Origin of the sequence: Tsukamurella pseudospumae, from assembly GCF_001575205.1 — a bacterium.
GTDB lineage: Bacteria > Actinomycetota > Actinomycetes > Mycobacteriales > Mycobacteriaceae > Tsukamurella > Tsukamurella pseudospumae.
This window is the reverse complement of record NZ_LSRE01000034.1, coordinates 1-56,815: the sequence shown is the minus strand read 5'-3', so window position 1 is coordinate 56,815 and position 56,815 is coordinate 1. Positions and strand designations below refer to the sequence as shown.

Sequence of the window (56,815 nt, the reverse complement as noted above, 5' to 3'; positions counted from 1 at the left end):
GGAAGTCCGGCCTGACCTGGGTGGACGTGCTGGACCCGACGGAGGCGCAGTTCGCGCCGCTGGCCTCGGCGCTGCACCTGGACAAGCTGGCGGTGGAGGACGCGCTCACCGTGCACGAGCGCCCGAAGTCGCTGCGTTACGGCGAGATCCTGTTCGTCACCGCCTACACGGTCACGGAGGACGGCTCGACGAGCCGCATCTCGATGTTCCTGTTCGCGCACGGCGTGCTCACCGTCCGGCTGGGCCCCGGCTTCGACGTCGAGGGCGTCGCCGATGCCATTGCCGAGAACGCCGACCTGCTCCGCTTCGGCCCGCACGCCCTGGAGCTCATGTTGCTCGACGCCGTGGTCGACGGGTACACCGCGCGCATCACCGCGGTCGACGAGAAACTCGACGACGTGGAGTCGATCCTGTTCGACAACCGCTCCAGCGACCGCGTCTCGCAGGTCGCCTTCGAGTTGCACAAGAACGTGGGTGAGCTGCGCAGGATCGTGCTGCCGATGCGCGACGTGGTGGGCTCGCTGCTGCGCCGCGTGTCCGCGGCGACGGAGAAGCACGACCTGCTCCCCTACGCCGAGGACGTCTACGACCACACGATGCGCGCCGCGGACTGGACCGAGGGCCTGCGCGACGCGGTGGAATCGGTGCGCTCGACCAATCTCGCGCTCGTCGACAACCAGCTCAACACGGTGATGAAGAAGCTCACCAGTTGGGCGGCGATCATCGCCGTCCCCACGGCGATCACCGGCTACTTCGGCCAGAACGTCCCGTACCCCGGGTTCGGCAAGGAGTGGGGCTTCTGGCTCAGCCTGCTCGTGATGGCGGCGATCGCCGGCGGCCTCTACGTGGCGTTCAAGAAGCGCCGCTGGCTCTGAGCGCCGCCCGCTCGCCGAGCGGGACGGCGATGACGCGCCTACTCTCGGAGGATGACCGGATCGTCCGATTCGCGCTCGCGGTGGCACCCGCTCGCGCTGGTGATCTCGCTCGCCGCGGTCGCGGTGGTCGCGCTGCTGGGCGGCCTGGCTTCCGCGGACGCAGCCGACGAGTACGCCCGTCTGGCCCAGCCGCCGTGGGCCCCGCCCAGCGGGCTCTTCGGCCCCGCGTGGGGTCTGTTGTACCTGCTGATGGCGATCGCCGCGTGGCTGGTCTGGCGACGGAACCCGTCCTGGAACAGCCGGGCGATCCAGCTCTACGCCGTGCAGCTGCTGGTGAACCTCGCGTGGACGCCGCTGTTCTTCGCACTGGAGCTGCGCGCCGTCGCGCTCGGGGTGATCGTCCTGCTCGACGTGCTGGTGATCGCGACCATCGCCGCGTTCAGCGCGGTCCGGCGCATCGCCGCGCTGCTACTGGTCCCCTACCTGGGCTGGATCCTGTTCGCCACGGCGCTCAACTACTCGATCGTCATGCTCAACTCCTGACCCGCCGCGGGGCCACCAGTTCGCCGTGCCCGCGATCCGCATGAAGGCCGGCAACAGCACCAGCCGCACGAGCGTGGCGTCCAGCAGCACCGCGATCGCGAGCCCCACCCCGAGCATCCGCATGAACGAGACCTCCGACAGGCCGATCGCCGCGAACACCACGGCCATGAGCAGCGCCGCCGCGGTCACCACCCGGGCCGTGCTCGCGATGCCGCGGGCCGCGGCCTCGTCGTTCGCCTCCCGGTCCCGGCCGGGCGCCGCCCGCCACTCCTCCCGGATCCGCGAGAGCAGGAAGACCTCGTAGTCCATCGACAGCCCGAAGGCGATGCAGAACATCAGCACCGGCATGTCCGCGATGAGGTGCCCGGTCACCGTCGTCCCGAGCCCGCCCAGGTGCCCCTCCTGGAAGATCCACACCATCGCGCCGAAGGTCGCCGACAGCGACAACACGTTGAGCACCAGCGCCTTCAGCGGCAGCAGTACGCTTCCGGTGAGCAGGAACAGCAGGATGAGGGTCGTGACCGCGATCGCCCCCAGCACCCGCGGCGCCGCTCCGAGGATCGAGTCCACGGCGTCCCGGTCGGCCTGCGCCGCACCGGCGAACAGCGTCGCCCCCGGCGCGGGCACGGCGCGCAGCGCGTCGAGTTCCGCGCTCCCCTCCCCCGACCGCGGGTCGTGCTCGCCGGCCACCGTCATCAGCACCCGACCGCCGGACCGGGAGGTCGGGTCGCCGTCGGCGATGCGTTCGCCGCGCAGCCACGTCCCGTCCGGCCCGACGACGGGGCCGGTGATCCTGGACAGCTCCCGGGCGTAGTCCTCCAGTCCCGACGGTGCGCCCTCCACCAGGACGAGCACGTCGGCGGTCGGGTTGGGGCGGAAGGCCGTTCGCAGCTCGTCGCCCACCCGGTGCGACGATGCCGCGGTCGGCAGCGCGCGGTCGTCCGGGTAGCCGAGCTTCGCGCCGAGGAAGGGCGCGCCGAGCGCGAGCAGCGCCACCACGACGGCGATCGCGAGCGGGACGGCGCGGCGTTGCACGGCGCGAACCATGCCGTACCACCGGGATTCGTCGGTCGGCCGCGGCCCGCCACCGACCCGGAGGCGGTCGATCCGATCCCCCAGCAGAGTCAGGATCGCCGGTGTCACCAGCAGCGTGGCGCCGGCGGTGAACGCGACGACGACGATGCCCGCATAGGCGAAGGACCGCAGGAAGTACATGGGGAAGAGCACCATCGCGGCGAGGCTCAGCCCGACCGTCACGGCCGAGAAGACGACGGTGCGCCCCGCCGTCGCCATCGCGACGACGAGCGCCTCCTCGCGGCCCCGCTCGGGCACCTCCTCGCGGTAGCGGCTCACCACGAGCAGCGTGTAGTCGATGGCCAGCGCGAGGCTCATCGCGGTGATGAGGTTGAGCGCGAACACGGAGACGTCGGTGGCCTCGGCCACGAGCCGCAGCAGCCCGGAGGTGGCGATGATCGCCGCGACGCCGACCACCACCGGCACCGCCGCGGCGACCAGGCCGCCGAAGGCCCAGACCAGCACGAGGAAGGTGAGCGGGAGCGCGATGAGCTCGGCGCGCACCAGATCCCGCCCCGACTGCTCGTTGATCTGCACGTAGGTCATCGCCTCGCCGCCAGTCTCGACGCGCACCCCGTCGGGTGGGCGCGGCAGGGAGTCGACGATCTCCCGCGCGTGGTTCGGCGCCTCGCCGGTGCCGCCGGCGATGCTCGCCACCACCAGGCCGGTGCGCCGGTCGCCGGAGGTCAATCGCGCCGCCGCGGCGGGGTCGGACCACGCGGACACGGCGGACTGGACCGCGGGCGTGGCCCGCAGCCGTTCGGTCAGGGCGCGGCCGTACTCGGCGGCCGCGGCATCGGAGGCCTCCGCGTCGCTGCGCACGGAGAGGACCAGCGAGGACCCGCCGCGGTGGAAGTCGTCCGCCAGGATCTGCTGGGCGCGGGCGGATTCGGCGCGCGGGTCGGTACTGCCACCGCTCTTGAGCGCCCCGCCGACGCCGGCCCCGAGAGCACCCAGGACGACGAGCAGGAGCACCGCCGCGCCGAGCACGGTGCGGGGCCGCGCAGCGACCCACCGGCTCAGGCGCGCGATCACAGCGCCGCGAGGAACGAGCGGACCTCGTCGAGGCACCCCGCCCGCCGCATCCGTTCGTCCTCGAAGAGCACGAGGAAGTCGGCCATCTCGAAGTCCGGATCGTACGAGGGCATCCCGCACACGACGCCGCCGTAGCGGACGGCGATCCGGATGGTGGGCGGCACCAGGTCCTCGTCGGTGCCCTCGGGCCGCGGCAGCTCGGCGAGCGGCACCCCGTCGACGGCGACCGGCCGGATCGGAGTGGCACGGACGTCGCCGTCGGCGAGCGCGTGGTTGTCGGCGAGGAAGCCGAGCGCGGCGCGGACCAGCGCGGCGCGGGGGTGCACCCCGTCCTCCATCCGGACGGACATGCAGCCCATGGCGAACCGGAACCCGGCGCGCTCGTAGAACGCCAGCAGCGCGATCCGCAGGAGCACCGAGACCACGCCGCCACGATGATCCGCGGCGATGGTCGCTCGGCCCCACTCGGCCACGTCGTCGGCCATCGCCGCGAACGCGGGGCTCAGCTCGAACATGCTGGTCGTGAACACCTCCCGCTCGCCGCGCGGCGCGGGCAGGATGATCCGGTAGCAGCCGACGATCTCGTCCGTGGGGTCGTGCCGCACGAGCAGATGCGCGCTGTAGTCGTCGAACCGGTCCACATCGATCAGTCTGCCCAGGCGCTCGCTGAACACGGCGCCCGGCAAAGGCGCGCCCAGCTCGGTGGAGAACGCGTCGTACCGCAGGGCCTGCGCGCGTTCGACATCGCGCGGGTCCTGCGCCACGAACACGGTGAAGGGGGTGCGATCGGTGGCGCGGAACAACACGGTGCCCGCGACCGAGGTCTCCCGAGACGTCATGGCGCTTCCTCCCGATCCAGCGCGCGGGCGATCTCGCCCGCGCGGACGGCGACATTCGACAGCAGTGTGGTCCCCAGACCATGGCCCGGGAGGTCGGCGCCCTGCACGTAGAGCCCGGGGACCTCGCGGCCGTCGATCACCGCGCGGTGCGAGCGCGCCACCCGGACCTCGGCGCCGGGCGGCGCGATCCCGCTCAGCCCACTGAGGCCGCCGGGCTCGAAACCGGTGGCGCACACCACGGCGTCGAACACGGTGGTGCTGCTCTCCCCGGTGGTGACGCGCCGCAGGGTGACCTCGACGCCTCGCGGGCCGGTCCGCGCGGCGCGCACCTCGGTGGTCCGGTGCACCCGCAGGCGCCGGGGCCCGGTGACCGCCTCGCGGTACCAGCGGTCGTACAGCTCGTGCGTCAGCGCGTGCTCGACCGCCGCGTAGTTGGTGTTGCCGTGCCGGCGCAGCAGCTCGGTGCGGACCTCGTCCGGCGCGGCGTCGAACTCGTCGACCACGCCGGGGTCGAAGACCTGGTTCACGAACGGGCTCTCGTCCACCGCGGCCAGCCCGAAGCCGTGGAAGGCGAGGTCGACCGCCGCGCCGGCGTCGTGCAGGTGGATCGCGACCTCGGCCGCGGACTGTCCCCCGCCGACCACGAGGATCCGCGCGGCGGGCAGCCCGCCGGGGAGTTCGCGGGCGAGGTCGTCGAGCCGCGGCAGCAGATCGATGTTGTGCAGGATCCGGTCCGTATCCGTCTGCGCCCGGGCCCATTCGGGCAGTACCGGGCGCAGGCCGCGCGCGACGACCACCGACCGGGCCCGAGTGGTGCGCTCCACGCCGTCGGGGCCGCGGTGCCGGACGGCGAATCGCGCACCGTCGGCGCTCTCGGACAGGTCGGTCACCTCCTGCCCGTAGGCCACCAGCCCGGTGAACGACGATGCCGCCCAGGCGAGGTAGTCGGCGAACTCGGCCCGCTCGGGGGTCAGGACGGCACGATTGACGAAGTCCACGAGCCGGCCGCGCGCGCCGAGGTAGGCGACGAAGGAGAACGGGCTCGTCTGGTTCCGCAGTGTCACGAGGTCCTTGAGGAACGCGATCTGCATCGAGGTCCCGGGCAGCAGCATGCCCGGGTGCCACGCGAACTCGCGCCGGCGCTCGAGAAACCGGACCGTGCGCCCGGGGACCGCGGTCTCGCCGAACGCTATCGCCAGGGCGAGATTCGCCGGGCCGAACCCGACGCCGAGCACGTCGACGCGACCCCCATCGACATCCGCCCCTGGTCTGGAACGCATCGTGAACTCTCGTCGCCGGTGCGGACGCGCCTGTCGTCGACCGCCTGGACGGATAGTACTCCCGGAAAGATCACGTACACCGTTTTAAACAGCCATGGTTACAACGGGTGTTGCCGATTTACGCGGGCGGCTCCAGAGGCAGGCGCGGGTTGTGCAAGTGCGCGACGAGGCCGGTCCACCCGGTCTGGTGGGTCGCGCCCAGTCCCTCGCCGGTGTCTCCGTCGAAGTACTCGTAGAAGGTCGGGTGCTCCGACCACAGCGGGTTGTCGCTGCCCTCGATCCGCGCGGCGTCGGCCGGGCGGCGCGCGCCGGCACCGTCGGGCCGCGAGACCGGGCGGAACAGCCCGACGAGGCCCTCGTCGATGACGTCCGCGGCCTCCTCCAGCGTGCACAGGTTGTCGGAGCCCGTGGGGATGGCGATGGTGAAGTCGTCGCCGAAGTGCCGGCCGTAGGTACGGAGCTTGTCGGCGAGCAGCACGTTCACCGGGAACCACACGGGGCCACGCCAATTGGAGTTGCCGCCGAACATGCCCGTCGTGGACTCGCCGGGCTCGTACTGGATCGAGACGGTGTTGCCCTCGACGTCCTCCGTCACCTGCTGCTCCGCCTTCGACAGCGACCGGATGCCGTAGGGCGCCAGGAACTCCGCGGGGTCGAACATCCGCTCCAGGACGCGGCGCAGCCGCTCGGGACCGACCAGCGAGAGCAGCATGCGGCCCCCTCCGTCGGCGTCGCTGCCGGAGAGCACGGGCTCGACCAACTCGGGGCGGCGCGAGCGCAGCCAGTTCAGTCGGGCGGTCACATCGGGGCACTTCTCGGCGACCCAGGCGGGCACGTCCGTGGCGCCGAGCAGGGGCAGCAGGCCCACCATCGACCGCACGCGCATCGGCTGGGCGCTGCCGTCGGGCCGCACCAGGACGTCGTAGAAGAAGCCGTCCTCGTCGTCCCACAGTGACAGGCTGTGCGAGCCGAAGTTGTAGGTGGCCTTGGAGATCTGGAGGAAGTGCTCGAGGAACTTGGTCGCGCAGTCCTGCCACACCGGGTCGTGCCGGCTCAACTCGATGGCGATCTTGAACATCTGCTGGCAGTAGAAGGCCATCCAGCTCGTGGCGTCGGACTGCTCGAGCCGGTAGCCGGGCGGCAGCGGCGCCGAGCGGTTGAAGAAGCCGATGTTGTCCATCCCGAGGAATCCGCCCTCGAAGACCCCGGCATCGTCGGAACCCTTGCGGTTGACCCACCACGAGAAGTTGAGCAGCAGCTTGGTGAACACGCGGATCAGGAAGTCCTGGTCGCGCCAGCCGTCCAGCCGGTAGACGTGCCACGCCGCCCACGCGTGCACCGGCGGGTTGACGTCGCCGAACTCCCATTCGTAGGCGGGGAGCTGCCCGTTCGGATGCATCGCCCACTCGCGGCACATGAGCACGAGCTGCTCCTTGGCGAACTCCGGGTCCACCCGGGCCAAGGGGATGCAGTGGAAGGCCAGGTCCCACGCCGCGAACCACGGGTACTCCCACTCGTCGGGCATGGAGATCACGTCGGCCAGGGAGAAGTGCTTCCAGGTGGTGTTCCGGCGGCCCGGATCCGCGCGCTCGCGGGGAGCGGGGTCCACGTCGGGGTCGCCCTCGAGCCAGGACTCCACGTCGTAGCGGTAGAGCTGCTTGTTCCACAGCATCCCCGCGTAGGCGCGCCGCGCCACCGTCCGGTCCGCGTCCGGCACGTCCTCGTGGATGACGGTGCCGTAGAACTCGTCCGCCTCCTCGCGGCGGTCGCGGAACACCGCGTCGAAGCCCGGTCCGAAGGTGTCGAGCGACGGGGCGGGATGCGAGAGCCGCAGCCGGACGGTGACGCTCTCCCCCGCCGGCACCGACGCGAACCGGAACCAGAACGCGGCCTTGGTGCCGCGCCCCTCGGGGTTCACCGCCGATTCGTCGCCGTTCACGACCCGTCGGCCGATCCCGTCCTTCGGGTAGGGCGAGGCGTTCGCGGCGCTGCCGAACAGCGCGACCGCATCGGTCTCGTTGTCGCAGAACAGGACCTCCGGAGATCCCTCCGCGGACAGGTGGTACTCGCCGAGCCACTCGTGACACACCCGCACGGCCTGCAGGCCGCCCGCGCCGAGCTCGGGGCCGTCGAGCCGAGTGATCGCGCCGCGACGACCGTCGTGGCCCCACGTCCACGTGTTCCGGAGCCACACCTGCGGCAGCAGGTCCAGCGGCGCGGGCGAGGGCCCGTTGTTCACCGCCTCGATCTCCACGCAGACATCGTCCGGCGCGGCCTTGGCGTAGCGCACGTGCACGTCGAAGAACCGGTTGTCGGCGAGCACGCCGGTATCGGCGAGCTCGTACTCGCGCCCTGTGCGGTCGCGGGCGGCGTTCGCGTCACGCAGCTGCTGGTAGGGGTACTCCGCCTGCGGGTACCGGTACATCCAGTGCATCCAGCTGTGGGTCGGCGTCCCGTCCACGGGCCACCAGTACTCCTTGACGTCCTCGCCGTGATTGCCCTGCTCGTTGGTCAGACCGAACAGGCGCTCCTTGAGGATCGGGTCGTTGTGGTTCCACAGCGCCACCGAGAGATTGAGGAACCCGTAACGGTCGCAGATGCCCCCGAGTCCGTCCTCGCCCCAGCGGTAGGCCCGACGGTGCGCCTGCTCGAACCCGAAGCTCCCCCAGGCGTCCCCGTTGCCGCTGTAGTCCTCGCGGACCGTGCCCCACTGCCGGCCGGACAGGTACGGGCCCCACAGGCGCCACGCACCGTCGGGGCCGGGGCTCTCGGCGAGGCGGCGGTGTTCGGCGGTCGTCTCGGTGTGCTCCACCCGAGAATCTTCCTACACGCGGCGCGGTCGGGGGGCGGGCACCCGGTTTCGACGGTCCGCGGCATTCCCGCAGCGCAGCAGTGGTACACCCGCGACTACCGGAGCGCGGAGACCGCCTGCGCCCGCATCGCCCAGTAGAGGATCTCCGTGGCGTCCTCCTCGGCGCGCACCTGCAGTTCCCCGGACCCGACGGTGCGCAGCGCGTCGCCCTCGGCGAGCCGGTCACCGTCGACAGCGCTCGGGCCCGCGACGACGATCGCGCCGGTGACGACGAACAGGTGGCCGTAGGGCGCCGCCGGGAGGGTCACGGCTTCGCCCGCGCCGAGGCGCGCGGCGTAGAGGGCCGCGGCGTCGTTGCGGATCGCCACCGCCGGCTCGTCGCCGGGAACGCCGGAGGCCACGAGCACGGCACCGCGGCCGTCGAGGGGCACGTCGGCGGTGCGGTACTCGGGCTCGCCGCCGAGCTCGTCCGGCGGGAGCCACATCTGGATCACCCGCGCGACGGTGCGCGTGGCGCGCGGGTTCTGCTCCCGGTGGTTCACGCCGGTGCCGGCGCTCATGGCCTGCACCTGGCCCGCGCGCACCAGGCCCGTCGACCCCGACGAGTCGTCGTGGTGCACCTCGCCCGCGATCACCCAGGTCACGATCTCGGCGTCGCGGTGGAAGTGCCGGTCGACGCCCGACCCGGGGTCGATGAGGTCGTCGTTGTGCACCAGCAGCTGGCCGTGGGCGTTCTCGCCCAGGTCGAAGTTCCCGGTGAAAGGCATCGACTGCCGCGTGTACAGCCCCTCGCCCTCCCAATGGGTCCGATCCGCGGCCCGGACGATCCTGCTCTCGCTCACGGGATCAGCGTAGGCCGGGGCGCACCGTCAGACTCCTGTGGGCAGGCCCGCTCCGGACGGCGAGACGAGGATCTTCACCGCGGTCTCGTTGTGGTGCAGGAGCGTGCCGTAGCCGACCGAGACGAGCTGGTCCAGGCCGATCCTCCCGGTGATGAACGGCGCCAGGTCGACGGTGCCGCTCTCGACCAGGGCGATCGTCTCGGCGTGGTTGTTGACGTACGCGATGGTGCCGCGCATGTCGATCTCCTTGAGCACCAGCTTCTGCATGTCGACGGTGCCCGGATGCCCCCAGATCGAGACGACGACCAGCACGGCCTGCGGGCGCAGTGCGTCGAACAGAGTGTCCAGCGCGGGCTGCACCGAGGTGCACTCGAAGCCGACGTCGGCGCCGCGACCGCCGGTCAGCCCTCGCACGGAGGCGACGACGTCGACGCGCGTCGGGTCGAAGACGTGGTCCGCCACGCCGGTCTCGGCGGCCCGCTCGCGACGCAGGGAACTGGGCTCGCTGATCGCGACCGTGAGGCCGCGGGCCTTGCACACAGCGGCGGTGAGGAGGCCGATGGGACCCGCGCCGGTGATGAGCGCGAAGGCCCCCGCGCCGGCGCCGGAGCGCTGCAGCGCGTGGTAGCCGACGGCGAGCGGCTCGATGAGCGCCGCCTGGTCCAGGGGGACGTCGTTGGAGATCCGGTGCACCCAGCGCCGCTGCACCACGATCTTCTCCGAGAGCCCGCCGCCGCGGCCGCCGAGGCCGATGAAGTTCATGTTCGGCGAGAGGTGGTAGTCGCGGCTCGCCGGGCCGGTGTCGACGCCGTCGGCGATGATGTACGGCTCGACCACGACGTGATCGCCCACGGCCAGGTCGTCGACGCCCGCACCCACAGCGGCGACGACGCCGGACATCTCGTGGCCGATGGTCAGCGGCGCCGCTTCGCCGCTCACCGGGTTCGGATGGCCGTGCGGCGGCACGAAGATCGGCCCGTCGACGTACTCGTGCAGGTCCGTCCCGCAGATGCCGCACCAGGCGACGTCGATCGCGACGGTGCCGGGCGCGAGTTCGGGTTCGGGCACGTCCTCGATCCGAACGTCGTTGCGGTCGTAGTAGCGCGCTGCACGCATGGGGACACCTCCGGGTCGGGACCTGTGATCCGTCCCACAGTCGCCGCACGGGTTCGCCCCGTCGATCGTTGCAGCGGGTTGCACCGCTCCGACGATGCAGGACCCCGGCTAGAGCGGAGCCGAGCCGCGGACGTGCTCGAACACGAGCGAGGTATTGGTGCCCGCGACCTCCTCGCGGGCGCTGAGATACTCGACGAGGTGCCGCAGGTCCTCGGTGTCGATCGCCGCGATATGCAGCAGGTAGTCATCCCCACCGGCCAGGAAGTACGCGTCGATCACGGGTGGCAGGTCGATCACCGACTCCACGAACTGGCGGATCCGGTGCCGCGCGGTGGACCGCAGCGTGACCGCGATCATCGCGCGCAGGGGCCGGCCGACCGCTGCGGGATCCACGTCGGCGAAGAACCCGCGGATCACGCCGGCGTCCGTCAGGCGCCGCACGCGGGTGTGCACTGTCGACGGGGCGAGCCCCACCTCCTCCGCCAACGCGGCGTTCGAGACGCGGCCGTCGCGCTGCAGCACCAGGAGGATGCGCCGGTCGGCGTCGTCGAGCAACGGGCGATGATCGTTCGTCGGCGCGGGTCGATACGCCGACTTCGCAGAACCTCCGGCAGTCATATCGGGATTCTACAGAATCTTCTTCCGAGTGCTTGATCGAATATCGACGTTTCTTCACACTATGTGACACAAGCCACCGCCGAACAGGAGCACACGATGCGCGTCGGAATCCCCACCGAGATCAAGAACAACGAGTACCGCGTCGCGATGACGCCCGGCGGCGTCGCCGAGCTCACCCGCCGTGGCCACGACGTCCTCATCGAGGACGGTGCCGGTGTCGGTTCCGCGATCAGCAACGACGACCTCGTCGCCGCCGGCGCCCGCATCGTCCCCACCGCCGACGAGGTGTGGGCCGAGGCCGACCTGCTGCTCAAGGTGAAGGAGCCGATCGAGGCCGAGTACGGCCGCATGCGCGCCGACCAGACGATCTTCACCTACCTCCACCTCGCCGCCTCGCGGCCGTGCACCGACGCCCTGCTCGCGTCGAAGACCACGTCGATCGCCTACGAGACGGTCCAGCTCGAGGACGGCTCGCTCCCCCTTCTCGCCCCGATGTCCGAGGTCGCGGGCCGCCTCGCCCCGCAGGTCGGCAGCTACCACCTCATGCGTTCCAAGGGCGGCCGCGGCGTGCTCATGGGCGGCGTCCCCGGAACCGCGCCCGCGAAGGTGACGGTGATCGGCGGCGGCGTGTCCGGCATCAACGCCGCGCAGATCGCCGCGGGCATGGGCGCGGACGTCACGGTCTTCGACCTCGACGTGCGCAAGATGCGCGCCGTGAACGCGCAGTTCGGCGGCCGCGTGCACACCAGCTACTCGACCTCCCTCGCCCTCGAGGAGGCGATCGTCGAGTCCGACCTGGTGATCGGCGCCGTCCTCATCCCCGGCGCCGCCGCGCCGAAGCTCGTCTCGACCGAGCTCGTGCACCGCATGCGCCCCGGCGCCGTGCTGGTCGACATCGCCATCGACCAGGGCGGCTGCTTCGCCGACTCGCGCCCCACCACGCACGACGATCCGACCTTCACCGTGGGCGAGACCGTCTTCTACTGCGTCGCGAACATGCCCGGCGCCGTGCCGCGCACGTCGACCTTCGCGCTCACCGGTGCGACACTGCCGTACGTCCTGCGCATCGCCGACCAGGGCTGGCAGGGTGCCTGCGCCGCCGACCCCGCGCTCGCCGCCGGCCTGTCCACCCACGACGGCGTGCTGCTCAACGCCAGCGTCGGTGCCGCCCTGGACATCCCGTCGAAGACGCCGGAGTCCGTCCTGGTCTGATCGTCACCACTCGCCCGCGTCGAGGTACTGGGCGAGGTTGGCCATGCGCCGCTGCACCGCGGCCACCTCGCGCACGCACTGCTCGAGGAGGCCGCGGTCCAGCGACGACAGCCTCCGGATCGACACGACATCGCTCGGGGGGCGGTCCGCCGCCATCTGCCCGACCTGGTGCTCCATCCGGATCCGCTCCAGGACGGAGAAGGCCTCCCGCAGCACCTCGGCCGAATCGTCCGGCAGGACCGGCGAATCCGCGCCGGCGGCGAGCCGGTTGCGGGTCTGCAGCTTCGTCGACCCCCGGCTCAGCGCCGCCCACCGGGCGATGTTGACGACCGGGACCAGCGCGTGCGCCTTGATGTCGAAGGTGCCGCCCCGCAGGGAGATCACATCACGCACCGAGCGCAGTCGCGCCTTCGCCGTGAGCGCCTCCCGCAGCATCAGGATGAAGGCCCGAGGATGCTCCGAAAGATGCTGGTACACACCGGCCACCGGCTGCAGCGTCAGGTCGCCCCAGACGGGGCGGCCGTCGACCAGCAGCGACGCCATCATCATGGCGTTGTTCGACAGCGGGGCGTCGATCCACTCGCTCGCGGCGTACAGCCACTCGGACTCCGTCCGGCAGAACCGCGGCTTGGCGGCCGTCGCACCATTGGTGTCCGACGGTATGCCGCACTCCTCCAGGCGCGCATGGACCGCGGCCGCGAGGGCGAGCGCGGCGGACCGTCGGACCTCGATCTCCTCCGCCGAGGCACCGGGAACGTCCTTGAGGATGATCGCACTGTCGACGTCCGAGCTGGGCACCACCTCGCGGCGCGACACACTCCCCAGCGACAGCCACGTGAAATCCCCCTCCTTCAGCTCGGGATGGACGGGCAGCTCGAGTTCGATGCAGCGGCGCACCATGCCCTCGATCGCGACGGCGGCGACGCCCGAGATGTGCCGCACCGGCGCCTGCTGCCCCCACAGCACGGGGAAGATCGAGCGGATCGTCGCGCCGATCTCCGGCAGCTCGGACGCCGCCGCACGCTCGATCCGGCGCTGCAGCGCGAAGGTGGACGTGGTGGGCACGGTGAGGAAATCGACGTCCTGCACCACGCCCATGACGGCGGCCTGCTCGTCGAGCACGGCCATGTAGTGCATCTTGCGGTCGAGCATCTCGATGAGCACGTCGGACGACAACGCGGCCTCGGGCACGGCCGCCAGCGGAGCGGTCATCACCGCGGAGACGGGATCGGTCACCGGCCGCCCCATCGAGATCACCCGGGCCCGCAGATCGTGGTCGGTGAGGATGCCCAGCGGCTCGCGCGCGGCGTTCTCCACCACGATGTAGCCGGACCTCGCCTCCGTCATCGTGGTGGCGGCCTCCTGGATCGTGACCGTGGGCGGACACGTGATCGGCGCGCGGCGCACGATCTGCCCCGCGGTGCGCTCGCGGACCTCGTCGGCCGCGAGCGGCGTGACCGGTCGCGCCAGTTCCGTCGCGAGGAAGGCGGCGCCCGCGGGGGTCGAGAACATGTCGGCCACGGCCCACGCCGGAAGGCGCAGCAGCGTCACGTCGGTCAGCGCCACCGCGCGGGGACCGCCCTTCGCGCCGACCAGGATCACCACGTACCCGAACACGCCTCCGGGACCGACCACCTCGTCGACGTCGCCGGGTTCGGTGGCCGCCTTGGCCGGGAAGTTCCACACACCGACCCGGCCGGCCAGGACGACGAAGGCGTGCTCGGGAGACGCGGACAGACCGTCGAGGATCGTGGTGCCCTCGCCGAACTCCCGAACCGACGATTCCGCAGCCAGACGGGCGCGGACATCGTCGGGCAGGCCGTCGAAGGGCGGGTGGCCGGACAGGAAGGTGAACAGCTCCCCCAGGTCCGAGAAGTCGGTCATGGACCTATGTTTACACGCCCGCACCGATCGACATCCGCAAGTCATCTCTCAGTAACGCGTCCACGGAAGCGTTGCGAGGTCTACATTCCCATCCAGCGCACAACCCACACGCGCCCCAGCACGTTGAGGAGAACGATTCACCCATGACTCAACCCGCCAGTAAGTTCGCGGCCGAGCAGGAGGGCTACAAGCAGACCCTCGGCAGGCGACACGTGCAGATGATCGCCATCGGTGGCGCCATCGGCACGGGCCTGTTCCTCGGCTCGGCCAGCCGGCTGCACAGCACCGGCCCCGCCCTGCTGTTCAGCTACGCCTTCGTCGGCGTCATCGCCTTCTTCCTCATGCGCGCCCTGGGCGAACTGGTGCTCTATCGCCAGAGCTCGGGCGCCTTCGTCTCCTACGCCCGCGAGTTCTTCGGCGAGGCCGCCGCATTCGCCGCCGGATGGCTGTACTGGGTGTTCTGGGCGCTCACCGGCGTCGCCGAGCTCTCGGCCGTCGCGCTGTACGTGCGCAAGTGGTGGGACCTGCCGCAGGGCGTGTCCGTGATCATCGCGCTCGCCGTGGTCCTGGTGATCAACCTGCTCTCGGCGCGCGCCTTCGGCGAGTTCGAGTTCTGGGCCTCGGTGCTCAAGGTCGGCGCCATCGTGATCTTCCTCGTCGTCGGCGTCGTCATGGTGGTCGGCCAGATCAAGATCGGCGACGAGGGCCACCGCGCGGGCATCTCCAACCTGTGGAAGAACCCCGGTGGATTCTGGCCGACCGACGGCACCTTCGGTTGGCTCGGACCGATCGTCGTGATGTCCGGCGTCGTCTTCGCGTACGCCGCCATCGAAATGGTCGGCATCGCCGCCGGCGAGATGCAGAACCCGCAGCGCGAGGTCCCCAAGGCGGTCAACTCCGTCATCCTGCGTATCGGCGTGTTCTACTGCGGCTCGATCTTCCTGCTCGTGTGCATGCTCCCGACCTCCGAGTTCGATGCCGCCGGCCACACCTCGCCGTTCGTGACCGTCTTCGAGAAGATGGGCATCGGCTGGATGGCCACCCTGATCAACGCGGTCCTCATCGTGGCCGCCATGAGCTCGCTCAACGCAGGCCTCTACACCACCGGCCGCATGCTGCGCAGTCTCTCCGCCAGCCGCGAGGCGCCGAAGATGTTCATGCAGATGAGCAAGTCCGGCGTGCCCGCCAACGGCATCCTCGTGACGTCGATCTTCTACGTCTTCGGCGCCGTCCTCAACGTGCTCGTGCCCGGCAAGGCCTTCGACATCGCCCTGGAGGCCTCCGCCATCGCCGTGGTGGGCGTGTGGTCGCTGATCTTCCTGTGCCACATCCGCTACCGGCGCCTCTCCGACGCGGGCATCGTCACCAAGAGCCCCTTCCGCGCCCCGCTCGCCCCGTTCATGAGCTACGTCGGCCTCGCCTTCCTGCTGCTCGTCCTGGTCGGCATGGCGTACTCGGGCTGGAAGGGCGCGCCCGAGTTCTGGGACAAGACCAACTTCATCGTGGTCGTCGTCGGCATCCCGGTCTTCGTCGTCGTCCTCGTGGTCGGCTGGTTCGCGGTCAAGCCCGCGGTCATCGAGCACACGGGTGGCGACCTCGCCGCGGCGTGGTCGCTCGACGACGCGCCCAACGTGGACATCGACAAGAAGTAACCGCCCGGAACCCGCAGACGCCCGCCGGTCCCCCGGCGGGCGTCTCGCATTCACCGGGGGTTCACGGGCCGTCGTTAGGGTGCCGCCATGACCATCGGCTCCCGTCTCCTCCCCCGGCTCTGCGCGCTCGCGGCGGCCACCGTCGTCGCCCTCGGCGGGGGCGTACTGACCGCGCCCGTCCAGGCGGCACCGTCGAACTCCTTCGACCTGCAGGCGCACCGCGGCGGCCGTGGCGAGCACACCGAGGAGTCGCTGTACGGCTTCGCCCGCGCGCTGGAACTCGGCGTCACCACTCTCGAACTCGACATCGTGCTCACGAAGGATCAGGTGCCGCTGATCTGGCACGACCCGACGATCCAGGCAGACAAGTGCGCCGACACCGCACCAGCGACGCCCGGCGACACGCAGTTCCCGTACGTGGGCAAGACGATCCACGACCTGAGCTACGCGCAGGTACAGACGCTCGTGTGCGCGAAGAAGCTGGCGGGCTTCCCCGACGCGAAGGTCGTCGACGGCAACCGGATCGCGACGCTGCCTCAGCTCTTCGACCTGGCCGCGCAGTACAAGGGCAACGCCGTGCGATTCAACATCGAGACCAAGATCGAGGCCGAGGCGCGGTCGAAATCCGCCGAGCCCGCCGCGTTCGTCACGCAGATCCTCGGCGCCGCGCGCCGCGCCGGCGTGCTCGACCGCATCGAGATCCAGAGCTTCGACTGGCGCTCCCTGCCGCTGGTCCGGGCACAGGCACCGTCGGTCCCGCTGGTAGCGCTCTACGACGCCACGACGTGGAAGCCCCGCTCGGCCTGGCTGGGCCCGGTCACCTTCGAGCAGTTCGACGGTGACGTGGTCCGGGCCGCGAAGTCGGCCGGGTTCGACGTCCTCTCGCCCGATGCCGACCTGTCCGATGCGAAGACGGTGACCGCCGCCCACGCCGCGGGCCTGAAGGTGATCCCCTGGACGGTCAACGAGCCGGCCGCGATGCGGACGCAGCTCGCGCTCGGCGTGGACGGCATCATCACCGACTACCCGACGCGCCTGCGGGGCGTCCTGGCCGCGGAGGGCAAGCCACTGCCCCGCGCGTACGCGCGGTAGTCACGACGACGAACGGCGGCCCACCGGTGATCCGGTGGGCCCCCGTTCGCGTGGGATCCGTCAGGCGACGTACGTCGCGACCGCGGTGCCGACGATGCCGGTGATCGCGACGTTGACGCTGCCCTTGCCGGGCTTGACGATGAAGGTGCCGTCGTACTCCGAGCGAGCGGTGCCGGTGGCGCCGGTGGTGGCGTTCTCCCACACGAGGAGGCGGTCCGACAGGTCGATGCCCTTGATCGACTCGCACCGCTCCTTGGGCAGCGGCGACGGCGGGATGCCGATCACCCCGAGCTCGTGGCGCGCGATGACGCAGTTGGTGCGGATCACCAGGTTGCCGGCGTCGTCGTAGTCGCCGACCCACGTGACCGTGGCGTTCGGGGCGTCGGTCCGGATGGACGTGCCACCGGTGACGGTGCCGCGGAAGACGACGGAACCGGAGGCGTTGGCCGCCGCCGGGACGAAGGTGATCGCGGCGCCGGCAACGGCGGCAGCGGCGATCGCGCGACGGGCGAACGAGTTCATGGGCAGTCCTCTGGTCGTGACGAGTCGATTTTGACTTCGCAAAGTCTATAACGATGTCAAAACGAGGCAAAACCGCGTCCGCGTCCGCGCGTCCGGCTCAGCCCAGCCAGGTCCGCACCGAGGCCGGGACGCCGCGCTTGCCGCGGTGCGGGCCGAGGACCGCGCCGCCGAAGGGCTGCGAGAGCAGGTCCCGCGCGACCCGGTTCACGTCCGCCGCCGAGACCCTGTCGATCGCCGCGAGCGTGCGCGTGATCGTCCGCTGGTTCTGGTAGTTGACCTCGCTCCGCCCGATCCGGTGCATGCGCGACTGCGCGTCCTCAAGCCCGAGCACCAGCCCACCCCGGAGGGAGCCCTTCGCCCGCGCCAGCTCCTCGACGGTGAGGCCGTCGTCGCGGACGTCCTCGAGCACCTTCCGCGCGACGGTCGCCACCTCGCCCAGCCGCTCCGGCGAGCACCCGGCGTAGACGGAGAACAGCCCCGTATCGGCGTAGGTGTCCACCGCCGAGTACACGGTGTACGCCAGGCCGCGCTGCTCCCGGATCTCCTGGAACAGGCGCGAACTCAGGCCGCCACCGATCGCGGTGTTGAGCACCGACAGCGCCCAGCGGTCCGGGTGGAACCGCCCGTAGGCCCGGGTGCCCGCGACGAGGTGCGACTGCTCGCCATCGCGGTTCACGACCTCGAGCGACGGTGCACCCGGCGTGCGCCGGATCCCCGTCCGGATCGGAGCCGACTCGGCGGCACCGTCGAGCCTGCCGGCGAACGCCCTGCGCGCCAGCTTGACCACCTGCGCGTGCGTGACGTTCCCGGCGACCGCGAGCACCATCCGCTCCGGCGTGTACCGCCGGCGATGGAAGCCCCGCAGGCGCGCCGCCGTCATCGCGGAGACGGACTCCTCCGTGCCGAGCACGGGCCGCGCGAGCGGATGATCACCGAGCAGGGCCGTGGTGGCCGCCTCGTTGACCAGGTCCTCCGGATCGTCGTCGCGCATGGCGAGCTCCTCGAGCACCACCTCGCGCTCGACGTCCACGTCCGCGGGACGGCACAGGCCGCCCAGGACCACGTCCGTCACCACGTCGACGGCGAGCTCGAGGTCGACGTCGAGGACGTGCGCGTAGTAGCACGTGTGTTCCTTCGAGGTGAACGCGTTGATCTCACCGCCCACGGCGTCCACCTCGGCGGCCAGGGAGGCCGCGTCGCGGTGTGGCGTCGCCTTGAACAGCAGGTGCTCGAGGAAGTGCGCGGATCCCGCCGAGGCGGGGTGCTCGTCGCGCGAGCCGACGGCGACCCACAGGCCGACCGCCGCGGACCGGGAACCGGGCACCGTCTCCGTGACGACCCGCAGGCCGCCGGGGAGCACGCTACGACGAACGGGGGCACCCGATCCGGATGCCCCCGTCCGCGCAGCCCGGGATGTCAGGCTGCTCAGTTCCTACTCCTCGCCCGCGGGCGCCGCCTCGGCGGCAGCCTCTTCCACGACGGGGATCAGGCTGATCTTGCCGCGCTCGTCGATGTCGGCGATCTCGACCTGCAGCTTGCTGCCGACGTTGACCACGTCCTCGACCTTGTTCACGCGCTTGCCGTTGCCCAGCTTGCTGATGTGGACCAGGCCGTCGCGGCCGGGCACCAGCGAGACGAAGGCGCCGAACGCCGTGGTCTTGACCACGGTGCCCAGGAAGCGCTCGCCCACCTTGGGCAGCTGCGGGTTCGCGATCGCGTTGATGCGATCGATCGCCGCCTGCGCCGACGGGCCGTCGGCGGCACCGACGAACACCGTGCCGTCATCCTCGATCGAGATGTTGGCGCCGGTCTCCTCGGTGATGGAGTTGATCGTCTTGCCCTTGGGTCCGATGACCTCGCCGATCTTGTCCACGGGCACCTTGATGGTGGTGATCCGCGGGGCGTACGGGCTCATCTCGTCGGGAGCGTCGATCGCCTCGGCCATGACCTCGAGGATCGTGGTGCGGGCGTCCTTCGCCTGGCCCAGCGCGCCGGCCAGGACCTGCGACGGGATGCCGTCGAGCTTGGTGTCCAGCTGCAGGGCGGTGACGAAGTCGGACGTACCGGCGACCTTGAAGTCCATGTCGCCGAAGGCGTCCTCGGCACCGAGGATGTCGGTCAGGGCCACGTAGCGGGCCTGGCCGTCGACCTCGTCGGACACGAGGCCCATGGCAATACCCGCGACGGGCGCCTTGAGCGGCACGCCGGCGTTGAGCAGCGACATCGTCGAGGCGCAGACCGAGCCCATCGACGTGGAGCCGTTCGAGCTCAGCGCCTCCGAGACCTGGCGAATGGCGTAGGGGAACTCCTCCACCGAGGGCAGCACCGGGACGAGGGCGCGCTCGGCGAGCGCGCCGTGGCCGATCTCGCGGCGCTTCGGCGAACCGACGCGGCCGGTCTCACCGGTCGAGTACGGCGGGAAGTTGTAGTGGTGCATGTAGCGCTTCGACTTCTCGGGCCCGAGCGAGTCGATCTGCTGCGCCATCTTGACCATGTCCAGCGTGGTGACGCCCAGGATCTGGGTCTCGCCGCGCTCGAACAGTGCGCTGCCGTGGGCGCGCGGGATCACGGCGATCTCGGCGCTGAGCGAGCGGATGTCGGTGATGCCACGGCCGTCGATGCGGAAGTGGTCGGTGAGGATGCGCTGACGCACGAGCTTCTTGGTCAGCGAGCGGAAGGCCGCGCCGATCTCGCCCTCGCGGCCCTCGAACTGCGGGCCCACGGCCTCGAGCACCTGCGCCTTGACGGCGTCGGTGGCATTGTCGCGCTCCTGCTTGCCGGCGATCGACAGCGCCTCGTTGAGGCCCGCGGCGCCCGCGGCCTCGACGGCGGCGAAGACGTCGTCCTGGTAGGGCAGGAACAGCGGGAACTCGCCGGTCGGCTTGGCGGCGCCGGCGGCCAGCTGCTTCTGCGCCTCGCAGAGCACGGCGATGAAGGGCTTGGCGGCCTCGAGGCCCTCGGCCACGACGGTCTCGGTGGGCGCGGTGGCGCCGCCGGCGATGAGCTCGATGACGTTCTCGGTGGCCTCGGCCTCGACCATCATGATCGCGACATCGGCGTCCTTGCCGGAGCCCGAGACGATGCGGCCGGCGACGACCATGTCGAAGACGGCGCGCTCGAGCTGCTCGACTGTCGGGAAGGCGACCCACTGGCCGTCGATCAGCGCGACGCGCACGCCGCCGACCGGGCCGGAGAAGGGCAGGCCCGCGATCTGCGTCGACGCCGAGGCGGCGTTGATCGCCACCACGTCGTACAGGTCGTTCGGGTCGAGCGACATGACCGTCACGACGACCTGGATCTCGTTGCGGAGACCGTCGACGAAGGACGGGCGCAGCGGCCGGTCGATCAGACGGCAGGTGAGGATCGCGTCGGTCGACGGGCGACCCTCGCGACGGAAGAACGAGCCGGGGATGCGGCCCGCGGCGTACATGCGCTCCTCGACGTCCACGGTCAGCGGGAAGAAGTCGAAGTGCTCCTTCGGATGCTTGCTGTGCGACGTGGCCGAGAGCAGCATCGTCTCGTCGTCGAGGTACGCGGCGACGGAGCCCGCGGCCTGCTGCGCGAAGCGGCCGGTCTCGAACCGGATGGTGCGCGTACCGAAGGAACCGTTGTCGATGACGGCGACGGCTTCGGTGATGTCGTCGTCGAACTCGACCTGGTTGTTATCAGTCATGAAGTGTGAAGTGACCTTCTCTGTCGTGCGGCTCGTCCTCGCCGGGCGGCGCGCATGCTGCGCGTGGCCCCGTCGTTCGACGTTGGCGGCGGGCGCTCTGGCGCGGTCATCGATCGAAGCCGCCGGACTCGCGCCTGCGTCATGCAGGCCGTTCCGGCGACCACTACCGAGGACCACCCCGCGGGGAGTGACACCGAGAAGGCGCACCGCAGATGTCGGCGACCGGATCTTCCGGCGCCGACGTCGGACGGACCGCCATCAAGGCTATCATCGGGAGTCTTTTCCAGGTGATTCGCACACGCCGTACACGAGCGGAGAGGAACGGGATGTCACAGACCGCTCGGGAGCGGACGCAGGAGTACACCGCCGTGTGGATCGCGCGGATGATGCTGGTGGCCGCGTTCGTGTCGCTGCTCATGGCCGTGATCCGCGGCGATCGCGTGCTGCCGCTGGTCTCCGACGCGCTCGGCATCCTCGGCATCCCCTCGCATCCCAGCCTGCTACTGGTCGCGGCCCTGACGGTGCTCAGCGGCGCCCTGCGCCGCCGGCTGCGCGCCGCCCACACCGTGGCGGTGATCGTGATGTCGCTGCAGGTGCTGGTGAACGCCGCCACACTGGTGATCATCGCGACCGACCAACTCGATCCCGACGAGGCGCGGCACCTCCCGTCGTTCCTCGAGGCGTACGTCTCGATCCGCTACTCGCTGCCCGGCGCGGCACTGGCGACCGCCATCAGCCTCGTCGTGCTCGGGCTCGTCGTGATCGCCCGTCCGCGGTTCCCGGCACGACTCGCCCACGGCTCGCGGCGGGCGGCGATCGGTGTCCTCGTCGGCGGTTTCCTCGCCGTGTACGTGATCGTGGTGGGCCTCGCGTCGACCTTCCCGGGGCGGGGCGCCTCGCGGCTGAACGGCACCGTCGAGATCCTGCTGTGGTCGCTGCGCTCGACCTTCGGCGTCGCGGTTCCGCGCCAGATCGACGTGGCGCTCGGCGGCCATTCCGGCCCGCTGTGGATCTACTCGCTCGCAGGCGTGATGTCGGCGTCGGTGCTGATCCTCGCCCTGATGGCGTTCTGGCGGGCGGGCCGTGGTGACGAGCTGATGACCGAACCGGAGGAGCTCGAGGTCCGGCGCCTGCTGCTCGAGTACGGCGAGGACGACTCGCTCGGCTACTTCGCCACCCGCCGCGACAAGGCGGTGATCTCCGCGCCCGACCGCAAGGCGGTGGTGACCTGCCGCGCCGTCGGCCCGGTGTCGATGGCCAGCGCCGATCCCATCGGACACCGCGATTCCTGGCCCGCGGCGGTCGGCGCGTGGATCGAGGACTGCCGCCGGCACAGCCTCTACCCCGCCGTGCTGGCAGCGAGCGCCGACGGTGCGCAGGTCTACGAGGCGGCGGGCCTGCGCACGCTGACGATCGGCGACGAGGCGATCATCCACGTCGACCGGTTCACCCTCAAGGGCCGCGACATGCGCGCGGTCCGACAGGCGGTCACCCGGGTGAGCGCCGCCGGCTACACCCTGCGCGTGCGGCGCCACGGCGATCTCAGCGCCGACGAGCTGAAGCAGGTCGAGGAGCTCGCCGAGACGTGGCGCGGGGAGGAGACCGAACGCGGCTTCTCCATGGCGCTCAACCGCGTCGGCGATCCCGTGGACGGCCGCTGTGTGCTCGTCTCGGCGCACGACGCGGAGGGCGCGGTGCGGGGACTTCTCAGCTTCGTGCCGTGGGGCACCCGCGGCCTCTCGCTCGACCTCATGCGCCGCGACCGCGACGCCGAGAACGGCCTCAACGAGTTCATGGTCGCCAAGCTCATCGAGCAGTGCGGCGAGGTCGGCATCCGGCGGATCTCGTTGAACTTCGCGGTCTTCCGTTCGGTCTTCTCCGAGGCCGACCGCGTGGGCGCCGGCCCGATCACCCGGCTCGTCGACTCCGTGCTCAGCTTCGCGTCGAAGTTCTACCAGCTCGAGACGCTGTACCGGTCCAACGACAAGTACCGCCCCGAGTGGGTGCCCCGGATCCTCTGCTACGACCCTGTGCTCACCGCGGTGCGGGCCGGCATCGCGGTCGGTACCGCCGAGGGCTTCCTGCCGCAGATCGGGCCGAAGTTCCTGGCGGGACCGTCGATCCCCGAACAGACGCCCCGCGACCCCGAGTTCGTCGACCGCCTCCTGGCCGACGAGGAACGGCTGCTGCGCCGTGAGGCTCCGCCCGTGCGCCTGTCGGAGCAGCAGCGCGTCCGCCGCCGCAAGCTCGAGGCCCTCGAGGCCGCGGGCATGCCCGGCTACCCCCCGTCGGTGCCGCGCACCTCCTCCCTGGCCTCCGCCCGGGAGCAGTGCTCCGTCCTCCCGCCCGACGGTGCCTCGGGCACCGTCGTCTCCGTGACCGGCCGGGTGCGCGCGATGCGCGACTACGGCGGCGTCACGTTCGTCGAACTCCACGAGGACGGGACCACCCTGCAGGTGGTCGCGGAGCGCTCGCGCACGCCCGACGACGCCCGGGCCCTGTGGCGCACGTCGATCGACATGGGCGATCTGGTGTCGGTCACGGGCGAGCCGATCCGGTCGCGCACGGGCGAGCCCTCGGTGCTCCTCGCGTCCTGGGCGATGGCCGGCAAGTGCCTGTCCCCCGTGCCGAAACCCGGGGTGCGCCTCGGCGACGAGACGCGGGCCCGCAATCGCGTCCTGGAGCTCATCACCGACGACGGTGCCGTCGACCTGCTGTACCGCCGCTCCCGGGCGGTCGCGGCGATGCGCGAGGCGTTCGCGGGCCGCGGATACACCGAGGTCGAGACACCGATGCTGCAGTCGGTGCACGGCGGCGCCGCGGCGCGCCCCTTCACCACGCACATCAACGCCTACGACATGGGCCTCTACCTGCGCATCGCGCCCGAGCTGTACCTCAAGCGGCTGGCCGTGGGCGGCATGGGACGCGTCTTCGAGATCAACCGGAACTTCCGCAACGAGGGCGCCGATGCCACGCACAACCCCGAGTTCACCGCGCTCGAGGCGTACGAGGCCTACGGCGACTACACCTCGATGCGGACGCTCACGCGCGAGGTGATCCTCGCCGCCGCGGTCGCCGTGAACGGTCGGCCGGTGGCCGTGCGGCCCGACGGTGCCGGCGGCACTCGGGAGGTCGACCTCACGGCCGAGTGGCCGGTGGTCACGGTGCATTCCGCGGTGTCCCGCGCGGCGGGGACGACGCTGACCTCGGCGTCGACGCTCGAGGAGGTCGCGGCCGTGTGCGAACGCCGGCACGTCGCGATCCCGCGCGGCGCGACGGCCGGCAAGCTGGTGATGGAGCTGTATGAGGCGCTGGTCGAGAAGCAGACCGAGTTCCCCACGTTCTACTGCGATTTCCCGGTCGAGGTCTCGCCGCTGGCGCGCCGACATCGGTCGGATCCGCGGCTGACGGAGCAGTGGGACCTGGTCGGCTTCGGCGCCGAACTGGGGACCGCGTACACCGAGCTGACCGACCCGATCGATCAGCGCGAGCGGCTGACCGAACAGTCCATGGCCGCGGCCGCGGGCGACCCGGAGGCGATGGAGCTCGACGAGTCCTTCCTCCACGCGCTGTCCTACGCCATGCCGCCCACCGGCGGCCTGGGCATCGGCGTGGACCGGATCATCATGCTGCTCGCCGGCGTGAACATCCGCGCCACCCTCGCCTTCCCCTTCGTGAAGCCCCAGGACCGCTGACGCCTCTCGGAGAGTGGTGTCGGTCGCGCAGGCCATGCGCGGCACGCATTGCTGAATACCTGCAGGTCAAAGGGGAAATTTTCCCGACGGGGCTATACGCGCGCCGCATACCCCCGGCCTCGGCAGGGCGACGGTGTCCTGGCGCCCGCGCCCACAGTGATCTGTGAATCCACGGCTGACCGCGTCTGACGTGATGGCTGGACCGCGGTCCGCTGGATGAGGGACGGCTCGCCCCGTCTACCGAACCGCCAGGGTATCCGCGCGCCACATAACCCGCGCCGCATCGTCGCAGGTCAGAGCGGTGTGCGCCGCGCGCATCGCTCGCGGAAGCGACACACCCCGCACCCGGGTCCGCACCCCCACCGGACGGGCGGCGCACCGTCGAACCCGACAAACGCGAGCGGCCCGCCCCCGGAAATCCGGAAGCGGGCCGCTGGCGAAAGCTCTTAGCGACGCAGGCCGAGGCGCTCGATGAGCGTGCGGTAGCGGTTGATGTCGACCGAGGCGACGTACTTCAGCAGACGGCGACGACGGCCGACCAGCAGCAGCAGGCCGCGGCGGCTGTGGTGATCGTGCTTGTGCTGCTTGAGGTGCTCGGTGAGGTCGGTGATGCGCTTGGTGAGCATCGCGACCTGCGCCTCGGGCGAACCGGTGTCGGTCTCGTGGAGGCCGTACTCGGCGAGGATGGACTTCTTCTGCTCGGTGGTGAGCGACATGGATGAGCTCCTTCTCAGTATCGCGTCGTCATGGATCCGTGCCGCCACCGCGAACCGCAGCAGGCACGAGAGGCCACGCTACCAGGAGTCAGGCGATTCCCAGAATCGCGCGGGTCTTGTCCACGTCGCCGCCCATCGCCTTGAGCAGGTCCTCGATCGAGTCGAACCGCTCCATCCCGCGCACCCGGTCCACGAAGTCCACGGCCACGTGTTGGCCGTACAGATCGGCGGACGTGTCGAGCACGAAGGCCTCGACGGTGCGCGTGCGCCCCGAGAAGGTCGGGTTGCTGCCGACCGAGACCGCGGCCGGATACCGCTCCCCCGGCGTCACCTGCCCGACGACCGGACCGGGCCCCAGGACGGTGAACCACGCGGCGTACACGCCGTCGGCGGGGATCGCGGCGAACATCGGCGGCGCGACGTTCGCCGTCGGGAAGCCCAGTTCGCGACCGCGACCGTCGCCGCGGACGACGACGCCCTCGACCCGGTGGGGCCGGCCGAGCGCCTCGGCGGCGGCGGCCACATCGCCCGCGTCGACGCACGAGCGGATGTACGTCGAGGAGTAAGTGACCGAGTGCTCCGTGAGCAGCGGGACCGCGTCGACGGAGAAGCCGAACTTCTGGCCGAGCTGGCCGAGCATCTCGACGTTGCCGAGCGCGCGGTAGCCGAAGGTGAAGTTGTCGCCGACGACGACGGCCGCGGCGTGCAGCCGCTCGACCAGAATCGAGTGGACGAAGTCCTCGGCCGGCTGCGCCATGACGGTCGCGGTGAAGGGCATCACGCAGAAGACGTCGATGCCCAGTTCCTCGGCCAGCTCGGCGCGCCGGGTCAGCGTCGTGAGCTGCGGAGGATGCGAACCGGGGCGCACCACCTCGGCGGGATGCGGATCGAACGTCATCAGGACCGCCGGGAGCCCACGTTCATGGGCCTCCGCGGTCGCGCGTGCGATCAATTGGGCGTGTCCACGGTGTACACCGTCGAACACGCCGATCGTCACCACACAGCGTCCCCAGTCCGCGGGAACGTCATCGAGCCCTCGCCAGCGAAGCACGCACTCACCCTATCGGACGGCCTATGGTGGGTGCGTGAGTAAGCCTCCCCTGCCCGATTCGCCGCGCCCCGTGAGCGAGCTGTCCGCGGTCACGCAGGACTACCTCAAGCAGATCTGGACCGCGCAGGAGTGGTCCGACGTGAAGGTCACCACGAAGTCGCTCGCCGATGCGCTCGGCGTCTCCGCGTCCACCGCCTCCGAGGCCATCCGCAAGCTGGCCGACCAGGGGCTGGTCGACCACGAGAAATACGGCGCGGTCACACTCACCGACGACGGCCGCTCCGCCGCCACCGCGATGGTGCGCCGCCACCGGCTCCTCGAGACCTTCCTCGTCTCCGAGCTCGGCTACGGCTGGGACGAGGTGCACGACGAGGCGGAGGTCCTCGAGCACGCGGTCTCCGAGCGCTTCCTGGCGCGCCTCGACGAGCGGCTCGGCTTCCCCTCTCGCGACCCGCACGGCGACCCGATCCCGCAGCCCGACGGCACCGTCCCCACCCCCGACGCGTGCCTGCTGTCCGAACTCGAGGCCGGGCAGTCCGGCACCGTCGCCCGGATCTCCGATTCCGACCCCGAGATGCTGCGCTACTTCCAGGAGGTCGGCATCGCGCCCGACGCCCGGATCGAGGTCGTGGAGCTGCGCAAGTTCCTCGGGACCGTCGCCGTCACGGTGGACGACGGTGCCCCCCTCGACCTGGGCGACATCGCCGCGCAGGCGATCTGGGTCAGGAGCTGACGGGCCAGGCGCCCGCGGCGACCGCGGCCACGGCCTCCAACTCCTGTACCGGCACGCCCTCGCGGGCGGCCTCGGCGAGCCCGTTCAGGGTCGCGAAGGTGAAGCGCGCCAACGCGAGCGGATCGACGGTGCCGGGCAACACCCCGGACTCCACGTCGCGGCCGATGCGGTCGGCCAGGCGCGCGACGTTCGCGGAGCGCATCGCGATCATGTAGCCGATGACCTCGGCGTCCGTGGTGCCGGCGTCGCCGCTCACCACCAGGCAGCCGCGCGGCAGTCCCGCGCGGGTGTACCGCGCGGGCCCCTCCGCGAGCAGCCGCAGCGCGATCGTGCGCGCCGTGGACTCCTCCGCGAACGCGTCGTCGATGAATCCGCCGTAGGTGCGGTCGTACTCGCCGACGGCCTCCTCGAAGAGCCGCCGCTTGTCGCCGAACGCGCGGTACAGACTGGGCGCCTCGATGCCGAGCCGGTCTGTGAGATCACGGATCGAGGTCGCCTCGAATCCCTTCTCCCAGAACAGGCGCGCGGCGGCGTCCAGCGCCGCGTCGCGGTCGAAGGAGCGCGGCCTGCCGCGGGTACCGATCGCCATGACCTCATTGTATAGCGATCACTACGGATCAGTGTTACCGTTTTTCTGTAGCGATCACTACGTAATTCAGGAGGAACACGGTGCACGCCGATCTGGCAGGCAAGTACGCACTGGTCACGGGAGCGAGCCGCGGCATCGGCAGGGCGATCGCCGACGGCCTCGCGGACCGCGGGGCGACGGTGGCGATCCACGGCGCGGACCGCGACGCCGCGGAGCGGACGGTCCGCGCCATCGAGGAGCGCGACGGACGGGCGTTCCCCCTTGCCGCCGACCTCGCGGCCGAGGACGCGCCCGCGCGCTTGTGGGAGGAGTACGACCGGAACGCGCCGCACGCCGACATCATCGTCAACAACGCCGGAATCCTGGGCGGCCGAACGCCGTTCACCGAGGTCGACGCCGCGACCTTCGACCGCGTGCTCGCGGTCAACACCCGCGCACCGTTCTTCGTGCTGCAGCACGGGCTCCCGCGGCTGACCGACGGCGGCCGGGTGGTGAACATCTCGACCCGGTTCACCCACGGCTCCTAAAACCCCGCGCTGCTCCCCTACTCGATGTCCAAGGCCGCGATCGACGCGCTCACCTTCGCCCTGGCCAAGGAGCTCGCGCCCCGCGCCATCACCGTCAACGCGGTCGGGCCGGGCGGCACGGCGACGGACATGAACGCGGCCCGGCTGGCCACCGAGGAGGGGCGCGCCGCGATGGCCGCGGACTCGCCGCTCGGGCGGATCGGGCAGCCCGCGGACGTGGCGGGCGTGGTCGGCTTCCTCGTCTCCGACGCGGCCGGCCGGGTGACGGGCCAGTGGATCGACGCGAGCGGCGGGTCGCTGCTGTGATGCCGCTCGCCGTGTTCGTCCTCGGCTTCGGGATCTTCGCGCAGGGCACCTCGGAGCTCATGCTCGCGGGGCTGATTCCGGAGGTGTCGGCGGACCTGCACGTCTCCGTGCCGCAGGCCGGCCTGCTCATCTCCGGCTTCGCGCTGGGGATGATGGTCGGTGCACCCGTGCTGGCGCTCGCGACACTGCGCTGGCCGAAACGCCGTGCGCTGCTGGTCTTCACCGGAGTGTTCGCCGTCACGCATCTCGTGGCCGCGACCACCGACTCGTTCGCGGTCCTCCTCGCGACCCGGTTCGTCGGGGCCTTCGTCTACGCCGGCTTCTGGTCGGTGGCCGCGACGACGGCGATCGCGCTCGTCCCGGAGGACCGCCGCGGCCGGGCGATGAGTGTCGTCGCCGGTGGCCTGACCCTCGCGACGGTCATCGGTCTCCCTCTCGGGACCCTGCTCGGCCAGCACGCGGGCTGGCGCGCGACCTTCGTCGCGGTGGCGATCGCGACGGTGGTGGCTGGCGCCGCGATCGCGACGACGGTGCCCGCACACGTCACGACGGGGGCCGTCACCCGTCCGCGCGAGGAGGTGCGCGCGCTGCGGACCGGCCGGTTGTGGGTGTCGTACGCGATCACGGCGTTCTCCATCGCCGCGCTGCTCATCTCGTTCGGCTACCTCGGCGCGATGCTCCTGGAGACCTCGCACGCCGCCCCGTCGACGGTGCCGATCGTGCTCGCCCTCTACGGCGCGGGCGCGGTGGCGGGGATCGCCGTCGGCGGCCGTCTCGCCGACACGAGACCCGCATCGGTGCTGGTGGGCGGTACCGCGACCCTGGCCGTGGCATCGACCGCGCTCGCGGTGGCGCTACCGCATCCCAGCGCCGCCGGCGCCGCCGCGGCACTCCTCGGCGCGGCCGGCTTCGTCACGAACCCGGCACTGAACTCGCGGGTCTTCATGCTCGCCCCCGGCGCACCGACGCTCGCCCCCGCGTTCACCGTGGCGGCGTTCAACGCGGGGATCGCCATCGGCCCCTGGCTCGGTGGGACGCTCCTCGACCTCGGCGCCTCCTACCGTGCGCTCCCCCTCGCCGGGGCCGCGCTGGCCGTCGTCGCCATTGCGCTCGCGGTGCGGGACAGCGCTGCCGCCCGCGCCGCGCGTCGCACCGCTGCGGATCACCCGGAGGACTGCCTCACAGGTGCTTGAGGGCCTCGCGCCGCGAGAGCCCGCTGAGCCGGTCCTCGTGCGCCGTGACATAGGCGCGCACCCAGTCCGGATCGGTCTTCGCGTGCTCCCGGAGGGCCCAGCCGATCGCCTTGCGCAGGAAGAACTCCGACGATGCCAGGGCCGGCTCGATCACGTCCGTCAGGAGGTCCGTGTCGAGCCGGTCCTTCCGGCCGAGCTGGGAGATGATCGCCAGGCGGCGGAGCCAGAGGTCCTCGCCCCGGCTCCACGCCCGCACCACCGCCGCGGTGTCCTCGGGGTGCGCATCGTGGAGATCGGCGATGTGGCGGGCGGTCTCGTCGACGTGGTCCCACCAGGCGCCGGTCACGGCGATGTGCTCGTGCAGGGGTAGGAGAGCCGGATCGCCCTTGCCGAGCCGGTAGCGCAGCAGGTTCTGCGCGGCGTAGCGCTCCTCGCGGTACGCCGCGTGGTCCCACAGCTCCAGCACCGCCGCCCGCAGCTCGTCGAGGTCAGCGGGCGGGTGCTCGCGCCGGACGGCTGCGGTGATCGTGCGCACGGCCGGTGAGGGCACGCCGAGGAAGGGCATCGCGGATTTCATGTACGCCTGCATCTTCGGCGCCCGCTCGGGGTCCGCCGCGGCCCGCAACTCGGCACGGATCGCCGCGGCGAGATCCGTCATCGCTTCATCACGGGCGCGATGCTACTCGCGAGTGCGTCCACCACCGTCGGGATGCTCAGCACGGTTCCCCAGGTCCACGCCCCGCACACCAGTGGGTCGTCGACGAAGACCGAGCGGCCCGCCTGCACCGCGGGCACCGTCCGGTAGATCGGCAGGGCCTCGATCTCGGCCCGCCGCGAGGACTTGCTCCCCACGTTCCACACCAGCGCGTCCTGGTCGAGTTCGGCCATCCGCTCGTCCGCGAGGTCCACGCCGTCGTTGCCGCTGCCCGCGCTGCCCTCGACCTCCGGCACCGTGAAGCCGAGCGCGGCGAGCAGGCGCGACCGCGGGTCGCCGGGCGAGCGCACGAAGCTCGATCCCTGCTTGAACCGCTCCACCACGAGGGCCGTGCGCCCGGCGAACTCCGGATGCGCGGCGCGGGCCTGCGCGATCTTCTCGTTCACCGCGGCGATCGCCCGGTCGGCGACGTCGCGCCGCCCCAGCGCGTCGCCGGTGAGCCGGGTCGCCACGTCCCAGGGCGCCGTGAACTCCTTGTGCCCGGCGGGCGGTCCCACCGTCGGCGCGATCCGCGAGAGTTGCTCGTACTGGTCCGGGCTCATCTTCGTGTACAACCCGAGGATCAGGTCGGGCTTCAACGCCGCGATCTCCTCGTACTTGTAATCGGGTGTGCCGGTGAACTTCCCCTTGTTCAGCACGGCGGGCTTCTGATCGCCCAGCGCCTTCTGCGCCCACGGCCACGTCGCGTACTCGTAGTCCCCGTACCAGTCCGTGACACCGACGAGCCGCCCGCCGAGCGCGAGTACGGGGTCCTGGTCGCTGAAGCCGACGGTGACGATCCGCCGCGGGTCGTCGGGGACGGCCGTGCTCCCCCGCACGTGTTCGACGGTGCGCCGCCCCGACTCGGTGGCGCCGCCGTCGGTCCCGCACGCAGCGGCGAGCACTGCGGCGCCGAGCAGGCCGGACCCGCGGAACAGGTCGCGACGGGTGGTACGGCGGACCGTCGGAAGGACGATGGACATGCGACAGCTCCTAAGGTTCGGCTAACCTAGTGAACCACAGCCCTCACCGCACGCCGCCACTGTTCGCGCCGCGCCAGCGCAGCGGCGCCTCCTCGTACTCCTCGGCGATGTGCGCCGCCATCCCGACGGTGCGCCCGTACTGGAACAGCACCTCCGTCGAGCGGGCCGGCAGGCCGAGTTCGTGCGCGACCGCGGCGCCGGCGAGGTCGATGTTCACCGCACGCCCGACCCGATCCGCGAGCTCCGCGACCGCCTGCAGGGCGGGCGCGTCCGGCCGGTCGGCGCGCAGGAGGTCGAGAACGACGGTGGCCCGCGGGTCCTCACTCGTGTACACGATGTGCCCGAAGCCGGCGAGGTGGCCGCCCCACGACGCGTCCGCGATCGCCGCGTCCGCATCCCCGCCCTCGAGCATCCGCCCGAGCATGGCGTACGCAGCGGCGGGAGCCCCGCCGTGCAGCACGCCGGCCATCGCGCCGTACCCGGCGAGCAGCGCGTCGTAGAGCCCCGCCCGGGCCGAGGCCGCGACCCGCGCGGCCGTGGTCGACGCCGCGAGCCCGTTGTCGATGAGGCACGTCGCCTGGGCCTGCACCCACGGATGCTCCAGGCGCACCTCGGGCACGAGATCGGCGAGGACCGGCAGCAGGCCCAGCGTGCGTTCCGCGACCGCGGACCGGTCCGCGCGCAACGGATCCCACGCCGCGAGCAGCGCTACCGCCAGCGGGATCCGGCGCTCGAGCGCCACGCCCCGCGCCGGGCCGAGGTCGACCCGCGGCGGGGGCGCGGCACCGTCGACCTCGAGGGTGAAGCGCGCCGCCGCGGCGAAGTCCATCTCCGCGCACACCTGCGCGATCGGGCGGCCGCGCAGGCGTAGCGAATCCCCGCGGAGCGCCGAGACCCGGGTGGTCACGGCCCGGAACCGCAGGAGGCGGTCGGCCTCGCGCCGGCCGTCGTGCTTGCCGGCGGCCAGCGAGTCCACCTGGGTGCGGTCGAACAGCGACTCGGCCTGCCCCGGCATGCGCCGCGAATGCAGCACTCCCCGACTGACGTACGCGTACAGCGTCCCGCGCTTGACGCCCAGCCGTTCCGCCGCCTCGGAGGTAGTGATCCATCTGTCCACGACCTTGATCCAATCAACATTGCGGATGTTGATCAACATCGCCCACACTCGGCTCATGACCACACCGCTCATCGCCCCGGCGGGGCTCAAGAACGTCATCGTGACCGACACCGAACTCGGCGATGTCCGAGGCGAGGAGGGCTACTTCCACTACCGCGGCCACGACGCCGCGCGCCTCGCGGCGACCGTCGGCTTCGAGGACGCGTGGCACCTCATGCTGTTCGGCTCGCTCCCCGGGCCTGCAGCGGCGGCGACCTTCCGCCGGCAGGTGGGCGCGCTCCGGGCGCTCGACGGCGGCACCGTCGACCTGCTGCGGGCGACCGTCCGGCCCGGGACCGAGCCCATGCACGCGCTGCGCGTGGCCCTCGCCGCCCAGGGCCTCGGCGACCGTCCCCTCATGGACCTGCCGGAGGACGAACGGACCGCAGCGGCGCTGCGATCCGCCGCGGTGACGCCGACGATCCTGGCGGCGGCACACCGTCTGACCCGGGGCGAGGAACCCGTCGAGGCCGATCCGGACGCGGGCCACGCCGCCGACTACCTCCGCATGGCCACGGGGAACACCGACAGCGACGACGCCGCGGCGCTGCAGACCTACCTCGTGGCCACCATCGACCACGGCTTCAACGCCTCGACCTTCGCGGGCAGGGTGATCGCGTCCACCGGGTCGGACATGGCGTCGTGCCTGCTCGGCGCCCTGGGCGCGTTCCTCGGGCCGCTGCACGGTGGCGCTCCCAGCCGGGCACTGGCCGCCCTCGACGAGATCGGCGACCCGGCGAACACTCGGGAATGGGTGCGCGGCAAGATCTCCCGCGACGAGAAGATCATGGGCTTCGGGCACGCCGTGTACCGCACGCACGACCCGCGGTCCGAACTGCTCAAGGGCGTCGCACGGCGGTACGACTCGCCGCTGGTCCGGCAGGCGCTCGCGGTGGAATCGGAGATCGAGGCGGCGATCAACGAGCTCAAGCCGGGCCGGCGGCTCTACGCCAACGTCGAGTACTACGCGGGCGTGGTGATGAGCGAGGTGGGACTGCCGCCGTCGATGTTCACGCCGACCTTCGGCGTCGCCCGGGTCGTGGGCTGGACGGCGAACGTCCTCGAGCAGGTCCGTCAGGGCAAGATCATCCGCCCCTCGGCCCGCTACGTCGGCGACCTTTTGCAGTAGCATCATGCGGTGACCACACAGTCGAACGTCGGCCGCTACCGCATCGGGCAGCACGTCGTCGAGTTCCGCGCGCCTCGCCTTTCGGACGCGGAATCGTGGCGCCGTACCAACCTCGAGCACGAGAAGCGCCTGCGGCCGGCGTTCGGCAGCCCGGACACGGACTGGGATGCGGAGCACTCCCTCGCCGCCTGGGCGGAGACCTGGTGGGCGGCGACCCACGACCCCGACGTTCGCTCAGCGCGCGTGCTCACCGTCGAGGACGGCGCCGAGGACCGGGTGGTCGGCTACCAGGTGTGGGCGGGCCGGGATCCCCGCACCGGGCACGCCGAGGCGTCGACATGGGTCGCGGGACTGCCGCAGTCGTTCGAGGTCACTGCGTTCTTCACCGCCGCGTGCCTCCTCGACGTGTTCACCGCCCATCCCGACCTGCCGTTCGTCGTCGCACCGATGGCCGTGCACAACCGACCACCGATCGACCTCGCCGAATCGATCGGCTTCACGTACCTGCAGACACTCCGCGGGCTCCGCGAGTACGACGGCACACCGACCGATCACTCGATCCACGTCCGGCACAACACCGATGCGGCGCGTGCCGAACTGGCCGCGGTCCTCGCCTCGATCGGCGCCGAGCCGCTGCCGCCTCGGCCCGCGGACCGGCCGTCACTCGGCGCGGCCCTCGGGCTGGCCCGGCACGGGGTCCGCCGGCTGCGCGCCCGGGCGCGCGCCGCCCGCGCCACCCCGGCTGCGGACACGACGTTCGGCGCCGCCCGCGCCGTCGGAGGCCACGACATCGGCTTCCTCCCCACCCGTGCCGGCGAGCACACCGTCACCGTCGACGGTCGGCCCATCGGCGCGATCAACGTTCACGTCGACGGCGGCAGCTCGACGACCGAGATCATCGATCGCCTGGACCGCGATGTGGACGTCGACGGCGCGACCACGGCCGTCGTCGCCGCCTGCCGGGCCGCTGCGGAGGGCCAGCAGACCCGGCGGCTCACGATCGCGCTGGCGGACCGCCATGCGGGCGCCGCCGCGGACCTGGCCGCGCTGGGCTTCGCGTCCGAGGGCGCGACCCTGCCGACCCGCGGTGACGAATCCACGCCCCGGGAGAGCTGGACCCTCGTCCTGGAGCGGTGAGTGCCGCTCAGGCCGACGGTCGCACCACGAAGACCGAGCTCGCGCGCTTGCCGTTCTCCTGCAGGAGGGCGACGACGCGGCCGTCCGGGGTGGCCGCCGCGTAGACGCCCGGGATCCCCACCGGATCCAGCCAACGGCCGAGCGACAGGTCGACGGCCTGCTCCGCGGTCACCTCACGGGTGGTGAATCCCGTGGCGATCGCCTCGTCGATGCCGTACGACAGGCGCGGAGCCTCGAAGAGGTCGTCGAGCGTGATCGCGTGGTCGAGTCCGTACGGCCCTACCCGCGTGCGGCGCAGGGCCGTCAGGTGCCCGCCCACGCCGAGCGCCGCGCCGAGGTCCCGGGCGAGCGCCCGGACGTACGTGCCCGACGAGCACTCCACGGTCACGTCGAGGTCGAGGTACTCGCCCTCGCGCCGGAAGGCGTGCGCCGCGAACTCGTCGACGGTGACCGGGCGCGCCTTGAGCTGGACCTCGGCGCCCTCGCGGACCAGCTGGTGGGCGCGCTTACCGTCGACCTTGATGGCGCTCACCGTCGACGGGACCTGTTCGATCGCACCCGTCAGGGGGAGCGTGGCGGCGCGGACGGCGTCGTCGGAAAGCCCTGCGGCGGAGGCGCCCCCGGTGATCTCGCCCTCGGCGTCGTCGGTCGTCGTCGAGGCGCCGAGCCGGACGGTGGCCGAGTACGCCTTCGTCGTCAGGGCGAGGTGGCCCAGCAGCTTCGTGGCGCGCTCGATCCCGATGACGAGCACGCCGGTGGCCATCGGGTCGAGGGTGCCGGCGTGACCGACTTTGCGGGTACTCATGGCTCGGCGGCAGCGGGCGACCACGTCGTGGCTGGTCAGTCCGGCGGGCTTGTCGACGATGATCAGCCCGGCACCGTCGGGCTCGAGGAAACCCCGGTGGGGAACGGTCATCTCACACCTCCGCGATCGAGGTCACGATGAGGCCGTCGGTGATCCGCCACCGGCCGTCGAAGGACGCGACCGGTGGGCCGCCGTCGGTGGTCCTGCCGTCGATGAGGATGCGGGAGCGGAACGTGCCCTCGGCGGAATCGTCCGTGCGCGACTCGAGGCCGAAGGTGATCTCCGCGTCCTCGAAGCCGAGCCAGCGGCCCGTGATCGGATTCCACGCCTTGTAGGTGGCCTCCTTCGCGCAGAACAGGAGCCGGTCCCAGTGCAGGCCGTCCGCGTCGCGGGCGGCGAGCACCTCCCGCTCGGACTCCACCGAGACGGTGGGCAGCACCTTGTCCGGCAGGGGAAGGTGCGGCTCGGCATCGATGCCGACGGTGCGCACCCCCATCCGGTAGCCGACCACCGCGCCGCGGTAGCCGTCACAGTGCGTGAGCGCGCCCACCACGTTGCGCGGCCAGTCCACCCCGCCGCCCTCGCCCTTGACGAGCACGGCGTCGTCGATGCCCAACTCCCCCAGCGCCTCCCGAGCGAGGTGGCGCACCGTCGCGTACTCCGCCTGCCGCTTGGGCACGGCCCGCGCGATCTGCGCCGCCTCGCGCGGGTGCAGCTGCGCGTCGACATCGCCATGCGCCTCCCGCGCGACGAGTCCGCGCGGGAGCATGGACTGCAGGATCACTTCTCCGACTCCTTCTCGCGAGCGGCGCGGCCGGAATCCCCGGGGCCGCCGCCCCGTCCGGGTCCGGCACCGGATTCCCGCGCCGCTCGACGCTCGGCGATCCGCTCCCGCGCCGCCACCCGGCGGTCGCTCAGCCGCTCCTGCGCGGCAGCGCGTTCCGCGGCGAACCGCTCCGGATCGTCCCGGTACTTCGGGTCCACCTCGAAGTGGACGCCGTAGTGTCCCAACGACTCCTCCGTGTACGCCGGCGCCGGGAGGATCCGCCGCAGCAGCGGCTCGGGCAGGCCGCGCTCCTGCCACTCCCGCGGGTAGCCCACCGAGACCTCCTCGAACCGGACGCCGTCGTACCAGGTGGTACGGGGAATGTGCAGGTGCCCGTACACGGCCGCCTCGGCGTTGTAGGTCCGGTGCCAGTCCGCCGTTTCGACGGTGCCGCACCACAGCGCGAAGTCCGGGTAGAACAGCACCTCGGTGGGCTCGCGGCGCAGCGGCCAGTGGTTCACCAGCACCGTCCGGGTGCCGGCCGGCAGCGCGGCGAGCCGACGGCGCGTGTACTCCAGTCGCGCCCGGCACCACGCGTCACGGGTCGCATAGGGCTCGGGTGAGAGCAGGAACTCGTCGGTGGCGACGACGCTCTTCTCCTTCGCACGGGCCAGCGCCTGCAGCGTGGTGAGACCCTCGTCGCGGAAGGTGTAGTCGTAGAGCAGGAACATGGGGACGACGGTGACCGGGCCCGCGTCGGGATCCTCGAACACCGGGAACGGGTCCTCGGGCGTGAGCACGCCGTGGTGCCGGCAGATCTCCACCAGGTGGTCGTAGCGGGCCTCGCCGAAAACCTGCATCGGGTCCTTGGAGGTGGTGTACAGCTCGTGGTTGCCCGGGACCCAGATGATCTTCTCGAACCGCGGCGCCAGGGCCGTGAGCACCTCGTCGAGCTGGTCGGTGCGCTCGCAGACGTCGCCGGCCAGGATCAGCCAGTCGTCCGGGGACGTGGGCCAGATCTTGTCGACGACGCCCTCGTTCCCCCGGTGCCCCACGTGCAGGTCACTGATCGCCCAGAGGTTCGCCACCCCTCCACGCTACCGGTCGGGCACGGTCGCCGATCTCGCCCGTCGCGAACACGGCGAACCTTAGGACAGGTAACCCTAACCGAACCTGCTAGCGTCTACCGCCATGACCATCGCACCGCCCCCGAACCGCCGCCGCTTCCTCGCCGCCACCCTCGCCGTGGCCACCGCCGCCACGCTCGCGGCCTGCGGGTCGGGCGACACCGACAGCTCGGCCGCGGACACCCGGGTCGTCCGGCACGCCATGGGCGAGACGACGGTGCCCGCGAACCCGCAACGCATCGTCGTCATCGACTCGCCGCACACGGACGCCCTGGTCGCGCTCGGCATCAAGCCGGTCGGCGCGGCGGTCGCCGCCGCGAACGAGGGCTTCCCCGGTTACCTGCGCGACAAGCTCGACGGCACCGCGAACGTGGGCCTGATCGCCAGCCCCGACATCGAGGAGATCGCGAAGCTCAAGCCCGATCTCATCATCGGATCGAAGGTCCGGCACGCCAAGCTCTACCAGCAGCTCTCCGCCATCGCCCCGACGGTGTACTCGGTGGACACGGGCACCAACTGGAAGGAGCAGGCGAACATCACCGCACTGTCGGTGAACCGCTCCGCGCAGATGACCGAGCAACTCGCGCAACTGGACGCCAGGGCCGCCGAGGTGGGCCGGAAGGTCGGAGCCGCCGGCACGTCGGTCTCGATCGTGCGGTGGCGCGCCAACGGCACCTTCCGGATCTACGGGCCCGGCACGTTCTCGGGCAGCGTGATCACCGCGATGGGCTTCACCATCCCGTCGAAGCCGTGGAGCGAGTACTCGATGATCGAGCCCTCCCTGGAGCACTTCGGCGAGATCAACGGCGACTACGTCTTCCACACGCCCGGCGCCAACTCGACCGCCACGCAGCAGTCCGTGACCGACCGCTGGGGCGCGCTGCCCGCCGTCGCCGCCGGGCGCGCCTTCGCCGTGGACGACGAGACCTGGATGGTCGGCATCGGCGTGATCGGCGCGGGGCGGATCATCGACGACGTCCAGCGCCTGGTGAAGCCGAAGGGCTGAATCCGGGGCGATGCGGCCGCGGCTCAGTAGTCTCAAGGACGATGACTGAGCCCACTGCCCCCGCGGCCACCACCGGCCGCCGCCGTCCCGTCGACTGGATGGACTGGGCGATGATCGCCCTGGCGATCGTCTCGCTCGTCCTGATCACGGTGATGACCTTCGTGCACCTGCCGCGCGGGCTCTACATCACCGCGCTGTGGATCGACGCCGGGATCTGCCTGATCTTCTTCCTGGAGTTCCTGGCCCGCTGGCGCGCGGCGCACTGGTCACGCAGGTTCCTGCTGCTCAACTGGTACGAGCTGCTCGGAATGGTGCCCGCGTTCGTGGTCACGATGGCGCTGCCGTCCGCCTTCAAGTTCCTCCGCCTCGTCCTGGTGATCGCGCGGCTCGCCACCGCGATCGACCGCGCCTACGGCGACCGGATCACCGCGGTCGTCGTGGGGCGCGCGACCGACGCCGTGGTGGACGCGGTGAAACGGCCGATCACCGTCGCCGTGCTCGACGAGGTGACCGAGGTTCTCAGGACCGGCCACTACACCAAGAACATCGCCCTGGCACTCGAGGAGAACCGGCCCGAGATGAGCGGGATGATCCAGGAGATGGTCAAGAACGATCCGCAGACCAAGGCGGTCAAATACATCCCCTTCCACGACGAGATCATCCAGCTCATCGTGGACACCTCGTTCCGCATGGTGTTGCAGGTGCTCGCCGATGAGCGCACCGACGAGCTGGTCTCCGACATGCTGCGCGAGAACATCGACCAGATCCGGGATTCCGTCAAGCGCAAGGAGGACGCGGCGGCACGGACGAAGGCGGGCAACACGGCCGTCACACCGCACCCGGTCCCGTAACCGACCCGTTACGGCTCGGACACCGCCGCCCAACGCCTCCCCAGCACGATTCCTTCCAACCCCGCGCCGCACGGCCGGGCCGGAAGGGATCTTTCGTGACCGCACTGCAACCCCCGGAGGCGACGACCGCACCGTCGACCCCGCTCCGCGACAGCGCCTCCCGCGAGACGCTCGAGGACTACACCCTGCGGTTCGCGCCCCGCAGCTACCGCAAGTGGGGCCCCGCAGTGGTCGCCACCTCGGCGCTCGGCGGCATCGCCTACCTCGCCGACTTCGCGATCGGCGCGAACATCGGCATCGCGAACGGCACCGGCAACGCGCTCTGGGGCATCGGCTTCTTCGCGCTGGTCATCGTGCTGACCGGATATCCGCTCGCCTACTACGCCGCCCGGTACAACATCGACCTCGACCTCATCACGCGCGGCAGCGGCTTCGGCTACTACGGCTCGGTCCTGACGAACGTGATCTTCGCGTCCTTCACGTTCATCTTCTTCGCGCTCGAGGGATCGATCATGGCGCAGGGGCTCCAGCTCGGCCTGGGCATCCCGCTGTGGCTGGGCTACCTGCTCTCGTCCGTGCTGATCATCCCGCTGGTCGTCTACGGCATGAACACACTCGCCAAGCTGCAGGTGTGGACCACCCCGCTGTGGCTCGTGATGATGGTGCTGCCCTTCGGCTACCTGCTGCTGAAGCACCCCGAGGCGATCGGCGACTTCTTCGCCTTCGGCGGCATCGACACCGCCACCGGGGAGCCCCTGCACAAGGGCGTCAGCTTCGCCGGCACCATGCTCGCCGCAGGCGTGTGCCTGTCGCTCATCGCCCAGATCGCCGAGCAGATCGACTACCTGCGGTTCATGCCGCCCAAGACGCCCGAGAACTCGCGCCGCTGGTGGACCGCCGTGATCACCGCGGGCCCCGGCTGGGTCTTCTTCGGCGCCGTCAAGCAGATCGTCGGCCTCTTCTTGGCCGTCTACCTGATCGGGATCACGATCGACAACGCCGGCATCGCCAACCAGCCCGTGCACCAGTTCGTGGAGATCTACCAGGACTTCCTGCCGCACTGGCTCGCGCTCACGCTCGCCGTGATCCTCGTGGTGATCAGCCAGATCAAGATCAACGTGACCAACGCCTATTCGGGCTCGCTGGCGTGGACCAACAGCTTCACCCGCGTCACGAAGACCTACCCGGGCCGCCTGGTGTTCCTCGTGTTCAACGTCGTCATCGCGATCGTCCTGATGGAGGCCGACATGTTCAGCTTCCTCAACAACCTGCTGAACTTCTACGCCAACTGCGGCATCGCGTGGATCGTGGCGGTGGCCAGTGACATCGCGATCAACAAGTACTTCCTGAAGATCTCGCCGAAGGTCCCGGAGTTCCGCCGCGGCATGCTCTACGACGTCAACCCCGTCGGTTTCGTCTCGGTGATCGTCGCGGCGGGCCTGTCCATCGCCGCGTTCTTCGGGCTCCTCGGCTCGGGCCTGCAGCCCTACTCGCCGCTGGTCGCCCTGGTCCTCGCGCTGGTGCTGCCGCCGGTGCTCGCCCTCGCCACCCGCGGCAGGTACTACCTGCGCCGCTCCGACGACGGCATCGACCTGCCGATGTTCGACGAGTACGGCAACCCGTCGGGCGAGAAGCTCCTGTGCTGCGTGACCGGCGTCGAGTTCGAGCGGCCCGACATGGTGGCCTCCGCGGTGCCCGGCCCCGAGGGCGAGAAGCAGTACATCAGTTCGCTGGCACTCTCGACGGACAGGTCCGGCGCGCACGTCCTGCCCGCGGACCCGCCGGTGCGCTGAGCGCGCCCCTCACCCCACCGGATCCGACGGTGCGCCGCCCTCCGGGGCCGGCGCACCGTCGTCCGCGTTCCGCTCCCGCAGGTGCATCAGGATCTCGGCGTGCCCCTGCAGGAAGGCCCGTTCATCGAGCTTCTTGCGGCGCATCCACCCCGTGACCTCGGAGTTGCACTTGCTGGCGTTGCACGAGCGGCACGCCGGCACCACGTTGGTCTGCGTGTAACGGCCGCCCCGCGAGATCGGCAGGACGCAGTCCTTCTGGAACGGGCCCGCCCCGCCGCAGTACGCGCACGCGCCCCACAGGGCGACCAGTTCGTCCCACTCGGGCACGGTGAGGTCGTTGTCGGCGGCGGCCACCCGACGCGCGCGGCGGCGGGCGACCCGGGCCTTGCGGGTCTGCGCGCGCGGCGCAGTCGACTTCGGGGGCACGGGCACACGTTACCCACCGAAAACGATACCGATTCGGTAGTTTCCGCCCGGGAACCGGACGAAAGGAATACGGTCCAGTCATGCCCACCTACGAATTCCGCTGCAGCAGTTGCGGACCCTTCGACGCCGTCTTCAGCATGCGCGACGTCCCCGAGGCGACGCCGTGTCGCTGCGGGTCCCCGGCGCGTCGCGGGATCACCGCGCCCCGGTTGGGCAGCGGCGCGTCCGGGGCGATGAAGCTGCTCGACGCCACCAAGGCCACCGCCGAGAAGCCGGCCGTCGTCTCCGCCCCGACCGGGCGGACGCGCGGAGGCGGGGGCGGCGCACCGTCGAACCCCCGGCACGCGGGTCTCCCCCGCCCCTGAATCCCCCGATCGTCCACCGTAGAAGAAAGGCCAGTTCCATGCCCGAAGTCGTCTTTCCGCTCGACTCCAGCAAGAAGTTCACCGATCAGGAGAAGATCGGCCACAACCGGTGGCACTACGCCATCCCGCCGGCCGTCACCGTCAAGCCGGGCGACACCTTCCGGGTGCACTGCCGGGAGTGGTTCGACGGTGCGATCCACAACGACGATTCGGCGGAGGACATCCTCAACGCGCCGCTGACCTCCGTGCACACGCTGTCGGGGCCGATCGCTGTCGAGGGCGCGAAGCCGGGTGACCTGCTCATCGTCGACATCGTGGACGTGGGCCCGATCCCGCAGGAGGACAGCGGCCCGCTGGCCGGCCAGGGCTGGGGCTACACGGGCATATTCGCCAAGGAGAACGGCGGCGGCTTCCTCACCGACCAGTTCCCCGACGCCTACAAGGCGGTCTGGGACTTCACCGGCCACACCGCCACGTCGCGGCACGTGCCGCACGTGAGCTTCACCGGCATCATCCACCCGGGCCTGATGGGCACGGCACCGTCGAAGGACCTGCTCGCGCGGTGGAACGCCCGCGAGGCCGCGCTCATCGCGACCGATCCGGATCGCGTGCCGCCGCTGGCGCTCCCGCCCGAACCGGACTCCGCGATCCTCGGCACCCTGACGGGCGAGGCCTTCGCCGCGGTCGCCGCCGAGGGCGCCCGCACCGCCCCGCCGCGCGAGAACGGCGGCAACCAGGACATCAAGAACCTCACCCGCGGCACCCGCGTGTTCTACCCGGTGTTCGTGGACGGCGCGAACCTGTCCGTGGGCGATCTGCACTTCAGCCAGGGCGACGGCGAGATCACCTTCTGCGGCGCGATCGAGATGGGCGGTTTCATCGACCTGCACGTCGACATCATCTCCGGCGGCATGGACACCTACGGCGTCAGCGAGAACGCGATCTTCCTGCCCGGCGGCGACGTGGGCCCGCGGTACGAGCAGTTCCTCGCCTTCTCGGGCACCTCGGTCACCCTCGACGACGAGCAGCGCTACCTGGACAGCCACCTCGCCTACCAGCGGGCCTGCCTGCACGCGATCGACTACCTCACGAAGTTCGGCTACAGCCCCGAGCAGGCGTACCTGCTGCTCGGCGCCGCGCCGATCGAGGGCCGCCTCTCGGGCGTCGTCGACATCCCGAACTCGTGTGCCACCGTGTACATCCCGACGTCGATCTTCGACTTCGACGTGACGCCCGGCAAGGACGGGCCGGTGCAGATCGATCCCGGTCAGGGTGCGCCGCGCGCGTCACGCTGACCGGCCCCGACCGACATCTCGGCCCCGGGACGCGGCGACGGATCTCCGTCACCGGGTCCCGGGGCCGGGTCGTGCAGAGGGCTCGGTCAGCGCGGGAAGGGCAGGTTCGGCGGGATGGTGATGGTGCGCGGCACGCCCGGCGGCACGTCGATGCCCGGCGGGATCACGACGGTGGTCGGGTAGGGCTGCGTCGTCTGCGGGGCGGTGGTGTCCGCCGTCGTGCCGTACGCGGGGTTCGTGGTGGTGGTGGTGGTCTCCGGCGTGTACGGGGCGACGTAGGGCTGCTCCGGCGTGCCCGCCTGGCCGGGCGCGGTCGTGGTGGTCGCGGCGGCCGACGACGAGGCGCTCGCGGACGGCGCGGACGAGGGTGCCGACGACGGGCCCGAGCCCGCGCTCGGGTTCACGGTGAACGAGGGCACCGAACCCGAATCGGACGGTGCACATGCCACCATCGCCCCGAGCCCGGCGACGACGGCGGTGCCGGCCAGGATCCGGCGGAACGCGGACGTGCGCGTAATCACAGTGAATGCCATATGCAACATCCGATCGTATTCGGCCGCGCAATGCAAGCCGTCACGCCGGAGCGGTCCCAACCCGCTCCCACCGGCTCCCCAGGAATCGCAGCACGACCGCGGCGCAGCGCAGCACCATGAACGCCGCCAGGCCCGACCAGATACCCGTGAGCCCCCAGCCGAAGGCGTAGGAGAGCCAGATCAGCGGCAGGAACCCGACCAGCGCCGAGAACATGGTCGCGGTACGGAGGTACGCCGCGTCGGAGGCTCCGAGCAGCACACCGTCGAGCGCGAACACGACCCCGGCGATCGGCACCATCCCCACCAGGAACCACCACGGCACCGTCAGCGCGTCGAGTACCTGCGCGTCGGAGGTGAACGCGTGCGGCAGGATGCCGGCCAGGCCCGCCAGCGCCGCGGCGATGGCGGCGGCGAAGGCCGTCGACCAGGCCGTCACCCGGTGGCCCAGCGACCTGGCCGCGGCGGTGTTCCCCGCGCCCAGCGCAGCGCCCACCAGCGTCTGCGCGGCGATCGCGAGCGAGTCGAGGACGAGGGCCACGAAGTTCCACAGCTGCATCGCGATCTGGTGCGCCCCCACGAACTGCGCGCCCGCGCGGGCCGCCACCGCACCGGCGGAGATGAAGCAGATCTGGAAGGACAGGCTGCGCACGATCAGGTCGCGGCCCAGCACGAGCTGCGCCCGCACCAGGGCGGGCCGGAGCCGGAGTCCGCCCGCCGGTGCCGCACGGATCACCGCACCCAGGAAGAGCAGGCCGCTGACGACCTGCCCGGCGAGGTTCGCCCACGCCGAGCCGACCAGGCCGAGTTCCGGCGCGCCGAGCCAGCCGTGCACGAGCACGGGGCACAGCACCGTCGACAGGCCCAGGCCCGCCAGCACGAACACGAGCGGGGCCCGGGGCCGCTGCACGCCGCGCAACCAGCCGTTGCCGGCCATCGTGACCAGGATGAGCGGGATGCCGAAGGAGGCCACCCGCACCCACGACTCCGCGGCGACGGCGATCTCGTCGCGACCGGCGAGGGCCCGCGTCACCGGCCCCGCGAAGATCTGCACCAGGGACAGGAGGACACCGCCGACCGCGAGCGCGAGCCAGGTTGCCTGCACGCCCTCTGTGACGGCACCGTCGGCATCCCCCGCGCCGAAGCGGCGCGCCGAGCGCGAGGTGGTGCCGTACGAGAGGAAGGTCAGCTGCGTCGAGACCGTCGCCAGGATGAGCCCGCCCACGGCGAGGCCGGCCAGCGGGAGCGCGCCCAGCCGACCGATGATCGCCGTGTCCCACAACAGATACAGGGGTTCGGCGGCGAGGACGCCGAGGGCGGGCAGCGCCTGTCCGACGATCCGCCTACCGAGACCGGACGGTACGGCGGCGACGGCCTCCGTCATGTGCGGGCGAGGAAGGCGGCCACCACGTCCTCGGCGGTGCCGATGGCCGAGTAGCCCGCCGCGAGCCGATGCCCGCCGCCGCCGAAGCCGCGCGCGAGCGCCGAGACGTCCACGTCCGTACGGGCCCGCAGCGACGCCGACCACTCGCCGCCGTCGCTCTCCTTGAACAGCGCGGCGACCTCGCAGTCGTCCGCCGTGCGGAGCAGGTCGATGAGCGACTCCGCGGCGTCCCAGCCGAGCGGCCCGCGATCGACGGCGCGGCACACGGCGTAGACCGCGCCGCGGCCGCCGAAGGCCTCCGGCACGGCCGTCGCGGAACCGAGTACCGCGGCGACCATGGGGAACCAGGCGCGGGGATGGCTGTCGAGCAGCTCCCGCGTGAGCTCACGGCCGTGCGCGCCCGCGTCGAGCAGCCGGGCCGCCATCCGGTGCCCCGCGGGCGAGGCCCAGCGGAACGAGCCGGTGTCGGTGACCAGACCGGCGTACAGGCAGTCCGCGGTCTCCGCGTCGAGCTCGGCGCCCAGCGCGTCGATCACCGCCAGCACCAGTTCCGTGGTGCTGTTGGCCGCCGCGTCGATCAGGTCGACGGTGCCGAACCCGCCGTTCGTGGCGTGGTGGTCGATCACCACCCGTACCGGGTGCGCCCGGAACGAGTCCTCCAGTCCGGCGAGCCGCTCGGCACTGGCGCAGTCGACGGCGACCGCGACCTCGGCATCGATCGGGGCCGAGAAACCGTCGGCGCCCGCCAGACCGTCGATGCCGGACGGCAGGTCCGGGCCGGGATGGCTCACCGACACCTCGGCGCCGCGGGCACGGAGCACCCGAGCCAGTGCCAGGCCGGAGCCGAGCGTGTCGGCGTCGGGCCGCACGTGGCAGTACACCGCCACGCGGGGCGCACCGTCGAGCGCGGCCGCGACGGCCGCGAGGGCGTCGGTCACCGCGGGTCCTCGCCCGGTTCGTCGTCCGGGTCCTCGTCGTGCTTGTACGGATCGGCGTCGCCCGCCGGCTGCGCGGTGGCCGCCACGGCGGCGACCCGCTCGTCCTGCTCGCGGGCCTTCGCCAGCAGCGCCTCCATGTTCGCGACCGCGGCGGGCACCCCGTCGAGCTCGAACCGGAGCGTGGGCGTGAACCGCACACCCGTGCCCGCGCCGACCTTGCTGCGGAGCTGGCCCCGGGCCTTCTCCAGGCCCGCTGCGGCGGCCTCGTAGTCCGGCTCGACGTCGAGCGTCGGCCCCATCACGGTGTAGAACACCGTCGCGTCGTGCAGGTCGTTCGTCACCCGCGTATCGGTGACGGTCACGTGGTCCAGACGCGGATCCTTGATGTCGTGCTCGATCGCCGTCGCGACGATCGTGCCGATCCGCTTGGCGAGCCGAGCTGCCCGTGCCGGGTCGGCCATGGCCTCTTCCCTCCCTTGAAAAACCTCTGACGATCGATCGACGACACCTCGCGCGCCGCGAACGATCGGTGGACAGCGAGCATATCCCGGTCGGCGGCGAAGGACATGTGTCCTGCGCCGACCTCGCTCAAGTCCCGCTAGTCCTCCGGGCCGAACAGCCTGCGGCGCACCGAGAGCAGTTGGGTCTCGGGATGCGCGGCGACGGTCCGCTCGCATCGATCGAGGATCTCGACGACGTGCGCGTGGTCGGGGCCGACCACGCCGACGCCGAGCGTCGCCCGGCGGTGCAGGTCCTGTTCGCCCACCTCGGCGGCGCTGACGGAGAACCTCCGCAGCTCGGCGAGGACGGGCCTGATGACGGATCGCTTCTGCTTGAGCGAATGGACGTCACCCAGCAGGAGATCGAATTCCAGAGCTCCTATGAACATCGTGCGGGCCACCCGGCCCAGGGGCTTGGGGAGCCACCGCCCGGGCGCATCGGCACCCGGGCGGTGACCCCTGACTAATCGCGGGCCTTCTCGACCAGCTCGTAGGTCTCGATCACGTCGCCGATCTTGATGTCGGAGTACGAGAGCGTGAGACCGCATTCGTAGCCCTCGCGGACCTCGGTCGCGTCGTCCTTCTCGCGCTTGAGCGAGGTGACCGTGATGTTCTCGGCCACGACCGTCGAGTCGCGCAGCAGCCGCGCCTTGGCGTTGCGACGCATGATGCCGGACTGGACCATGCAACCCGCGATGTTGCCCACCTTGGACGACTTGAAGATCGCGCGGATCTCGGCCTGGCCGAGCTCCTTCTCCTCGTAGACCGGCTTGAGCATGCCCTTGAGCGCGGCCTCGACCTCGTCGATGGCCTGGTAGATCACCGAGTAGTACCGGATCTCCACGCCCTCGCGGTTGGCGAGCTCGGTGGCCTTGCCCTCGGCCCGCACGTTGAAGGCGATGATGATCGCGTTCGACGCGGACGCCAGGTTGACGTTGGTCTCGGTGACGCCACCGACACCGCGGTCGATGACGCGCAGCTGCACCTCGTCGTCGATCTCGATGCCCAGCAGGGCCTCCTCGAGCGCCTCGACGGTGCCCGAGTTGTCGCCCTTGAGGATGAGGTTGAGCTGGCTCGTCTCCTTGAGCGCGGCGTCCAGGTCCTCCAGCGAGACGCGCTTGCGCGACCGCGCCGCGAGGGCGTTGCGCTTGCGCGCCGCGCGCCGGTCGGCGATCTGCCGGGCGATGCGGTCCTCGTCCACGACGAGCAGGTTGTCACCTGCGCCGGGCACCGACGTGAAGCCGATGACCTGCACCGGACGCGACGGGAACGCCTCGGTGATGTCGTCACCGTTCTCGTCCACCATGCGGCGGACGCGACCGTACGCATCGCCGGCCACGATCGAGTCGCCGACCCGCAGGGTGCCGCGCTGGATGAGCACGGTGGCCACGGGGCCGCGACCGCGGTCGAGGTGCGCCTCGATGGCCACGCCCTGCGCGTCCATGTCGGGGTTCGCCCGCAGGTCCAGCGAGGCGTCGGCCGTCAGCAGCACCGCTTCGAGCAGCGTGTCGACGTTCGTGCCCTGCTTCGCGGAGATGTCGACGAACATCGTGTCGCCGCCGTACTCCTCGGGGACCAGGCCGTACTCGGTGAGCTGGCCGCGGATCTTCTCCGGCTGCGCGCCCTCCTTGTCGATCTTGTTCACCGCCACGACGATCGGCACGTCGGCCGCCTGCGCGTGGTTGATGGCCTCCACCGTCTGCGGCATGACGCCGTCGTCGGCCGCGACCACGAGGATCGCGAGGTCGGTGGCCTTGGCACCGCGGGCACGCATGGCGGTGAACGCCTCGTGACCCGGGGTGTCGATGAACGTGATCAGGCGCTCGTTGCCCTCGAGCTCGGTGAGCACCTGGTAGGCACCGATGTGCTGCGTGATGCCGCCGGCCTCGCCCTCGCGGACGTTGGCCTTGCGGATCGTGTCGAGCAGTCGGGTCTTACCGTGATCGACGTGGCCCATGACGGTGACCACCGGCGGACGCTGCTCGAGATCGTCCTCGTCGCCCTCGTCCTCTCCGTAGGTGAGGTCGAAGCTGTCGAGCAGCTCGCGGTCCTCGTCCTCGGGGCTGACGACCTGGACGACGTAGTTCATCTCCTCGCCCAGCAGGACGAGGGTCTCCTCGTTCACCGACTGGGTCGCGGTGACCATCTCGCCCAGGTTGAACAGCGCCTGGACCAGCGACGCCGGGTTGGCGTCGATCTTCTCGGCGAAGTCGCTCAGGGACGCGCCCCGGGCGAGACGGATCGTCTCGCCCTGGCCGCGGGGCAAACGCACGCCACCGGCGATCGGCGCCTGCATGCTCTCGTACTCGGCGCGTTTCGCGCGCTTCGACTTACGGCCACGACGCGGAGCGCCACCGGGACGACCGAAGGCACCCGCGGTGCCACCCGGACGGCCACGACCGCCGCCGCCGGGACGACCGCGGAAACCACCCGCTGCGGGTGCACCGGTGCCACCACCGGCACCGCCGCCGGGCCCACCGCGGTAGCCGCCGCCACCGCCACCGGGACGACCGCCGGGCCCGCCACGACCACCGGGGCCGGGACGGCCCTGTGCGGCCGGACGCGCGGCGCGCGCGGGCATCGCACCCGGGTTCGGGCGCGGGGGCATGCTGCCCGGGGTGGGACGGGGACCGCCGGGACCGGCGGCCGGACGGCCGCCCTGCGGACGGGGACCGCCCTGGCCGGGAGCCGGACGGGCGCCGCCCTGCGGACGCGGGCCACCCTGGCCGGGAGCCGGACGACCGCCCTGCGGGCGCGGGCCACCGGGACCCGGCTGCGGGCGGGGCGCACGCTCGACGGGAGCCTGCGAGGAGAACGGGTTGTTGCCGACCTTCGGGGTGCGCGGGCCGGGCTTCGGACCGGCCGGACGCGGGCCCGGGCGGGCCGACGGTGCCGACGGCGCTGCAGCCTCGGGGGCCGACGGTGCCGCGCTCGCCGCGGGGGCGGCAGGAGCGGCCGGCGCAGCGGGAGCCGGGGTGGGCTCGGGCGCCGCCGGGGCGGCCGGGCGGGGGCCCGGACGTGCGCCGGAAGCGGCCGGACGGGCCGCGGGCTCCGACGCTGCGGGGGTGCTCGCCGCGGTGGTCGCGGGAGCGGCCGGTGCGGCCGGCTTGCGCGCCGGACCGGGCTTCGCGCCGCTCTCGGACTTCGCGCCGCCGTCGGACTTGGGTCCGTACGACTCACGCAGGCGTCGCGCGACGGGGGCTTCCACCGTCGACGACGCCGACTTCACGAACTCGCCCTGCTCACTGAGCCGTGCGAGGACTTCCTTGCTGGTGACACCGAGTTCCTTAGCCAACTCGTGCACACGGGCCTTGCCTGCCACTCTTCTCCTCAAATGTGAGGTCGAGGGCATATATGGTCCCGCCGACCTCGGTTAGTTACTCCGATTGCCGTTCATCGCTGGTGCTTCACGGTGTGCTCATGTCTTCAGCTCGATTCCTTCATCTCCGAGTGGGTGGGCCTTGGGAAAGACCAACCGTCTTCAGACCGCTCACAATAGTAGCGCGTCGGGGCAAGTCGTTTCACCCCAGGGACTCCTCCAGCGCACCGGAGATCCGCAGCGCCCGGCGGAACGCGTTCTTCTTCCGCGCCGACTCGCGGCACCGCGGGTCGGCGTGGAGCCAGGCTCCGCGCCCCGGAAGGCGGTGCCGATCGTCCACGACGACGCGCGGCGGACCGTCGGGCCCGGAGACCGCGACGACCCGGATCAACTCTCCCGCGGAGGCCCGGCCCCGGCACCCGATGCAGGTCCGGACCGGTTCGCTCACTGCGGCTCGTTGCCCTCCGCGTCGGAGCGGATGTCGATGCGCCAGCCGGTCAGGCGGGCGGCGAGGCGGGCGTTCTGCCCCTCCTTGCCGATCGCGAGGCTCAGCTTGAAGTCGGGCACCACGACACGGGCGGCCTTCTCCTTGGCATCGACCACTGTGACCGACACCACGGACGACGGCGAGAGCGCGTTGCCGACGAACACGGCCGGATCGTCGTCGTAGGAGATGATGTCGATCTTCTCGCCCTCGAGATCGCTCATCACGTTGCGCACGCGCTGGCCCATCGGGCCGATGCACGCGCCCTTCGCGTTGAGGCCCTGCACGGAGGTGCGGACGGCGATCTTGGACCGGTGGCCGGCCTCCCGCGCGACGGACGTGATCTCGACGCTGCCGTCGGCGATCTCCGGGACCTCGAGCGCGAACAGCTTCTTGACCAGGTTCGGGTGCGTCCGCGAGAGGGTGATCTGGGTGCCGCGCTGGCCGCGGCTGACACCGACGACGTAGAACTTCATCCGGTCGCCGTGGTCGTAGCTCTCCCCCGGCACCTGCTCGGCCGGCGGCAGCAGGCCCTCGTGGCCCTCGCGCTCGCTGCCGATTCGGACCACGACGAAGCCGCGGGCCGCGGCGCGGGCGTCCGCCTGCACGACGCCCGAGACGACCTCACCCTCGTAGACCGCGAACTCGCCGAACGTGCGGTCGTTCTCCGCGTCCCGCAGGCGCTGCATGATCAGCTGGCGCGCCGAGTCCGCGGCGATGCGGCCGAAGCCCTCGGGGGTGTCGTCCCACTCGGTGATGATGTTGCCGTCGGCGTCGAGCTCCTGCGCCAGCACCTTCACCTGGCCGGTGCGCCGGTCGACGTCGATCCGGGCGTGCGGCTCGTGTCCCTCGCTGTGCTTGTACGCGGTGAGGAGCGCGACCTGGATGGCCTCGATCACGGTGTCGACGGAGATGTCCTTCTCCGCCTCGATCGCCCGCAGGGTCGCCATGTCGATGTTCATCTACGTCCTCATTCCTCGTCGGCGTCGTCGCCGGTCAGATCCTCGGGCTCGGCGCCCGACTCCACGCGCCCGGGCGTGATGCCCGAGAGCTCCATCTCTTGCGGGTTGGGCCTGCGGAACTCGACCCGGACGGTGGCCGCGGCCACGTCCCCGAGGTCGAGGTCCCGGGTCGTCGGGGCGGCGCCCTTCGCCCCGGGCAGGACGACGGTGACCGTGGTCCCGTCGTCCGCGAGCGGTCCGACGCGCGCCAGCAGGGTCGTGCCGTCGCGCAGTTCGATCGCGGCCTGGCGGCCGCGGGCGCGGCGCCAGTGGCGGGGCTCGGCGAGCGGGCGCTCCGCGCCCGGCGTGGTGACCTCGAGGGTGAACGCCTGGCCGCCGAAGACCTCGTCCGCCTCGTCGACCGCCGCGGACAGCGCCCGGGCGACCTCGGCCAGGCCGTCGAGCGTGGGGCCGGCGTCGCTGTCGACCACCACCGCGATGGACGACTTCGGGCCGGCGTTGTTGATCTTCACCTGCTCGAGATCGAGGCCCGCCGCTTCCAGGTGAGGCGTGATGACGGCTCTCACCGCCGCTTCGTCGTATGCCATACGCGCCTCCCTGTGAAATTGTCCCGGGGCACCTCGCCCACGGTGTCGAACGCTGCGACCAGTGTACTCATGGCGCGCGGGCCGACCGCCGCGCCTTCGGTCGGAAGCCGGACCCCATAGACTCGTGCCCGTGATCGACCAACCCCACCGCGCGCGCCGCGGCATCGACCGGCGCACCGCCCTGACATCCGCGCTGGTCACCGGTGGCGCCCTGGTGGGCGGTGCCGCCCTGGCCGGGTGCACCACGCCGGAGGACCGCGCCGACGATCCGCAGGCCGTGCGCCTGCAGGCGGCGGCCGCCCGGGCCCAGGCCGACGCCGACCTCGCACGCGGACTCGCCGTGCTCGACGGTGCCGCCGGCCCCCAGCTGAGCCTCATCGCCGACCAGCGGGGCCAGCACGCCAACGCCCTCGCCGACGAGCTCTCCCGCTACGTGGAGCGCCCCACCTCGGTGACCGCGGCACCGTCGTCCACCGCGGCCGCACCCGCCCCGGTGACCCGGCAGTCGCTGCGCGCGCAGCTGACCCGGTCGGCCCGGGAGGCGGGCGATGCCGCCGTCGCCGCGTCCGGCTATCAGGCCGCGCTGCTCGGCTCCGTCGCCGCGGCCACCCGCGTGCATGCCGAGGTGGTGCTCGGATGACGCCCGCACAGGAGGCGGTCGCCGCGGCACTGAAGTCGGAACACGCGGCGGTGTACCTGTACGGCGTGGTCGAGGCCTTCGCCGCGCCCACCCGCCGCGCCGAGATCGCCACGTACGCGGCGGAGCACCGCGCCCAGCGCGACGCCCTGGCCCGCGTGCTCAGCGCCGCCGGCGTCGAGGTGCCCGTCGCCGCGGCCGCGTACAACCCGCCGGAACCCGTGACCGACCCGGTGAGCGCCGCGAAGGTGGCGGCCGCCGCCGAGGACGACAGCGCGGCCGCCCACCGCGGCGTGCTCACCCACGGCGACGGCGACGGGGTGCGTCACCTCGGCGTCACCGGTCTCGGCGGCGCCGCCGTGCGCGGCGCACGATGGCGCGCCGCGCTCGGCGTCGCGCCGGTGACCGCCCCGTTCCCGGGGATCCGCACGTAGCGTTCCGTTCGACGGTGCGCTCGGCCGCGGCACCGCGGATTGCGAGACCTTTACACTCGCAGCATGACGTCCAACGATCCGCAGCAGCCCGGCGACGGGACCTACGATCCGACGGTGATCCGTCCCGCTGAGCCGGCTTCCTCCAGCCCGGACCTCACCAAGCGCGACACCGCGTCGGACGTCGGCGGCGATCCCGACGCGGCGACCACGGTGCACCCGACGGCCCTGCCGGACCCGTACACGGCACCGTCGAACCCGTACGCCCCGCCCGCCGATCCCTACGCGGTCCCGAACCCCTACGGCGCGCCGGCCGATCCCTACGCCGCACCGTCGAACCCCTACGCCGCGCCGAGCGCGGACCCGTACGCCGCCCCGCCGGTGTACCCCGGCGAGCCGCAGTTCGGGCAGAACGCCTACGGCCAGCAGCAGTTCGGGCAGCAGCCCGGGTTCCCCGCGTACCCGGGCCAGAACCTGCCCGGCTACCCCGCGCCCGGTTACGGCCAGCCGACCGCCGGGACCAACGGCCTCGCGATCGCGGCCATGGTCTGCGGCATCGTCTCGATCGCGATGTTCTGCGCCTGGGGCATCGGCATCGTTCCCGGCATCGCCGCCGTGGTCATGGGCATCATCGCGATGAACAAGATCAAGGTGACCGGCCAGCAGGGGCACGGCATGGCGTTGGCCGGCATCATCACGGGTGGCATCGGCATCCTCGTCTGCCTCGCCATCCTGATTCTGATCATCATCGGGATCAACGCCGACACCTCGTCCACCGGTTACGTGCTCGGCCTGCTCGGCTGAGCGGCGCACAACAGCGAAGGCCCGCACCGACTTCCGGTGCGGGCCTTCGCTGTTGGTGACGATCTAGCGCGCGGCGGCGGTGATCTCCGCGGCGGCGTCGGCGACGGGGATCTCCCGGGCCTCGCCGCTGAGGCGGTCGCGGAGCTCGACGACCCCGTCGGCCCAGCCGCGACCGACCACGACCACCGTCGGGACACCCAGCAGCTCCGAGTCCTTGAACTTGATGCCGGGCGAGGCCTTGCGGTCGTCGAGCAGCACCTGCAGGCCCGCGGCGTCGAGCGCGCCCGCCAGCTCCTCCGCGCCGGACCAGGCGCCCTCGTCCTTGTTCGCGATCACGACGTGCACGTCGAACGGGGCGATGCCCTTGGGCCAGCGCAGGCCCTTGTCGTCGTGCCGCTGCTCGGCGATGACGGCGACCAGCCGCGAGACGCCGACGCCGTACGAACCCTGGGTCAGCCGCACCGGCTTGCCGTTCTCGCCGAGGACGTCGACCTCGAAGGCGTCGGTGTACTTGCGGCCCAGCTGGAAGATGTGGCCGATCTCGATGCCGCGTGCGGACTTCAGCACGCCCTTGCCGTCGGGCGAGGCGTCGCCGTCGCGGACCTCGGCGGCCTCGATGGTGCCGTCGGCGACGAAGTCACGACCCGCGGTGAGGTTCACCACGTGCTGCCCCTGCGCGTCGGCGCCGGTGATCCAGGCGGTGCCGTCGACGACACGCGGGTCGACGAGGTAGCGGACCTCGTTCGCGAGCAGCGCCTTCGGGCCGATGTAACCCTTGACGAGGAAGGGGTACTTCGCGAAGTCCTCGGCCTCGAGCAGCGCCACCTCGGTGGGCTCCAGCGAGGCCTCGAGGCGCTTGACGTCGACCTCGCGGTCGCCGGGGACGCCGACACCGAGGAGCTCCCAGTCGCCGCCCGGGGCGCGGGTCTTGACCATGACGTTCTTGAGCGTGTCCCCCGCGACTACCTCGCGGCCGAGGACGGAGGCACCGTCGGCGCCCTCGTTGGCCCAGGCCACGAGCGAGTCGATCGTGGGTGCGTCCGGGGTGTCGTAGACCTGCGCGGCGGGCAGGCCGTCGAGCGGGATCGCGGGCGGCGCGGGCGTCACGACGGCCTCGACGTTCGCGGCGTAGCCCGACTCGGTCGAGTGCACGTAGGTGTCCTCACCGACGGGGCTCACCGCGAGGAACTCCTCCGACGCGCTGCCGCCCATGGCACCCGATGTCGCGGAGACGATGACGTGCTCGACCATCAGCCGGTCGAAGATCCGCTGGTACGCCGCGCGGTGCTTCGCATACGCCTCCGACAGCCCCTCGTCGGTGGTGTCGAAGCTGTAGCTGTCCTTCATCACGAACTCGCGGCCGCGGAGGATGCCGGCGCGGGGCCGCTCCTCGTCGCGGTACTTGGTCTGGATCTGGTACAGGATGACGGGCAGGTCCTTGTACGAGTTGTACTCGCCCTTCACGGTGAGGGCGAAGATCTCCTCGTGGGTCGGACCGAGCATCATGTCGGCGCCCTTGCGGTCCTGCAGTCGGAACAGGCTGTCGCCGTACTCGGTCCACCGGTTGGTGGTCTCGTAGGGCTCACGCGGCAACAGCGCGGGCAGCAGGATCTCCTGGCCGCCGATCGCGTTCATCTCCTCGCGCACGACCTGCTCGACGTTGCGCAGCACCCGCAGGCCCAGCGGCAGCCACGAGTAGACGCCGGGGGCGATGCGGCGCACGTAGCCGGCGCGGACGAGCAGCTTGTGGCTGGGGACCTCGGCGTCAGCCGGGTCGTCGCGGAGCGTGCGCAGGAACAGCTGGGAGAATCGGGTGATCACGACGCCACAGCTTAGTGTGTCCGGTGTGCTGATCCTGCTTCCCCCGTCCGAAACCAAGGCCGGTGGCGGTTCCGGTGCGCCCCTCGACCTCGAGACGCTCACCTTCCCGTCGCTGACACCGACCCGCGGGCGCCTTCTCGACGCCCTCGTCGCGCTCTCGCAGGACGACGGTGCCGCCCGCGCCGCGCTGGGCCTGTCGGAGGGCCAGACCGACGAGCTGGAGCGCAACCGCGCCCTGCGCACCGCGCCGACGCGCCCGGCGATCGAGCAGTACACGGGCGTGCTCTACGACGCACTGGACGTGCGCGGACTGACGAAGGCCCAGCGCGCGAAGGCGGACGCCCGCCTGGCGGTGGGCTCGGCGCTGTTCGGGGCGGTGGGCGCGGAGGACCCGATCCCCGCCTACCGGCTCTCCTCGGGCTCGAAGCTGCCCGGCCTGGGCACGCTGGCCGCCGCCTGGAAACCCGCGCTGGCCGAGGCGCTCGCCGCCGCGGACCGCGGCCTCGTCGTGGACCTGCGGTCCGGCGGCTACGCGGCGCTGGGGAAGGTGCCCGGCGCGGTGACGGCCACCGTCGTCACCGAGAAGCCCGACGGCTCCCGCGCCGTGGTCTCGCACTTCAACAAGCACCACAAGGGCCTGCTGGCCCGGGCACTGGTCGTGAGCCGGGCCGAACCCGGCGACGCCCGCGCCGTCGTGAAGGTGGCAGAGAAGGCCGGCCTGCGCGCCGAACTGTCCTCCCCCACCGAGGTCACGATCGTCACGACCGCCTGACCCCGAGTATCGGGGTCGCCTCTCAGTCGTCGAGCCGATGGCGGCGGGCGCGAACCCGGTCGGCCTGCGGCGACTCCGAGTGGTGCATGCCGTCCGGCTCCGGCAGCGCGTGCCGACCGCCGGTCTGCGGCGCGAACTCGCGCTGCGGCGCGGGCGGCGGGACGGGCTGCGGGCCCGTGGGCCGCGGCATCGGACGCGCGGCGTGCGGGATCGGGCGGCTCGGCGGGTAGTGCG

At 71.5% G+C, this 56,815-nt stretch carries 50 protein-coding genes and 2 pseudogenes (1 of these 52 cut by a window edge); 20 read left to right on the top strand and 32 right to left on the bottom strand.

The window, feature by feature from the left end; translation table 11 throughout:
* A protein-coding gene (locus AXK61_RS16680; protein WP_068570566.1) for a magnesium transporter CorA family protein crosses the window boundary here: on the top strand, positions 1-875 show its 3' portion. 103 nt of this gene lie to the left of the window's left edge; the window shows 875 of its 978 coding nt (coding positions 104-978); its start codon lies off the left edge, out of view; it ends in the stop codon at positions 873-875.
* Positions 876-926: 51 nt separating this feature from the next.
* Positions 927-1,418 carry a TspO/MBR family protein gene (locus tag AXK61_RS16675; RefSeq protein WP_068746404.1) on the top strand — a complete coding sequence of 164 codons (492 nt, stop codon included), beginning with the start codon at positions 927-929 and terminating at the stop codon, positions 1,416-1,418.
* Here AXK61_RS16675 and AXK61_RS16670 read toward each other — a convergent pair.
* The 7 genes from AXK61_RS16670 to AXK61_RS16640 all read right to left on the bottom strand — a co-directional run bounded on the left by AXK61_RS16670 (position 1,344) and on the right by AXK61_RS16640 (position 11,034).
* Complete coding sequence (locus tag AXK61_RS16670; protein ID WP_082789399.1) at positions 1,344-3,527, bottom strand: MMPL family transporter; 2,184 nt, start codon at positions 3,525-3,527, stop codon at positions 1,344-1,346. The genes AXK61_RS16675 and AXK61_RS16670 overlap by 75 nt on opposite strands.
* Positions 3,524-4,366: a GNAT family N-acetyltransferase gene (locus AXK61_RS16665; RefSeq protein WP_082789398.1), complete on the bottom strand. Its 843-nt coding sequence runs from the start codon at positions 4,364-4,366 to the stop codon at positions 3,524-3,526. The genes AXK61_RS16670 and AXK61_RS16665 overlap by 4 nt, the downstream gene beginning before the upstream one ends.
* Positions 4,363-5,646 (bottom strand): lysine N(6)-hydroxylase/L-ornithine N(5)-oxygenase family protein, encoded by a 1,284-nt coding sequence (locus AXK61_RS16660; protein WP_068746403.1) that lies wholly within the window; start codon positions 5,644-5,646, stop codon positions 4,363-4,365. The genes AXK61_RS16665 and AXK61_RS16660 overlap by 4 nt, the downstream gene beginning before the upstream one ends.
* A 118-nt stretch (positions 5,647-5,764) precedes the next feature.
* Positions 5,765-8,458 (bottom strand): MGH1-like glycoside hydrolase domain-containing protein, encoded by a 2,694-nt coding sequence (locus AXK61_RS16655; protein WP_068570570.1) that lies wholly within the window; start codon positions 8,456-8,458, stop codon positions 5,765-5,767.
* Between the two features lie 95 nt (positions 8,459-8,553).
* The gene (locus AXK61_RS16650) at positions 8,554-9,300 is read right to left on the bottom strand and encodes a pirin family protein (protein ID WP_068570571.1); all 747 of its coding nucleotides are present in this window, start codon (positions 9,298-9,300) and stop codon (positions 8,554-8,556) included.
* Between the two features lie 27 nt (positions 9,301-9,327).
* On the bottom strand, positions 9,328-10,416 hold the full coding sequence (locus AXK61_RS16645; RefSeq protein ID WP_068746402.1) for a 2,3-butanediol dehydrogenase: 1,089 nt from the start codon (positions 10,414-10,416) through the stop codon (positions 9,328-9,330).
* 108 nt (positions 10,417-10,524) lie between these two features.
* Entirely contained in the window at positions 10,525-11,034 is a 510-nt protein-coding gene (locus tag AXK61_RS16640) for an Lrp/AsnC family transcriptional regulator (RefSeq protein ID WP_068570573.1), read from the bottom strand.
* Between the two features lie 96 nt (positions 11,035-11,130).
* On the opposite strand from AXK61_RS16640, the gene ald reads away from it, so the two are divergent.
* Positions 11,131-12,246, top strand: coding sequence for an alanine dehydrogenase (gene ald, locus AXK61_RS16635; RefSeq protein ID WP_068746490.1), 1,116 nt, complete (start codon positions 11,131-11,133; stop codon positions 12,244-12,246).
* A 3-nt stretch (positions 12,247-12,249) separates the two neighbouring features.
* Here ald and AXK61_RS16630 read toward each other — a convergent pair whose 3' ends face one another.
* Positions 12,250-14,130 carry a putative nucleotidyltransferase substrate binding domain-containing protein gene (locus AXK61_RS16630; RefSeq protein ID WP_068570574.1) on the bottom strand — a complete coding sequence of 627 codons (1,881 nt, stop codon included), beginning with the start codon at positions 14,128-14,130 and terminating at the stop codon, positions 12,250-12,252.
* Positions 14,131-14,273: 143 nt separating this feature from the next.
* Between AXK61_RS16630 and AXK61_RS16625 the strand changes: the two genes are divergently transcribed.
* Together AXK61_RS16625 and AXK61_RS16620 are read left to right on the top strand one after the other, a co-directional pair.
* Positions 14,274-15,782 (top strand): amino acid permease, encoded by a 1,509-nt coding sequence (locus AXK61_RS16625; protein ID WP_068570575.1) that lies wholly within the window; start codon positions 14,274-14,276, stop codon positions 15,780-15,782.
* An 87-nt stretch (positions 15,783-15,869) separates the two neighbouring features.
* Positions 15,870-16,874, top strand: a complete 1,005-nt coding sequence (locus AXK61_RS16620) for a glycerophosphodiester phosphodiesterase (protein ID WP_068746401.1) — start codon at positions 15,870-15,872, stop codon at positions 16,872-16,874.
* A gap of 60 nt (positions 16,875-16,934) precedes the next feature.
* Here the strand turns inward: AXK61_RS16620 and AXK61_RS16615 are convergent, their stop codons facing one another.
* From AXK61_RS16615 to AXK61_RS16605, 3 genes are all read right to left on the bottom strand, one after another.
* Positions 16,935-17,396, bottom strand: coding sequence for a hypothetical protein (locus tag AXK61_RS16615; RefSeq protein WP_068570576.1), 462 nt, complete (start codon positions 17,394-17,396; stop codon positions 16,935-16,937).
* Between the two features lie 97 nt (positions 17,397-17,493).
* Positions 17,494-18,825 carry a M16 family metallopeptidase gene (locus tag AXK61_RS16610; protein WP_068570577.1) on the bottom strand — a complete coding sequence of 444 codons (1,332 nt, stop codon included), beginning with the start codon at positions 18,823-18,825 and terminating at the stop codon, positions 17,494-17,496.
* Between the two features lie 3 nt (positions 18,826-18,828).
* Positions 18,829-21,069 (bottom strand): polyribonucleotide nucleotidyltransferase, encoded by a 2,241-nt coding sequence (locus AXK61_RS16605; RefSeq protein ID WP_068746400.1) that lies wholly within the window; start codon positions 21,067-21,069, stop codon positions 18,829-18,831.
* 326 nt (positions 21,070-21,395) lie between these two features.
* Here AXK61_RS16605 and lysX point away from each other — a divergent pair, with 326 nt between their 5' ends.
* Positions 21,396-24,764 carry a bifunctional lysylphosphatidylglycerol synthetase/lysine--tRNA ligase LysX gene (gene lysX, locus AXK61_RS16600; protein WP_068746399.1) on the top strand — a complete coding sequence of 1,123 codons (3,369 nt, stop codon included), beginning with the start codon at positions 21,396-21,398 and terminating at the stop codon, positions 24,762-24,764.
* Between the two features lie 446 nt (positions 24,765-25,210).
* Here lysX and rpsO read toward each other — a convergent pair whose 3' ends face one another.
* Together rpsO and AXK61_RS16590 are read right to left on the bottom strand one after the other, a co-directional pair.
* Complete coding sequence (rpsO, locus tag AXK61_RS16595) at positions 25,211-25,480, bottom strand: 30S ribosomal protein S15 (RefSeq protein ID WP_068570580.1); 270 nt, start codon at positions 25,478-25,480, stop codon at positions 25,211-25,213.
* An 88-nt stretch (positions 25,481-25,568) separates the two neighbouring features.
* Entirely contained in the window at positions 25,569-26,531 is a 963-nt protein-coding gene (locus AXK61_RS16590; protein ID WP_068570581.1) for a bifunctional riboflavin kinase/FAD synthetase, read from the bottom strand.
* Positions 26,532-26,601: 70 nt separating this feature from the next.
* Here AXK61_RS16590 and AXK61_RS16585 point away from each other — a divergent pair, with 70 nt between their 5' ends.
* A complete protein-coding gene (locus tag AXK61_RS16585; protein ID WP_068570582.1) occupies positions 26,602-27,264 on the top strand; it encodes a metal-dependent transcriptional regulator in 663 nt (220 codons plus the stop codon).
* On the opposite strand, the gene AXK61_RS16580 is transcribed toward AXK61_RS16585, so the two are convergent.
* Positions 27,254-27,853, bottom strand: coding sequence for a TetR/AcrR family transcriptional regulator (locus AXK61_RS16580; protein ID WP_068570583.1), 600 nt, complete (start codon positions 27,851-27,853; stop codon positions 27,254-27,256). The genes AXK61_RS16585 and AXK61_RS16580 overlap by 11 nt on opposite strands.
* 80 nt (positions 27,854-27,933) lie before the next feature.
* Between AXK61_RS16580 and AXK61_RS16575 the strand changes: the two are divergent.
* Positions 27,934-28,686 (top strand): annotated as a pseudogene (locus tag AXK61_RS16575) (SDR family NAD(P)-dependent oxidoreductase).
* Entirely contained in the window at positions 28,686-29,879 is a 1,194-nt protein-coding gene (locus AXK61_RS16570; RefSeq protein WP_068570585.1) for a Cmx/CmrA family chloramphenicol efflux MFS transporter, read from the top strand. Before AXK61_RS16575 ends, AXK61_RS16570 begins: the two are co-directional and overlap by 1 nt.
* On the opposite strand, the gene AXK61_RS16565 is transcribed toward AXK61_RS16570, so the two are convergent.
* From AXK61_RS16565 to AXK61_RS16555, 3 genes are read right to left on the bottom strand one after another with little or no spacing between them, the layout of a single operon-like run.
* On the bottom strand, positions 29,866-30,537 hold the full coding sequence (locus tag AXK61_RS16565) for a DNA alkylation repair protein (protein ID WP_068570586.1): 672 nt from the start codon (positions 30,535-30,537) through the stop codon (positions 29,866-29,868). The two genes, AXK61_RS16570 and AXK61_RS16565, sit on opposite strands and share 14 nt — an antisense overlap.
* On the bottom strand, positions 30,534-31,556 hold the full coding sequence (locus AXK61_RS16560) for an iron-siderophore ABC transporter substrate-binding protein (RefSeq protein ID WP_082789397.1): 1,023 nt from the start codon (positions 31,554-31,556) through the stop codon (positions 30,534-30,536). Before AXK61_RS16560 ends, AXK61_RS16565 begins: the two co-directional genes overlap by 4 nt.
* Before the next feature lie 43 nt (positions 31,557-31,599).
* Positions 31,600-32,730 carry a citrate synthase gene (locus tag AXK61_RS16555; protein WP_231855581.1) on the bottom strand — a complete coding sequence of 377 codons (1,131 nt, stop codon included), beginning with the start codon at positions 32,728-32,730 and terminating at the stop codon, positions 31,600-31,602.
* Here AXK61_RS16555 and AXK61_RS16550 point away from each other — a divergent pair.
* Together AXK61_RS16550 and AXK61_RS16545 are read left to right on the top strand one after the other, a co-directional pair.
* Positions 32,729-33,841: a citrate/2-methylcitrate synthase gene (locus AXK61_RS16550; RefSeq protein WP_068746398.1), complete on the top strand. Its 1,113-nt coding sequence runs from the start codon at positions 32,729-32,731 to the stop codon at positions 33,839-33,841. The two genes, AXK61_RS16555 and AXK61_RS16550, sit on opposite strands and share 2 nt — an antisense overlap.
* Positions 33,842-33,850: 9 nt before the next feature.
* Entirely contained in the window at positions 33,851-34,978 is a 1,128-nt protein-coding gene (locus tag AXK61_RS16545; protein ID WP_068746397.1) for a GNAT family N-acetyltransferase, read from the top strand.
* Between the two features lie 7 nt (positions 34,979-34,985).
* On the opposite strand, the gene truB is transcribed toward AXK61_RS16545, so the two are convergent.
* From truB to AXK61_RS16530, 3 genes are read right to left on the bottom strand one after another with little or no spacing between them, the layout of a single operon-like run.
* Positions 34,986-35,894: a tRNA pseudouridine(55) synthase TruB gene (truB, locus tag AXK61_RS16540; protein WP_068746396.1), complete on the bottom strand. Its 909-nt coding sequence runs from the start codon at positions 35,892-35,894 to the stop codon at positions 34,986-34,988.
* Position 35,895: 1 nt separating this feature from the next.
* Positions 35,896-36,564: a 4'-phosphopantetheinyl transferase family protein gene (locus tag AXK61_RS16535; protein WP_068570659.1), complete on the bottom strand. Its 669-nt coding sequence runs from the start codon at positions 36,562-36,564 to the stop codon at positions 35,896-35,898.
* Positions 36,564-37,637, bottom strand: a complete 1,074-nt coding sequence (locus AXK61_RS16530; protein WP_082789396.1) for a metallophosphoesterase family protein — start codon at positions 37,635-37,637, stop codon at positions 36,564-36,566. Before AXK61_RS16530 ends, AXK61_RS16535 begins: the two co-directional genes overlap by 1 nt.
* Positions 37,638-37,740: 103 nt before the next feature.
* Between AXK61_RS16530 and AXK61_RS16525 the strand changes: the two genes are divergently transcribed.
* From AXK61_RS16525 to AXK61_RS16515, 3 genes are all read left to right on the top strand, one after another.
* Complete coding sequence (locus tag AXK61_RS16525; RefSeq protein ID WP_197466845.1) at positions 37,741-38,682, top strand: ABC transporter substrate-binding protein; 942 nt, start codon at positions 37,741-37,743, stop codon at positions 38,680-38,682.
* Between the two features lie 41 nt (positions 38,683-38,723).
* On the top strand, positions 38,724-39,533 hold the full coding sequence (locus AXK61_RS16520; protein WP_068570590.1) for an ion transporter: 810 nt from the start codon (positions 38,724-38,726) through the stop codon (positions 39,531-39,533).
* A gap of 95 nt (positions 39,534-39,628) precedes the next feature.
* Complete coding sequence (locus tag AXK61_RS16515) at positions 39,629-41,326, top strand: purine-cytosine permease family protein (protein WP_068746395.1); 1,698 nt, start codon at positions 39,629-39,631, stop codon at positions 41,324-41,326.
* 9 nt (positions 41,327-41,335) lie between these two features.
* Here the strand turns inward: AXK61_RS16515 and AXK61_RS16510 are convergent, their stop codons facing one another.
* On the bottom strand, positions 41,336-41,752 hold the full coding sequence (locus AXK61_RS16510; RefSeq protein ID WP_068570663.1) for an HNH endonuclease: 417 nt from the start codon (positions 41,750-41,752) through the stop codon (positions 41,336-41,338).
* An 80-nt stretch (positions 41,753-41,832) separates the two neighbouring features.
* Here AXK61_RS16510 and AXK61_RS16505 point away from each other — a divergent pair, with 80 nt between their 5' ends.
* Entirely contained in the window at positions 41,833-42,117 is a 285-nt protein-coding gene (locus AXK61_RS16505) for an FmdB family zinc ribbon protein (RefSeq protein WP_068570592.1), read from the top strand.
* A 38-nt stretch (positions 42,118-42,155) separates the two neighbouring features.
* The gene (gene fmdA / locus AXK61_RS16500) at positions 42,156-43,412 is read left to right on the top strand and encodes a formamidase (RefSeq protein WP_068746394.1); all 1,257 of its coding nucleotides are present in this window, start codon (positions 42,156-42,158) and stop codon (positions 43,410-43,412) included.
* An 86-nt stretch (positions 43,413-43,498) separates the two neighbouring features.
* Here the strand turns inward: fmdA and AXK61_RS25095 are convergent, their stop codons facing one another.
* The 9 genes from AXK61_RS25095 to rimP all read right to left on the bottom strand — a co-directional run bounded on the left by AXK61_RS25095 (position 43,499) and on the right by rimP (position 52,116).
* Positions 43,499-43,945: a hypothetical protein gene (locus tag AXK61_RS25095; protein ID WP_068570594.1), complete on the bottom strand. Its 447-nt coding sequence runs from the start codon at positions 43,943-43,945 to the stop codon at positions 43,499-43,501.
* A gap of 40 nt (positions 43,946-43,985) precedes the next feature.
* Positions 43,986-45,326 (bottom strand): MATE family efflux transporter, encoded by a 1,341-nt coding sequence (locus AXK61_RS16490; protein ID WP_068746393.1) that lies wholly within the window; start codon positions 45,324-45,326, stop codon positions 43,986-43,988.
* Complete coding sequence (locus AXK61_RS16485) at positions 45,323-46,264, bottom strand: DHH family phosphoesterase (RefSeq protein ID WP_068570596.1); 942 nt, start codon at positions 46,262-46,264, stop codon at positions 45,323-45,325. The genes AXK61_RS16490 and AXK61_RS16485 overlap by 4 nt, the downstream gene beginning before the upstream one ends.
* The gene (gene rbfA / locus AXK61_RS16480) at positions 46,261-46,725 is read right to left on the bottom strand and encodes a 30S ribosome-binding factor RbfA (protein WP_068570597.1); all 465 of its coding nucleotides are present in this window, start codon (positions 46,723-46,725) and stop codon (positions 46,261-46,263) included. Before rbfA ends, AXK61_RS16485 begins: the two co-directional genes overlap by 4 nt.
* Positions 46,726-46,862: 137 nt before the next feature.
* Positions 46,863-47,153, bottom strand: coding sequence for a DUF503 domain-containing protein (locus AXK61_RS16475; protein ID WP_068746486.1), 291 nt, complete (start codon positions 47,151-47,153; stop codon positions 46,863-46,865).
* A 74-nt stretch (positions 47,154-47,227) separates the two neighbouring features.
* Complete coding sequence (gene infB / locus AXK61_RS24485; protein WP_156485717.1) at positions 47,228-50,086, bottom strand: translation initiation factor IF-2; 2,859 nt, start codon at positions 50,084-50,086, stop codon at positions 47,228-47,230.
* 199 nt (positions 50,087-50,285) lie between these two features.
* Positions 50,286-50,531, bottom strand: a complete 246-nt coding sequence (locus AXK61_RS25090; RefSeq protein WP_156485716.1) for a YlxR family protein — start codon at positions 50,529-50,531, stop codon at positions 50,286-50,288.
* A complete protein-coding gene (gene nusA / locus AXK61_RS16460) occupies positions 50,528-51,529 on the bottom strand; it encodes a transcription termination factor NusA (RefSeq protein ID WP_068746392.1) in 1,002 nt (333 codons plus the stop codon). The genes AXK61_RS25090 and nusA overlap by 4 nt, the downstream gene beginning before the upstream one ends.
* A gap of 8 nt (positions 51,530-51,537) precedes the next feature.
* Positions 51,538-52,116: a ribosome maturation factor RimP gene (gene rimP / locus AXK61_RS16455; RefSeq protein ID WP_068746391.1), complete on the bottom strand. Its 579-nt coding sequence runs from the start codon at positions 52,114-52,116 to the stop codon at positions 51,538-51,540.
* 130 nt (positions 52,117-52,246) lie between these two features.
* Here rimP and AXK61_RS16450 point away from each other — a divergent pair, with 130 nt between their 5' ends.
* From AXK61_RS16450 to AXK61_RS16440, 3 genes are all read left to right on the top strand, one after another.
* Positions 52,247-52,756: a hypothetical protein gene (locus AXK61_RS16450; protein WP_139057825.1), complete on the top strand. Its 510-nt coding sequence runs from the start codon at positions 52,247-52,249 to the stop codon at positions 52,754-52,756.
* Positions 52,753-53,187, top strand: a complete 435-nt coding sequence (locus AXK61_RS16445) for a ferritin-like domain-containing protein (RefSeq protein WP_068746390.1) — start codon at positions 52,753-52,755, stop codon at positions 53,185-53,187. Before AXK61_RS16450 ends, AXK61_RS16445 begins: the two co-directional genes overlap by 4 nt.
* Before the next feature lie 63 nt (positions 53,188-53,250).
* Positions 53,251-53,988 carry a DUF4190 domain-containing protein gene (locus AXK61_RS16440; protein ID WP_068746389.1) on the top strand — a complete coding sequence of 246 codons (738 nt, stop codon included), beginning with the start codon at positions 53,251-53,253 and terminating at the stop codon, positions 53,986-53,988.
* A gap of 63 nt (positions 53,989-54,051) precedes the next feature.
* On the opposite strand, the gene AXK61_RS16435 is transcribed toward AXK61_RS16440, so the two are convergent.
* A complete protein-coding gene (locus AXK61_RS16435; RefSeq protein ID WP_068570605.1) occupies positions 54,052-55,809 on the bottom strand; it encodes a proline--tRNA ligase in 1,758 nt (585 codons plus the stop codon).
* A gap of 25 nt (positions 55,810-55,834) precedes the next feature.
* On the opposite strand from AXK61_RS16435, the gene yaaA reads away from it, so the two are divergent.
* Entirely contained in the window at positions 55,835-56,581 is a 747-nt protein-coding gene (gene yaaA / locus AXK61_RS16430; protein ID WP_068746484.1) for a peroxide stress protein YaaA, read from the top strand.
* Between the two features lie 22 nt (positions 56,582-56,603).
* Here the strand turns inward: yaaA and AXK61_RS25465 are convergent.
* Positions 56,604-56,815 (bottom strand): annotated as a pseudogene (locus AXK61_RS25465) (hypothetical protein); the annotation flags it as partial.

What these genes read in the sequence shown, in the direction of transcription:
- AXK61_RS16625 (WP_068570575.1), top strand. Translation starts at nt 14,274, where the DNA reads ATGACTCAACCCGCCAGTAAGTTCGCGGCCGAGCAGGAGGGCTACAAG.
- AXK61_RS16520 (WP_068570590.1), top strand. Translation starts at nt 38,724, where the DNA reads ATGACTGAGCCCACTGCCCCCGCGGCCACCACCGGCCGCCGCCGTCCC.
- AXK61_RS16660 (WP_068746403.1), bottom strand. Translation starts at nt 5,646, where the DNA reads ATGCGTTCCAGACCAGGGGCGGATGTCGATGGGGGTCGCGTCGACGTG.
- AXK61_RS16605 (WP_068746400.1), bottom strand. Translation starts at nt 21,069, where the DNA reads ATGACTGATAACAACCAGGTCGAGTTCGACGACGACATCACCGAAGCC.
- fmdA (WP_068746394.1), top strand. Translation starts at nt 42,156, where the DNA reads ATGCCCGAAGTCGTCTTTCCGCTCGACTCCAGCAAGAAGTTCACCGAT.
- nusA (WP_068746392.1), bottom strand. Translation starts at nt 51,529, where the DNA reads ATGAACATCGACATGGCGACCCTGCGGGCGATCGAGGCGGAGAAGGAC.
- AXK61_RS16570 (WP_068570585.1), top strand. Translation starts at nt 28,686, where the DNA reads ATGCCGCTCGCCGTGTTCGTCCTCGGCTTCGGGATCTTCGCGCAGGGC.
- AXK61_RS16525 (WP_197466845.1), top strand. Translation starts at nt 37,741, where the DNA reads ATGACCATCGCACCGCCCCCGAACCGCCGCCGCTTCCTCGCCGCCACC.
- AXK61_RS16475 (WP_068746486.1), bottom strand. Translation starts at nt 47,153, where the DNA reads ATGTTCATAGGAGCTCTGGAATTCGATCTCCTGCTGGGTGACGTCCAT.
- AXK61_RS16640 (WP_068570573.1), bottom strand. Translation starts at nt 11,034, where the DNA reads ATGACTGCCGGAGGTTCTGCGAAGTCGGCGTATCGACCCGCGCCGACG.
- rpsO (WP_068570580.1), bottom strand. Translation starts at nt 25,480, where the DNA reads ATGTCGCTCACCACCGAGCAGAAGAAGTCCATCCTCGCCGAGTACGGC.
- lysX (WP_068746399.1), top strand. Translation starts at nt 21,396, where the DNA reads ATGTCACAGACCGCTCGGGAGCGGACGCAGGAGTACACCGCCGTGTGG.
- AXK61_RS16675 (WP_068746404.1), top strand. Translation starts at nt 927, where the DNA reads ATGACCGGATCGTCCGATTCGCGCTCGCGGTGGCACCCGCTCGCGCTG.
- AXK61_RS16555 (WP_231855581.1), bottom strand. Translation starts at nt 32,730, where the DNA reads ATGAGCCGAGTGTGGGCGATGTTGATCAACATCCGCAATGTTGATTGG.
- AXK61_RS16560 (WP_082789397.1), bottom strand. Translation starts at nt 31,556, where the DNA reads ATGTCCATCGTCCTTCCGACGGTCCGCCGTACCACCCGTCGCGACCTG.
- AXK61_RS16550 (WP_068746398.1), top strand. Translation starts at nt 32,729, where the DNA reads ATGACCACACCGCTCATCGCCCCGGCGGGGCTCAAGAACGTCATCGTG.
- AXK61_RS16620 (WP_068746401.1), top strand. Translation starts at nt 15,870, where the DNA reads ATGACCATCGGCTCCCGTCTCCTCCCCCGGCTCTGCGCGCTCGCGGCG.
- AXK61_RS16580 (WP_068570583.1), bottom strand. Translation starts at nt 27,853, where the DNA reads ATGGCGATCGGTACCCGCGGCAGGCCGCGCTCCTTCGACCGCGACGCG.
- AXK61_RS25095 (WP_068570594.1), bottom strand. Translation starts at nt 43,945, where the DNA reads ATGGCATTCACTGTGATTACGCGCACGTCCGCGTTCCGCCGGATCCTG.
- AXK61_RS16440 (WP_068746389.1), top strand. Translation starts at nt 53,251, where the DNA reads ATGACGTCCAACGATCCGCAGCAGCCCGGCGACGGGACCTACGATCCG.
- AXK61_RS16645 (WP_068746402.1), bottom strand. Translation starts at nt 10,416, where the DNA reads ATGCGTGCAGCGCGCTACTACGACCGCAACGACGTTCGGATCGAGGAC.
- rbfA (WP_068570597.1), bottom strand. Translation starts at nt 46,725, where the DNA reads ATGGCCGACCCGGCACGGGCAGCTCGGCTCGCCAAGCGGATCGGCACG.
- AXK61_RS16505 (WP_068570592.1), top strand. Translation starts at nt 41,833, where the DNA reads ATGCCCACCTACGAATTCCGCTGCAGCAGTTGCGGACCCTTCGACGCC.
- AXK61_RS16630 (WP_068570574.1), bottom strand. Translation starts at nt 14,130, where the DNA reads ATGACCGACTTCTCGGACCTGGGGGAGCTGTTCACCTTCCTGTCCGGC.
- AXK61_RS16615 (WP_068570576.1), bottom strand. Translation starts at nt 17,396, where the DNA reads ATGAACTCGTTCGCCCGTCGCGCGATCGCCGCTGCCGCCGTTGCCGGC.
- ald (WP_068746490.1), top strand. Translation starts at nt 11,131, where the DNA reads ATGCGCGTCGGAATCCCCACCGAGATCAAGAACAACGAGTACCGCGTC.
- truB (WP_068746396.1), bottom strand. Translation starts at nt 35,894, where the DNA reads ATGACCGTTCCCCACCGGGGTTTCCTCGAGCCCGACGGTGCCGGGCTG.
- AXK61_RS16490 (WP_068746393.1), bottom strand. Translation starts at nt 45,326, where the DNA reads ATGACGGAGGCCGTCGCCGCCGTACCGTCCGGTCTCGGTAGGCGGATC.
- AXK61_RS16565 (WP_068570586.1), bottom strand. Translation starts at nt 30,537, where the DNA reads ATGACGGATCTCGCCGCGGCGATCCGTGCCGAGTTGCGGGCCGCGGCG.
- rimP (WP_068746391.1), bottom strand. Translation starts at nt 52,116, where the DNA reads ATGGCATACGACGAAGCGGCGGTGAGAGCCGTCATCACGCCTCACCTG.
- AXK61_RS16445 (WP_068746390.1), top strand. Translation starts at nt 52,753, where the DNA reads ATGACGCCCGCACAGGAGGCGGTCGCCGCGGCACTGAAGTCGGAACAC.
- AXK61_RS16665 (WP_082789398.1), bottom strand. Translation starts at nt 4,366, where the DNA reads ATGACGTCTCGGGAGACCTCGGTCGCGGGCACCGTGTTGTTCCGCGCC.